The organism is Formosa undariae, from assembly GCF_042427615.1.
Taxonomy (GTDB): Bacteria; Bacteroidota; Bacteroidia; order Flavobacteriales; family Flavobacteriaceae; genus Formosa; species Formosa undariae.
The window spans coordinates 634,388-692,058 of the sequence record NZ_JBHMEZ010000001.1 but is presented as its reverse complement, the minus strand read 5'-3'; the positions used below and the strand labels follow the sequence as shown (position 1 = coordinate 692,058).

Sequence of the window (57,671 nt, the reverse complement as noted above, 5' to 3'; positions counted from 1 at the left end):
AAAAATTACCCTGCATTTATAAAAGGTGTCGACGAAAATTATAATCAAGTTAACGCTATAGATTCTGTAATTATTCAAGGAAGTTGGTTACGTCCTAACACCGACCAAATGGTTGCTGGTTGGGGTATTTCTAATCATTTATCGCTGGGTGTTTTAGACTATGGAAAATCTGTTACCATTTATGTTCCCAAACCAGGAACTGGTCAAATAACCTCAACAAAGAGTGCTTTTAACGCCATAGAGTGTATTAATGTTGGTTTGTTCGATATTAACGAGACTCTAAACGAAACTTACGTTTACACCGACCTTGAAATGTCTCGGAAACTTTTAAGTTATGAAAACCACGAACTTTCTGCTATTGAATTTAAACTAAGTCCTAATGCAGAGGAAGACATCGTAAAACCACAATTAGAAGATATTTTAGGAGATACTATTATTATTAAAAATCGTATTCAGTTGAACGATGCGCTTTATAAAATGTTAAATACTGAAAATTTAGCGGTGTATTTAATCTTCACCTTAGTTTTAATCATTGCCCTTTTTAATGTGATTGGCTCTATAATAATGATGATTTTAGACAAGAAAAAAACACTAAGTACGCTGTATAAACTCGGAGCTTCAGTAAAAGATATCCGACGTATTTTCTTCTATCAAGGCAGCTTAATGTCTGTTTTTGGAGGGATTGTAGGTTTAGTTCTCGGACTTATAATCGTAGCGATACAGCAAGCCTTTTCTTTAGTTATGATTACGCCTAGCCTACCTTACCCGGTTGCGATAACGGTATCCAATGTTATTGTGGTTATGCTCACTATATCGGTTTTAGGCATTATGGCTTCAAAAATTGCTTCTGTAAGGATTTCTAAGTCATTAGTAGAATCCATTTAAAACCGTTTTATTCCTTAAACTGATAATCAGAAAAATCTTTTAATACCAAATCGAAGGCATCAAAAACGTCTTTTGAAGCATCACTAGTTACCATTTTCTGACGATATTCTTTAAAATGCGGAATGCCTTTAAAGTAATTTGTATAGTGACGACGAGTTTCAAAAACACCTAAAATTTCACCTTTCCAATCTATTGCCATTTGTAAATGACGCTTAGCGGCTTCTACACGCTCTTCAATTGTAATTGGAGCAAGATGTTCTCCGGTTTCAAAAAAGTGTTTCACCTGCTTAAAAAACCATGGATTTCCAATACTAGCACGACCAATCATACAGCCATCTAAACCGTACTCATCTCGCATTTTCATCGCTTTTTCTGGCGTGTCTACATCTCCATTTCCAAAAACAGGAATATGCATTCTCGGATTATTTTTCACATCTGCTATTGGCCCCCAATCAGCATCACCTTTATACATCTGTGCACGTGTACGTCCGTGAATAGAAATCGCTTTACAGCCTACATCTTGCAAACGTTCGGCAACTTCCATAATACGAATAGAATCGTGGTCCCAACCTAAGCGGGTTTTTACAGTGATTGGTAAATTTGTACGTTTTACCATGGCTGCGGTTAAACTCACCATTAAGTCGACGTCTTTTAAAATCCCCGCTCCAGCGCCTTTAGAGACTACTTTTTTTACAGGACATCCAAAATTAATATCTATTATATCTGGTTTAGATGCAGTGACAATATCTACGGTTTGAAGCATACTTTCTAAATTGGCTCCAAATATTTGAATACCAACCGGACGCTCTTTTTCATAGATATCCAACTTCATAGTGCTTTTTACAGCATCACGAATTAGTCCTTCGCTAGAAATAAATTCTGTATACACTACGTCTGCGCCTTGTTCTTTACATAATGCACGAAAAGGGGGATCGCTAACATCTTCCATGGGTGCTAAAAGCAAAGGAAAATCGGGAAGTTCTATAGTATCTATTTTAACCAAAGTCTATTTTTTAAGTGAGCAAAAATACTTAAATTGAGGAATAAATACTAATTCTTTAATGTTTTGTAGATGATGGGTTTAAATTGGAAGATTACGCATGGATAATTATCCGACGACTTTACTTTAATAAATAATTTTATTTATCTACGTCTTCAATAATAACTTCGATAACCTCTAACTCTTCTGGAGATATTTCTTTTAAAACAACAGAATTCAAGAAAAGCACTTTATCTATTACTAACTCTGTGGAATAACTAGAATAACCTACAAAACTAATTTCTAGATTATAGGTTCCAGTTTCAATATTTTTTATAACAAAATACCCTGTATCGTTAGTTATTGTTCCTAATATTTTAGAGTCATCTGCCTTATTTACTAAAATTATATTCGCATATGCGATTGGAGAATCATGATTGTCCTGAACCTTACCAGAAATTTTATTTTCTTGAGCGAAACAAAAACAGGAACATAATAGAATTAGATAAGTTAGTTTTAAAGACATAAAATAAAAAATGGTTGTTCAAAAATAACACAATTATTTAAATAATATGACGATATAAAAACATTATAAGTCAATCAATTAGAATATCTCTAATTATGTGAACTTTCATAATTTAAACGATTACGTTCATTTAATTCTGTATCCTCTTTTTCATTAGTAGTTAGTCTTGTGTTTCCAAAATTATAACGTAGCCCTACACGAAACCATTGATTGTCGAAGCGACCGTAATATTGATTATCCTGATTTAAATACTTGTTTTTTACAGTAAAATCTGTTGTTCTAAAAATATCACTGGCTTTAAGCGAAGCGACCCATTTTCCGTTTTTAAAACTCTTTTTTATCCCCAAATCCACTTGTGTTCTTGAAGACACATTAGACGATCCATTAATCATTGGTGCCATATACAACAACGAGATTTCACCACTAAAACTACGATCTTCTAAAAAGGTAAAGAAATTCATGAAATTAGAATATACAGACCACGTTTCGTTATATTCTGTAGAATTCCCACTTTGGGCAGCCTTAAAATAGTCTCTTGTATGAAAAATAGAATTGACAAAATAGACAGACCAAAAATCTGTTATCGGTTTAAAAGTTAAAAAATCGAATCCATAATCGATCGATTTTTCCATATTCGTTGGTTTGTAAACAATCTCGTTACTAGTATTATCTTGGAAAACTAATTCTGATGTCGGATCCTTTTCGTACCGATAATACAACTCGAAAGTATAGGTTCCTTTTAGCGTGTAAGACAGCGTACTTAAATGAGATATTGTAGGTTGTAAATTAGAATTTCCTTGAAGATAAATATAATCGTTAAAATAATATTTAAACGGATTTAAAGACGAGTACGTTGGCCTTTCTATCCGTTTTCCGTAAGACAGTCCCAAACTATGATTTTCATTAAATTCTTTAGAAACATTAAAGGTTGGAAATAATTTAAAATAGTCAAAACTATTACTGTTATTCGTACTGCTTACCTTTCCTTCGATATCGGTATATTCTCCTCGTAATCCAGCAGATACTTGCCACGTTTCCCAAGCTTTAGACATACTAATATATCCTGCGTAATTCATTTCGTTATAATCAAAAACACCGCTATTTTCATCATCGTTCCAATACTTATTATCTTTCAAATAATATTGATCTAAGCTACTTTTAGAATCTATTAACGAGGATTTTATTCCAAAGTCAAAATCTATATCATGCTCTAAACTCATACTATAGTCTGCCTGTGCAGAAAATATTTTTGTGTTTTGATCGGACATTGAATTAAAAATATTTTGTCTTGAGAATTGATCATTCTCATCAAAATACATTGAATTTATATCCTGATATCTATCGTAATCATAATTGGTATGATGCAAATTTACAGAAAAGACATCTCCCGATTTAGATGTGTTTACGTAATTTAAATTGGCTGCGACATTAACTTTAGAATCGTCCATATTGTTCATAGAACTAAATGAAGAATCTACAGCTTCCGTTTCCATATATCCCTCACGCTTCCAATAAGGTGTTACATTTACATTGGTCGAGAAGGATAATACATTGGCACTATTAAAAGCATAATCTACATTAGCATTTGCATTATGAGATTTTGATTTTGTATTTCTATCATTTTCACTGCGCCAGGTTCCTACGATGGTATTGTCTTCGATAAAATTAACGTCGCTCCTATTATATATCTCTAATTCACTTTCTCCGTAAGAATAATTTGCAAAAATGTCTAGTTTTTTCGTTTTATAAAAATGATTCATTCCTGCATTAAATCTCGGATAAATACCTTGAGTATAATTCGCATACAGACTACCATTATAACCTGTAATTAAATTTTTACTCATATTTATATTAATCACAGCAGCCCCTTCTGCATCGTACTTTGCCGACGGATTAGTAACCACCTCGACAGATTCTACATGAGACGCATCTGTTCCGGCTAATAACTGTTGTAAATCTTCTCCCGTTAAATGCACCCTTTTATTATTTATTAAATAAATAATATTAGAACTGTTTCTAACGCTAATTTCATCATTCATCACTAAAATACCAGGTGTGCTTTTTAGCACATCCATAACACTTCCTTCAGTTAGTGAGGTTTTTTCTATATTAAAAATTATACGATCGGACTGTTTTTTAAATGTGGGCTTCTTGGCTATAATATTTATAGTATCTAATTCTTCTGTAGATTCTTGCAAAACGACGAGGTCTAATTTCGTGTCACCATCAACCTTTAAATTGTATTTATAAGTTGTATATCCTATAAAACTAATCTCCAAAATGTAGGATCCAAGAGCAACATTTTTCAAAACATAATGCCCATCGTCCTGACTAGTAGCACCATGCACAATAGTAGCATCGTCTGTATTTGTAAGAATTACATTAGCAAAATCGATAGGTAAGTTTTGTGCATTTTTTATGAACCCCGAAACCTGAATGTCTTGAGAAAAACATGCAGAAGAGCATAAAAAAGTAAGAAACATTAACTTAATGTACATATATTGAAGTTGATACCTACAAATTTAGGTTAATTGAATTTAATATATTTACGGAAAACCTTTTTATTTAAGAAATATTTTTCCCACAAAAACTACTTTTTAAAAAAACAAAATTGCTAATGTAAATCACCTATATTTGCAGATTAAAGCCAGGTATATTTTTCTTTATGAAGAACATCAGAAATTTTTGCATCATTGCACACATCGATCACGGTAAAAGTACTTTAGCCGATCGTTTATTAGATTACACAGGTTCGGTTACCGAACGTGAAAAACAAAATCAGCTACTAGACACTATGGATTTGGAGCGCGAGCGTGGTATTACCATTAAATCGCACGCCATCCAAATGGATTTTGTTTATAAAGGAGAACAATATGTTTTAAACCTTATTGATACTCCTGGTCACGTTGACTTCTCTTACGAAGTATCACGTTCTATCGCTGCTTGTGAAGGTGCTCTTTTAATTGTAGATGCTGCACAAAGTATTCAAGCGCAAACAATTTCTAATTTATACTTAGCTTTAGAAAATGACTTGGAAATTATTCCTATTCTTAATAAAGTAGATTTACCTAGTGCCAACCCCGAAGAAGTAACAGACGATATCGTTGAGCTTTTAGGTTGTAAGCCAGAAGATGTTATTCATGCTAGTGGAAAAACAGGTTTTGGTGTAGATAAAATTCTAGAAGCTGTAATAGAACGTATTCCTGCACCAAAAGGGAATGTAGACGAACCACTTCAAGCTTTAATTTTCGACTCGGTTTACAATACATTTAGAGGTATTGAAACCTATTTTAGAGTTTTTAATGGTGAAATTAGAAAAGGACAAAAAATTAAATTTGTCGCTACAGGTAAAGAATATTTTGCCGACGAAGTTGGAACTTTAAAACTAACACAAGTCGCAAAGAAAAGCGTTAAAGCTGGAGATGTTGGATATCTTATTACAGGGATTAAAACAGCAAAAGAAGTAAAAGTAGGAGATACAATTACAGATTTCGACAACCCAACAACAAATATAGTTGAAGGTTTCGAAGACGTAAAACCAATGGTATTCGCAGGTATTTATCCTGTAGATACAGAAGATTACGAAGAGTTACGTAACTCTATGGAAAAGTTGCAACTTAATGATGCATCTTTAGTTTTCTTTCCAGAAAGTTCTGCCGCTTTAGGTTTTGGATTCCGTTGTGGATTCTTAGGAATGCTGCACATGGAAATTATTCAGGAACGTTTAGAGCGTGAGTTCGATATGACTGTGATTACTACAGTACCCAATGTATCTTACAACGCCTTTACAAACAAAAACCCGGATGTCCCGTTTATTGTAAATAACCCTTCAGATTTACCAGATCCTTCAACAGTAAACAGAGTTGAAGAACCATATATTAAAGCAACCATCATTACAAAAGCAGATTTCGTAGGAAATGTAATGTCACTTTGTATTGAAAAACGAGGTATGATTTTAAATCAGACCTATTTAACACCTGAGCGTGTAGAATTAACGTTCGATATGCCTTTAGCTGAAATTGTATTCGATTTTTACGATCGTTTAAAAACAGTCTCTAAAGGATATGCCTCTTTCGATTACCATCCAATTGGTATGAAGACGTCTAAATTAGTAAGACTTGACATTTTGTTAAATGCACAACCTGTAGATGCACTTTCTGCATTAATTCACGCAGATAACGCACAAAATATAGGAAAGAAAATGTGCGAAAAGTTGAAGGAGTTAATTCCTCGTCAGCAATTCGATATTCCTATTCAGGCCGCTGTTGGTGCTAAAATTATTTCTAGAGAAACCATTAAAGCCTTACGTAAAGATGTAACTGCAAAATGTTATGGAGGAGATATTTCTAGAAAACGTAAACTTTTAGAAAAGCAGAAAAAAGGTAAAAAACGTATGCGTCAAGTTGGAAATGTAGAAATACCTCAACAAGCATTTATGGCCGTTTTAAAACTAAACGACTAATAAAATTACAATATAATTATATAAGAAGACTGTCTGAAAAGGCAGTCTTTTTTTTTTGCTATAAATTAATTTCCAGTAAAATACAGAACAAACCGCCCAGCCATCCCCAGAAAAACAGATAAATCTAATTTCGAATTGAGATAAAACTATTTTTAATAATTATTTTTTCAATAATAGATTTAAATCGTAATAACGGATTCAATTAATATTTTTAAATTTAGGGACAAATGCCATTTTATAGACTATGATTATCACTCATCTAAGTGCCGAATGTTATCCAATTGCTAAAATCGGAGGTTTAGCAGATGTATTAGGTGCGCTACCAAAATACCAAAATGAACTTGGGGCTACGGCTCAAGTTGTCATGCCTTTCTACAATAACAAATTCACTAAAACACATAAGTTTAAGCCTGTATATAACGATACCATTCTTATGGGCGAAACAGATTATGATTTTAGAATTTTAACCTTAGTAGATAATAACTTGGGTTTCGACATTTACTTTGTCGATGTTCCGGAACTTTTGTATTCCGATTTTGTGTACACATCTGATGATACAGAACGGTTTTTAGCCTTCCAAATAGCGGCTTTAGATTGGATTGCTCAGGGCGAAACATTACCAGACGTCATACATTGCCACGATCACCATACAGGTCTTATTCCGTTTATGGCTCAAGAATCGTATAGATATTCTATGTTGCGAAAAATACCCGTAGCATTTACAATTCATAATGCTCAATATCAAGGTGCGTTTTCTCACGATTTAGTATATCTAATTCCTGAATTTAAATTCAGTCGCGTTGGTTTACTAGATTGGAACCATCTTATTAATCCGCTAGCTTCTGCAATAAAATGTTCTTGGATTGTTTCTACGGTATCTCCAAGCTACATGGACGAGTTAAAGGAAAATGCCAATGGACTAGAGAAATTATTAAGTGACGAACATGCTAAATGTATTGGTATTTTAAATGGAATTGATACCGAAGTCTGGAACACAGAAACCGATCCTTTAATAATTGAAAATTATACTCAAGACACCATAGAACAAGGCAAACAAGCTAATAAAGAATGGCTTTGTAAGGAATTTAATTTAGATGTTAACAGACCTCTTTTTGCTTTTATTGGCCGTTTGGTAGAACAAAAAGGAGCCGATTTATTTCCTAAAATATTTTCAGAATCCTTATTTGGAAACGACATCTCTATATTATTACTAGGTTCTGGTGAAAAACATACAGAAAATGAACTCAGAAACCTTAAAACAAAATTTGGTAACAAATACAATGCTTTTATAGGTTACGACGAGAAACTCTCGCATATTATTTATGCTGGTGCAGATTTTCTATTAATGCCATCCCGTGTAGAGCCTTGTGGTCTAAACCAAATGTATTCTCTAAAATACGGTACCATTCCTGTGGTAAATAGTGTAGGTGGACTAAAAGACACGGTAGAAGACATTTTTGATGGTGGCTTTGGAATTTGTCATAATAATGTAACCGTTTCAGAAGTCTGTGAAGCCATAGAACGTGCCAACGCCTTCTACTATACCGATAAATTTAAACTAACTAGATCTGATATTATGTCTATAGACCATTCTTGGCATGCCTCAGCTAAATCATATATAAACGTCTATAACTCATTAAATCCTTTTTTATGATGAACAACAAAGTATTATCAATAATTTTAGGTGGAGGTCAAGGTTCAAGACTCTACCCTTTAACAGAAGACAGATCTAAACCAGCTGTTCCTATTGCAGGAAAATACCGCTTAGTTGATATTCCCATTTCAAACTGTATTAACTCAGACATCAAACGTATGTTTGTACTTACACAGTTTAATTCTGCGTCTTTAAATAAACACATTAAAGATACGTATCACTTTAGTTTTTTTAGTTCAGCCTTTGTAGAAGTATTGGCTGCCGAACAAACGATGACCAATAGTAATTGGTTTCAAGGTACTGCAGATGCGGTAAGACAAAGTATGCATCATTTCTTAAGAAACGATTTCGAATACGCTTTAATCCTTTCTGGAGATCAGCTATATCAAATGGATTTTAATGAAATGATTGAAAAGCATATTGAAAGCGGTGCCGAAATTAGTGTCGCTACTTATCCTGTAAATGCTAAAGACGGAACATCATTCGGAATTTTAAAAACCGATGAAAACAGTATGATCTCTTCATTTATAGAAAAACCTAACAGTGAATTAATTAAAGGTTGGGAATCTGAAGTAAGCGATGAAATGAAAGGTGAAGGACGTCATTATTTAGCGTCTATGGGTATTTATGTATTCAATAAACAATTGTTAGTCGATTTAATGAACGACCCATCTACTAACGATTTTGGTAAAGAAATTATACCGCAAGCTATTGGTAAACGTCCTGTATATAGTTATCAATATGAAGGTTATTGGACTGATATCGGAACAATAGAATCTTTCTTTGAAGCAAATATTGGGTTAACCGACGATATTCCTAAATTCAATTTATACGACAAAGATCAACGTATTTATACCCGTGCAAGAATACTTCCAACTACAAAACTGGCAGGAACAACATTAAACGAAGCCGTAATTGCTGAAGGCTGTATTATTCAGGCTTCAAAAATTGAAAAATCTGTAATTGGTATTCGTGCTCGTATTGGAAAAGATACCGTAATAACCAACGCCTATATTATGGGATCTGATTATTATGAAACTCTTGAAGAAATAGAGAAAAATCACATTCAAATACTTGTTGGTATCGGTGAGCGTTGTGTTATTAACAATGCTATTATCGATAAAAATAGTAAAATTGGAGACGACGTAACTATTAACGGAGGAAAACATTTAGAAGATACAGAAACCGATCTTTATGTAATTAGAGATGGTATTGTAGTTATTAAAAAAGGAGCTATTATTCCATCAGGATTTGTACTTTAATTGCTTTTAATTATATTTTTTACTTCAATTAATGTTGAAGCGATTTACAACATACTACTATGACAAAGGTTAAACCTTTTAGCTTATTTACTGATTTTGACATAAACCTATTCAAATCAGGAAAACATTACAATCTATTCGAAAAATTCGGATCGCATATTGTTACCTGTGAAGGTGAAAAAGGAACTTACTTTTCAGTTTGGGCTCCTAGCGCAAAATCTGTCTCGGTAATTGGTGATTTTAACTTTTGGAATTCAGAAGAACACCCGCTATATGTCCGCTGGGATTCCAGCGGTATATGGGAAGGGTTTATACCTAATGTTGGTAAAGGCACTTTATATAAATATGCCATTATTAGCAATAATAACGACATAAAAACAGAAAAGGCAGATCCTTATGCCGTGCGTTGCGAACATCCTCCAAGAACAGCTTCTATTGTTTGGGAAACCTCCAATTATAAGTGGAAAGATAAAAGTTGGATGTCTTATCGTAAAGAGAAAAATGGACTAGATAGACCTTATGCGGTTTACGAAGTACATTTAGGATCTTGGATGAAAAACGTTGAAGAAGATCGTTTTTTAACCTATACAGAGCTTTCTAAAACTTTAGTAGAATATGTAAAAGAACTAAATTTTACACACGTAGAATTTATGCCTATTATGGAGTATCCTTACGATCCGTCTTGGGGATATCAAATTACAGGTTACTTTGCCCCTACTTCTAGATTTGGAACGCCGCAAGAATTTATGGGCTTAATAGATGCCTTTCACGACGCAGATATTGGAGTGATTTTAGATTGGGTTCCCTCCCATTTCCCTTCAGATGCTCATGGATTGGGTAATTTTGATGGTTCTAATTTATACGAACATCCAGATGTAAGAAAAGGATATCATCAGGATTGGAAGAGTTTAATTTTTAATTATGAACGTCCAGAAGTACGTTCGTTTTTAATAAGTAATGCCGTGTATTGGCTTAAAAATTATCATGTCGATGCCTTACGTGTCGATGCTGTGGCCTCTATGATTTATCTAGATTATTCTAGAGAAGACGGAGAATGGGAACCAAATATTTACGGTGGAAACGAAAACCTTGATGCTGTATCATTTTTAAAAGAATGTAACGAAGCGATATATTCTATGTTCGATGGCGTACAAACCATTGCCGAAGAATCTACAGCCTATACCGGTGTAACCAATAAAGTCGAACATGGCGGATTAGGTTTTGGTATGAAATGGATGATGGGTTGGATGCACGATACCTTAGATTATTTTAAGAAAGATCCGATTTATAGAAGTTACCACCAAAACGAAATTACGTTTAGTTTAGCGTATGCTTTTTCAGAACATTTTATGCTTCCTATTTCACACGATGAAGTGGTTTACGGTAAAAACTCTGTATTGGGTAGAATGCCTGGCGATGAATGGCAACGTTTTGCTAATTTAAGACTAATGTTAGGTTATATGTACACGCATCCAGGAACTAAGCTACTGTTTATGGGAGCGGAATTTGGACAATATAACGAATGGAATTTTCAAACAAGTTTAGATTGGAATTTACTAGAATTTGAACCTCATATTCAGACTAAAAACTACGTAAAAACCTTAAATACGCTATATCAAAACACACCTGCTTTATACGAAAAAGGATTTGCTCAGGCAGGATTTGAATGGATTAGCTACGACGATCATAAAAATGCAGTCATGTCTTACATTAGAAAAGGCCACGACGAACAAAACGATCTTATTGTAGTGTGTAATTTCACTCCAAACTCTCATGAAAAATACGATATTGGTGTTCCTAGAAAAGGAATTTTGGTAGAAATTTTTAGTAGTGATAGTTCAGAATTTGGTGGCGGAAATAATTTAAATACTAAAGCCATTAAAGCGAAAAAGACAACTCTGAATAATAAACCATATAGCGTTACTATTATAGTACCACCGCTAGCTATTTGTGTGTTTAAATACAAATAGAATTAGTAATTAATATAACAAACGCATCATCCTGAAACTGATTTTCAGAGTGATGCGTTTTTGTTTTCAGTATTTAGTGTTTTCTAGACATGGTTTAACTCAACAGAAAAGAATTATAAATCGCCATACAGTATTTTGAAAAAAAATTATTAGGTTTATATACCATCCCAATTAATAGCTTATGATTACAAATACCGAATTAGAACAGAAAGGAAACCAATATCCCAATCACATCGTTTCTTACGAGAAAAACATCGATACACTTCATTTTAGAACCGAGAATGGTGTGGTGCTCCAACTTACAATAGTTCGGGATAGCATCTTACGTTTTCGGTATGCTACGAATTGTAATTTCGAAAATGATTTTTCTTATGCCATTTCAAAATATGCAAAAACAGGATACAATTATTTAGAGATTAAAGAAACTAAAGACATTTACATTATCACCACCTCTAAGGTGATATGTCGAATCTTTAAAAGCAATCTAAAAGTTAAGTTATTCGATGCTATTGATAACACTCTAATTTGTCAGGATGAAATTGGATTTCATTGGGAAGAAAGCTACGAATATGGTGGTAACATTGTAAAAATGAGTAAAGTCTCTCACGACGGCGAAAGTTATTACGGCCTTGGCGATAAAGCAGATCACTTAAACCTAAAAGGGAAGCGTTTCGAAAACTGGGTATCAGACTCTTTCGCTTATGGTAAATATACCGATCCCTTATATAAATCCATTCCGTTTTATACCGGTTTACATCACGGCCGGTCTTATGGGGTATTTTTCGATAATACCTTTAGGTCTAATTTCGATTTTTCTCATGAACGCAAAAATGTAACTAGTTTTTGGGCTGTAGGTGGCGAAATGAATTACTACTTTATCTACGGTCCAAAAATGAATGATGTGGTATCTAAATATACAGATTTAACAGGGAAACCTCATCAATTACCACCCATGTGGACTCTTGGCTATCACCAATGTAAATGGAGTTATTACCCGGAGGCAAAAGTCAAAGAAATCACCTCCACATTTAGAGCATTACAGATTCCGTGCGATGCTATTTATTTAGATATCGATTATATGGAGGGCTTTCGTTGTTTTACCTGGAACAAGGAGTATTTCCCTGATCCGAAACGCATGGTTAAAGAATTAGCCGACGACGGATTTAAAACCATAGTTATTATTGATCCTGGAATTAAAATCGATCCAGAATATGCCATTTTTAAGGAAGGTTTAGATAACGATTATTTTTGCAGACGTGCCGACGGACCACATATGAAAGGAAAAGTATGGCCTGGACAGTGTGTTTTTCCAGATTACACGAATAAAGACGTTAGATCGTGGTGGGCCGATTTATTTAAGGAACTCGTAGAAGATATAGGTGTAAAAGGTGTTTGGAACGATATGAACGAACCTGCTATTATGGAAGTTCCTAACAAAACCTTCCCCGACGATGTGCGTCACGATTACGACGGAAATCCGTGTAGCCACAGAAAAGCACATAATATTTACGGCATGCAAATGGCCAGAGCGACCTACCAAGGATTAAAGAAATTTGCATATCCCAAACGTCCGTTTGTAATTACAAGAGCGGCCTATGCAGGAACGCAGCGCTACTCCTCGACTTGGACGGGAGATAACGTGGCGACATGGGAACACTTATGGATTGCCAATGTACAAGCACAACGTATGGCCCTTTCAGGCTTTTCGTTTGTTGGAAGTGATATTGGAGGCTTTGCAGAACAACCTAATGGGGAGTTATTTACACGATGGATTCAGTTGGGTGTATTTCATCCGTTTTGTAGAACGCATTCTTCCGGAGATCATGGCGATCAAGAACCCTGGATGTTTGGAGACGAAGTTACAGATATAGTCCGTGCGTTTATAGAATTACGTTACCAGCTTCTGCCCTATTTATACACGGCTTTTTGGCAATATTTAGACGAAGGAACGCCGATATTAAAATCGCTAGTTCTTTTCGATCAAGAAGATATACAAACCCATTACAGAACAGACGAATTTATCTACGGAAACGACATTTTGGTTTGTCCTATTTTAGAACCAAACTCTAAAGGTAGACGCATGTATATTCCACGTGGAAATTGGTATAACCATTGGACAAATGAGTTTGTTAAGGGTGGTAGAGAAATATGGGTAGATGCCGATTTAGATACCATGCCAATCTTTATAAAAGAAGGTACTATAATTCCAAAGTATCCGATACAGCAGTATGTGGGAGAACAAAAATTTGACGAGATCACCTTGGAAGTGCGCTATAAATTAGGAAAAGAACAATCTCTGTTATTTGACGATGCACATGATGGATACGATTACACAAAAGGACGCTACAGTTTGAGTAAATTTAAACTCACAGGTAAAGCAAACGAATTAATTATAAACCAACATACCACAGGTAGTTTTACAACGCCTTACACGCGCTTTAAATTGAAATTTATAGGGATTCCTTTTGAAATATCTAAAATTGAAATTGATAATGTCGAAATTACTTTTGAAGCTCTACAACGAAGTAAACTGACACAGGAATTAATTGTAGATAAAACCTTTACAGAAATACATATTATGTAGGTTTTGGTTTGAAATTAAAAAACAAAAATGCTAGTGAATAAATTCACGAGCATTTTTATTTTATTTGAATAGTATTGAAAAAGTTACATTTTCTCAACATCGAAAGGTTTTCCGATATAAACTAATTTAAATCCAGGCTCAATAATATGCTTCTCTTTATTTGAAGCCGAAATAATATCTAGTACACCTTTATTATTTTTAATAAAAATAGGGATGATATCTGAATCTGCATCACTAATTTTTAATAGACTTATAAAGTGAGATTTGTCTTTTATTTCAATTTCATTAACTGCTGGAAATTTACGAGCAACTTCACTTAACGAATTAAAATCATCGGATTGCGCAAATAAACCTTCTCTAGGTAACTTGTCGCTATTACTCATCTCATCGGCTGTTAATAACCTAAACGATCCATTTTCACCAAATTGTTCTCCAAACTTATTTATCGCATAGGTATTAATATCGGCACTTGCTGTTAACGCCATAAGATACCCGACGTCGTTCAATTCGATATTATCCATTAAGGTATCAGAATAAATATTAGTATTAATACCTTCTAATCCAAGTTCTTCACTCTTTTTAATATTTTCTTGGTTACTATCTATGAGTACAACGTGTCGTCCGTTTTCTTCTAAATAATGTCCTATTAAACGAGATAGTTTTGATGCTCCGACAATTAAAATACCTTCAGATTTTTTCAAGAATACACCAATAAGTTTTGCAAACATACGTGCTGTTGTGGCATTTAATAATACGGTTCCCAACACAATCATGAATACTAAGGGTGTAATATATTCGGCATCTGGAACGCCACTTTTCGCTAATTTTAAACCAAATAAAGAGGCGATACCCGCAGCCACAATACCACGTGGTCCAACCCAACTAATAAAAAGTTTTTCATTAAATTTTAAAGTCGATTTATACGTACTTATAAACACGGCTATCGGACGAATAATAAAGACTACAATCGCAAATAGAACAGCTGTATTCCAATTAAAAATCAGTAATAAATCACTCATATTAATATTCGCGGCCAGTAAAATAAATAAGATCGAAATTAATAGCACACTAAGTGATTCTTTAAAATAAAGAAGTTCTTTTAAATACGCCGATTTAGAGTTTCCAAGAACCATTCCCATAACAACTACGGCTAAAAGTCCCGATTCGTGCGCAAAAGAATCTGATAATACAAAAACACCTAACACAGACGCTAATGCAAACACATTTAATAAATAATGAGGAATCCATTTTCGGTTAATAATCGTGTTTAAAGCATGAGCAAATGTAAATCCGAACGAGAATCCGAATAATACAATTTTTCCAAATTCAATAAAAGCACGTTTAGTAAATTCACCTCCAGCATCTACACTAATAAATTCAAATACCAAAACGGCAATTAATGCCCCAATAGGATCGATTAAAATACCTTCCCATTTTAACACGGCAGAGACATCTTTAGGCAATGGAATATTTCTTAAAATAGGTGTAATTACTGTGGGCCCGGTTACAATAATTAAACCTGAAAACAGAAACGACATTTCCCAACTTAAGTAAAACGTATAATGCGCAGCAATCGCAGCTCCAAAAAACGTTACGGCTGCACCCAGTGTAATAAGTTTAGTAATAGAAGGTGCAACATTTTTAATCTCGCTTAACTTTAGCGTTAATCCGCCTTCAAATAGAATAATACTTATGGCCAGTGATACAAAATAAAACAAGCTTTCTCCAGGAAACAGACCTTCTCTCCCATTCCAAATAGGTTCAATCCATTTGGAACCATCGTCAGAGAAAAATTCGGCAGCAAATGGCCCTACTAATAATCCAATAAGAATTAAAGGTAAAATAGCCGGTATTTTAAATTTCCAAGCTACCCATTGTGCTAATATTCCTAGTATAATTATCCCCGCTAATTCTAACATGCATTATTTTTATAAAGGTTGAATATATAAAAGTTTTGGGTTAAATAATGTGCCTGTCTGCTATTTTATGTTAAAAAAGAGCTAATAAAAATTAAGAATTCATTAAAACTGCTACACTCTTTTTAACTTTACATGGTAAAATTAATAAACCATGAAATTATATCCTATTGAAACGGGTAATTTTAAGCTAGATGGAGGTGCCATGTTTGGCGTAGTTCCTAAAACTATTTGGCAAAGAACAAACCCAGCAGATTCAAATAATTTAATTGATATAGCCGCTAGATCTCTACTAATTGAAGATGGTAACAGGCTTATTCTAATAGATACAGGAATGGGCGATAAGCAATCTGATAAATTTTTTGGGTATTATTCACTTTGGGGTAATCATTCTATAGATGCATCGCTTAAACAGTATGGATTTCATAGAGACGATATTACCGATGTGTTTTTAACACACTTACATTTTGACCATTCTGGTGGGTGTATTCAATGGAATAAAGACAGAACAGGTTACGAACCGGCTTTTAAAAATGCACATTTTTGGAGTAATAAAGACCATTGGGCTTGGGCCACGCATCCCAATGTTAGAGAAGGTGCTTCCTTTCTTAAAGAAAACATTATTCCGATGGAAGAAAGCGGACAATTAAAATTCACAGGGCTTCCTAAAGATAATTTTTTAGAAGATAGTGAATTGGGATTCGATATTTTATTTGTTGATGGACATACCGATAAACAAATGATTCCTCAACTTAAATACAAGGATAAAACCATTGTATTTATGGCCGATTTATTACCAACAGCAGGACACATTCCTCTACCTTACGTTGTTGGTTACGACACCAGACCGCTTATAACCCTTGGTGAGAAAGAAAAGTTTTTAAAACAAGCGGCCGATAATAATTATTACCTATTTTTGGAGCACGATGCGCACAACGAAATTATCACACTTCAACATACAGAAAAAGGTGTACGTTTAAAAGACACGTATACGTGCAACGATATATTTAATTAACATACAAATAACTCATGAATTTTATTAAACCTATTCTAATTACTGCCTTTGCTGCAACGATTTTAACTAGTTGTGGTGGTGGAGCAAAAGTATTATCTACACCTATTGAAAATATAGATACTGCACCATTAAAAGTATCAGATATAACTGAAACAGAGCAACACAATTGGGGACATTTAGACCTAATTTCTGATACTATTCCAGGTATGAGTGTTGATAAAGCTTACTCAGAAATTATTAAAGATAATGCTGGAAAAACTGTAATTGTTGCAGTAATTGATTCTGGAATCGACATTGAGCACGAAGATTTAGATGGTGTTATTTGGACTAACGAAAAAGAGATTCCAGGGAATGGTATTGACGACGATAAAAACGGATATGTAGACGATATTCACGGATGGAACTTTTTAGGTGATACTTACGAAGAGCAATTAGAATTTGTACGTATACTAGCTAGTGGAGACACTTCTAACCCGGATTACGAAAGAGCTCAAAAAGAATACGATGAAGAGTATGGCAAATTTATAAACTATAAAACGCAATACGATCAGTTATTACAACAATTAATTGGTGCCGACGAAATTATAGCTGCTAAACTTAATAAAACGGATTATACTTTAGCTGATGTTGAAAGTATTACAGCAGGTGATAACGAAGAATTAGCAACAGCTACAGCAATGGCTAAATATATTTTAGGCCTTGGTTTTGATGATATAAATGCTGCTAAAAAAGAGTTAAAAAATGGTGCTGAAAGTATTTCAGATCGTTTAAACTATAACCTTAACATGGAATTTAAGGGTAGAAAAACAGGTGATAATATCGATGATTTAACCGATGTTGGTTATGGTAATGGAAACGTTATGCCGACTGTAGATTCTGAAAGCCACGGTACACACGTTACTGGAATAATTGCTGCAGAACGCAACAATGGTTTAGGAGCAAATGGTGTTGCTAATAATGTAAAAATTATGAGCTTAAGAGTTGTTTCTAACGGAGATGAATACGATAAAGATGTTGCTTTAGGAATTCGTTATGCTGTAGACAATGGTGCTAAAGTAATTAATGGAAGTTTTGGTAAATACTACTCTCCACATAGTGATTGGGTACAGGATGCTATTAAATATGCTGCAGATCACGATGTATTATTGGTTATGGCTGCTGGAAATGAAGGCATGGATTTAGATCAAGAAAAACATCATTATCCTACAGACAATACTGACAACGGACCAGAATTTTCTGATAACTTTTTATCAGTTGGTGCATTAGCTCCTAAATACGGACCAGAAATGGTTGCTGGTTTCTCTAACTATGGAAAAATTAATGTAGATGTATTTGCTCCTGGAGCAGAAATATACTCTACAGTTCCTGGTAGCGATAAATACGATACTAAAGGAGGAACATCTATGGCATCTCCTGCTGTTGCCGGTGTTGCTGCTTTAATCCGTTCTCAATATCCAAAATTATCTGCGTCACAAGTTAAGCAAGTAATAATGGATTCTGGTTTACCTATTAAAATAAAAGTAGTTGTTGGTGGAGATGCTAGCAACGAACAATCTTTTACAAACTTATCTGCTTCAGGTAAAATGGTTAATGCTTATAACGCATTAATTATGGCTTCGAAATTAAAATAAAAACATTCAATTAATAAAAACCTCATCAACCAAAACTTGATGAGGTTTTTTATTTAAACCCAATTCAATATGAAACAAATATTTTATTCACTTTTTGTACTTCTTGTAGTGCTTACATCTTGTAAATCTTCGGATACTATAAGTACTAGTACTTCACATTCTAAAACAGATCCTACGTACTGGCAACAACATGTAGATTATACTATGAATATTGATATGGATGTAGAAACCTATCAGTATAAAGGTGTTCAAAAAATAGTGTATACTAACAATTCTCCAGATGTGTTAACAAGTGTATATTATCATTTATTTCTAAATGCATTTCAACCAGGAAGCGAAATGGATGCCCGTTTACAAAGCATTGAAGATCCAGACGGTAGAATGATGGAAAACGGAAAGAGTAGAATATCAACATTAAAACCTGAGGAAACAGGATACATCAAAGTAAAATCTCTTAAACAGAATGGAAAATCTATTTCTTACGAAACCGTAGGAACTATTCTTGAGGTGAAACTAGAATCTCCAATTCAACCTGGCGAAAAAGTAACATTCGATATGGATTACGATGCACAAATTCCGCTTCAAATCCGTCGTTCAGGTAGAAACAGTAAAGAAGGTGTCGCATTATCTATGACACAGTGGTACCCAAAATTAGCAGAATACGATTTCGAAGGCTGGCATGCAGATCCTTATATTGGAAGAGAATTTCATGGTGTTTGGGGTAATTTTGATGTAACTATAAATATAGATAAAACGTATACAATTGGAGGAACTGGATACCTTCAAAATCCTAACGACATTGGTCATGGTTACGAAACAGGATCAGTAAAACCCGCAGATGGCGATAAACTATCTTGGCATTTTATTGCGCCTAATGTACACGATTTTACTTGGGCTGCAGATCCTGATTATATTCACGATACCATGCAAGTTCCAAACGGACCTTTATTACATTTCTTCTATAAAAACAATCCATCAATAAAAGAAAATTGGAAGAAGCTTCAACCTAAAACGGTCGAGCTTATGCAATATTTTAGTTCAGAAATAGGGAAGTATCCGTACGAACAATATTCTGTGATTCAAGGTGGAGATGGTGGAATGGAGTATGCAATGTGTACACTTATTACAGGAGAGCGTAAATTTGGAAGTTTAGTAGGTGTTACAGCTCATGAATTAGCACATACATGGTTTCAGTTCTTATTAGCTTCTAACGAGTCTAAACACGAATGGATGGACGAAGGGTTTACAAGTTATATTAGCGATCAAGCCATGAATGAAATTATGAAGGAAAGCAAAGAAAACCCTTCAGAAAGAGCGTATCAAGGGTATTACTATTTAGTAAAATCTGGTAAAGAACAACCACAATCTACACATTCCGATCGTTACGATTGTAACATGGCATATAGTATTGCTGCATATAATAAAGGAGAAGTATTTTTAGCACAATTAGGCTATGTAATCGGACAAGAGAATTTAAAAGAAACACTTAAAAAGTACTTTACAGATTTTTCATTTAAACATCCAAGACCTATCGATGTTATACGTTCTGCAGAGAAAGTATCTGGTTTAGAATTGGATTGGTATTTAACAGATTGGACACAAACTACGAATACAATTGATTACGCAATTAAATCTATTGAAGGTTCTGCAAACACGACAACAGTAACCTTAGAACGTATCGGGTTAATGCCAATGCCTTTAGATATTGAAGTTAATTATACAGACGGAACTTCTGAAAATTTATACGTTCCATTAACAATGATGCGTGGTGAAAAACCAGCAACAGAAACGAGAACGCAACTAAAAGATTGGGCATGGTCTTATCCAACTTATACATTCACCATTAATAAATCGAAAGAAGATATTAAAGATCTTACTATTGATGCTAAAGAATTAATGGCCGATATTGATAAGGATAATAACGTGTATACGAAGTAATAAAACTTTCGTTTATAAGAATTAATAACGCATGTGCTTACATTTGTAAAAAACATGCGTTATTTTTATATAATAATATATCAAATTTTGTTTTGCTTTTAGGTCTTGATATCTCAAAATATAAATGGCTTTCAGAATTATACTAACCATATATTAGGTTAAAATATAGACAATAAAGAACATCCATATGAATTTAAATTCTGCTTTATATACTGATTTATATCAGCTTGCCATGGGGCAATCTTATTTTTTAAAAGACAAACATGAGATTAGTGCAACCTTCGATTATTTTTTTAGAAAAAATCCTTTTGAAGGCGGATACGTTTTATTTTGTGGATTGGAAGAAGTTCTAGATTCGTTAGAAAAAATCTCGTTCTCTGAAGATGATATACATTATTTAGAAGCACAAGGGTTTGATTCTAATTATACAAACTACTTAAAAACATTTAAATTTACTGGACACATTCAAAGCATGTCGGAAGGTGAAATTGTGTTTCCTTTTAGTCCAATATTAACCGTTTCTGGTTCCATAATTGAATGTCAGATTATTGAAACATTCATTTTAAATAGTCTAAATTTTCAATCTCTTATCGCTACTAAGGCGAGCCGTATTAGATATATTGCTGGAAGAGATAAAAGTTTAGCCGAATTTGGTTTACGCCGTGCACAAGGTTTTGCAGGACTCCAAGCCTCTAGATCGGCCTATATTGGCGGATTCGATTATACCTCTAATGTACTCGCCGGAAAAGAATTTAATATTCCTGTATCTGGTACTATGGCGCATGCCTTTATACAAAGTTACGACGACGAACTTACAGCATTCAGAGATTTTGCCGAAACTAGACCTGTTAACTGTGTTCTTTTAGTAGATACTTACGATACCCTAAAAAAAGGTGTTCCTAATGCCATAATTGTAGCTAAAGAAATGGAGGCTCGTGGTGAGAAATTACTCGGAATTAGACTTGATAGTGGAGATTTAGCATACTTGTCTAATGCCGCTAGAAAACAACTAGACCAAGCCGGATTAGATTATGTAAAAATAGCAGCGTCTAACCAATTAGACGAGCATGTTATTAGGAGTTTAAAAGAACAATATGCACAAATAGATATATATGGTGTGGGCACTAATTTAGTTGTTGGTAAAGCCAATGGCGCTTTAGACGGTGTTTATAAACTGTGTAGTTTTAATAATACACCGCGTATAAAAATTTCTGAAAATTTAAAAAAGATGAATTTTCCAGGTAAAAAGCAGGTGTACCGTTATATGAATCAAGATGGTCAATATATTGCAGATGCGATTACTTTAGACCATTTAGACACACCAAAAACGATGGCACATCCGTTTGAAACACATAAACGTATGCCTATAGAATATGCTTCTGTTAAAGCATTATTACACGATGTTATGATAGATGGAAAACGTGTGCATACCAAGAAAACAACATTAGAATTAGTTAAAATTGCGGAAGAAAATCTTTCAAAATTACCTGTAGAACATAAACGTTTTGCTAATCCGCATGTCTATAAAGTTGGATTAAGCCCAGAATTAGAACAACTAAGAGATCAATTAAAAAAAGAAAAACTGGATTCGTAATGAAAGCACTTATTCTAGTAGATATTCAGAATGACTTTTTACCTGGCGGTGCACTTGCTGTACCAAAAGGAGACGAGATTATTCCGTTAATAAATACTCTGCAATCTAAATTCGATTTGGTCGTCGCTTCTCAAGATTGGCATCCCGAAAATCATGCTAGTTTTGCGAGTAATCACCATAATAAAAATGTGTTTGATATGATCCAATTAGAAGGTCAAAATCAAGTACTATGGCCAAATCATTGTGTGCAAGGAACAAGCGGTGCAGCGTTTTCATTAGAATTAAATACAGATGCAGTCGCTGCTATTTTTAGAAAAGGTATGACTGTTACAGTGGATAGTTACAGTGCATTTTTCGATAATAATAAAACCCAACATACAGGTTTAGAAGCGTATTTAAAAAGTATGAATGTTACCGAAGTCTATGTTTGTGGTTTAGCAGCAGATTACTGTGTTTATTTCACCGCTAAAGATGCCCAAAGTTTAGGATTTAAAACATACTATATTACAGATGCGACGCGTTATATTTCTGAAACTGTTTATCAGGCAGCAATTCTAGATTTAAAACAACACGGGGTAACTATTTTAAACAGTTCCGACATTTAATTTATGAAGCAAACTTACGGTAAAACCGAAAAACTTAAAAGTAAAATTACCATAGATAAACTTTTTGCAGAAGGAAAAACGGTATCTGCATATCCGCTGCGATTAGTTTATATAAAAACCAATTTTGAAGATAATGTTTCCTTAAAAACTGGAGTTTCTGTAAGTAAGCGAAATTTTAAATTGGCAGTAGACAGAAACCGTATAAAACGCTTATTAAGAGAAGCCTATAGACTAAATAAAAATGAACACCTAGCTGCTGTTTCAGGGCCATATGCGTTTATGATTATGTATTCTAATAAAGACATGCCGAGTTATGAATTTATTGAAAAAAAAATGATAACATTATTTCAAAAATTTATAAAAGCTGAAGCTGAAAACTTGTAGTATAATATACCTTTTTACACATGAAAACATTATTAAAAAAGAAGATTCTTATTCCTGTTTTAGCGTTAACAATCTTTTTTTCGACCACGGCATTTCAGAACGATTTTTTTGAAATAGCGAAGCAAATAGAAATTTTCACCACGCTTTATAAAGAATTGAACATGAATTATGTCGACGAAACCAATCCGGCAGATTTAATGGACACCGCTATAAAGAGCATGTTAAAAGATTTAGATCCATACACGACGTTTATGAACGAACAAGATGTAGAAGCGGCTAGAATTAATAATACAGGGGATTATACGGGTATTGGTGCACGTGTAAAGACGCTTAAAGATAAATTAGTTATCATAGAACCCTATAAAGATTATCCTGCCGATAAAGCAGGTTTAAAGGCTGGCGACGAAATTATTAAGATTGGAAACATAGATTTAGAAACCTTTAAAGACGATAAAGGAGATCTATTAAAAGGAACTTCTGGAACTCGTGTAGATGTTACATTTAAACGTCAAGGAAAAACACAAACAGCAACTATAAATAGGGCAGAAGTAGAAATTAGCGCAGTGCCTTATTTTTCTATGATAAATGAAGAAACTGGATACATAGTTTTAAGTCAGTTTAATAGTAAAGCCTCTTCTCAAACGGCCTACGCAGTAAAATATTTAAAAGCGCAAGGTGCGAAAAATATCATTTTAGATTTACGTGATAACCCAGGAGGTTTATTACACGAAGCTGTAAATGTCGTGAATATTTTTGTTCCGAAAAATCAGTTGGTGGTTACTACTAAATCTAAAGTTAAAAAATTCAATAAAACGTATTACACTCAAAAGGAAGCTTTAGATGTCGAAATTCCAGTTGTAGTTTTAATTAACGGACGTAGTGCATCGGCAAGTGAAATTGTAGCAGGAACGCTTCAAGATTTAGACCGTGGTGTTGTGCTTGGTTCTAGAAGTTTTGGAAAAGGATTAGTACAACGTCCGAAACAATTAACCTACGGAACCCAATTAAAACTTACTATTTCTAGATATTACACGCCTTCAGGCCGTTGTATTCAGGCGCTAGATTATTGGCATCGGAACGAAAAAGGCGATGCCGTTAGAATTTCTAAAGACAACTACCATGAGTTTAAAACTAAAAACGGAAGACCTGTTTTTGATGGTGGTGGAGTGTTGCCAGATGAAGCTTTAGACATCACAAAAACATCTGCAATTACCACTGCTATTTTACAAAATGATTATATTTTCGATTACGCTACTAGTTATTATTACAAACATCAGACTATTAAAAACGTTGATGCCTTTAAATTAGCAGATTCAGATTTTTCGGACTTCAAGAAATATTTAAAAACGAATGATTTTAGTTTCGAAACAGAAACAGAAAAAGCCTTAACAAAGGCATTCGAAAGTGCTAAAAAAGAAGGATTGGACGATAATATTCAGAAGGATTACAACACACTTATTAACAACCTAAAGACCTCAAAAATAGAGGGTATAGACGAAAATAAAGCGCAATTAACAAGTTTATTAACAGACGAAATTGTAAAACGATATGTGTACAGAGAAGGTGTTTACGATTACTACAAAACACACAATCCAGAAATAGAACGCGCTACCGAAATATTAAGTAATGCAACAACCTATAGAGGCTTTTTAACTAAATAATTACGGTTTTAAAAGCATGCCGATATGTGGAATTCCATCTTCTAAATAAGGTTCTGAAACTGCTACAAATCCTAAGTTATTATAAAAGGATTCTAAGTGTTTCTGAGCAGAAATTTTAATGGTGGTTTCATCAAACTTCGTACTAATAGCTTGAATGGAAGACTTCATAATATCGTAACCGTATTTATGGGTACGCTCAGATTCCTTTACAATTACACGACCAATACTCGCATTTTCAAAATAATCGCCTGAATTAAAAATTCTAGTATAAGCTACTAATTCATAATTTTTAAATCCTAAAACATGTAAGGCCTTATTGTCCTTACCATCAATATCTTGATAGACACAATTTTGTTCTACAACAAAAACTTCACTTCGTAATTGTAATAATGCATACAATTCGGTGGTGGTTAATTCTTCGAAGAATTTAATAGTAATATCTAACATAATTAAAACGATTTTCTTTTTATATCTAAGGTTTTTAAATCGACTAAACTGACTTCAAAATAAAATGTACCTTCAGTAACTTCTGTAGATTCATCATAAAATTTTGGGGTATAGCGAAATATTTCCTGTTCAGTTTGAATTAAAATAACAGCCTCCGAATGTATACTATTAAACGGTTTATAGAAACTAAATGCACCTTTAATTGTACTGTCATAATTTTGAATAAGATTACCTGACCGTATTTCTGCACGTTTCCAATTATAGGGTGTATTATTAAGTAACCCCACCATAAGAGACTCAGGTTCTGGAATTAATTCGTCGGTTGCATTTTCAATAATTTGCTCACAAGATACTAATAAACATACATTTATAAAGAGGAATCCTATTCGAAGTAAATATCCGTTTAATTTCATATTTAAAAATGACAACCTTATTTAATCTTGAACTATAATTTCTTTAGGATCTTCTCTATTAAATTCAGGCTGAATATTAACATGATTAATATTAAATTTTCCACCTAAAATTGTTTCAATCTCAAACAAAATCACATTGAATTCGGTTAATGAAATATCTTCTTTAAAATCTAAATGCGCTTCTAAATGCAATTCATCATCATTTAAATTCCAAATATGAACATGATGTAACTTATTCACTTTAGGTATTTGATTTATTTCTTTAACCACATCATTTAAATTAATATGAGACGGTGTAAAGAGCATAATCATTTTTGTAGAGGTTATTAACAAATCTAAACCCACCCAAATAAGATAAATTCCAATTAAAAAAGTAAGCACACTGTCTACCCAATATACTTGAAAATATTTCATGAGTAAACCACCTATTAAAACAGCCACACTAGCCATCATATCTGTAAATAAATGCAGATAAGCACTACGCATATTAAGGTTAGACTGGGAATCTGCTTTTAATAACAATACACTAAAACCATTTGCTAAAATACCTAAGAGGGATAACCAAATAACGAGATCAGACGCGATAGGTTCTGGATGTTTAAAACGTTTAAAAGCTTCAATAATTAAAAGAATTGCAATAATTATTAACGTGGATGCGTTTATAAAAGCTGCTAAAATTTCTGCACGTTTATAACCAAATGTTTTCCCCATAGATGCTTTTTGTTTAGACAGTCTATTTGCAACATAACTTACTATTAAAGATATAACATCTGTAAAATTATGTAAGGCATCACTTAATAAAGACAGGCTACCGGAAATTAATCCACCAATAGCCTGACTTAATGTTATAAGTATGTTTAGAAAAATAGAAATAATTAAATTTCTACCTTTTAAACTAGGGTGTTCATGATTATGTTCGTGAGTAGGTGACATTTAACAACTTACTGGAATTTTATTTACACGGTTTTGGTGACGACCACCTTCGAAAGCAGTTTCTAAAAATGCATCTACCATTTCTATCGCTTGCTGTACAGCAGTATAACGTGCTGGAATACTTAATATATTAGCATCGTTATGTTGTCTTGCTAAAACAACGATTTCTTTAGACCAACATAAAGCAGAACGAATTTCTTGATGTTTGTTAGCCGTCATGTTTGCACCATTTCCACTTCCGCAGATAATGATACCAAAATCTACAGTCTTATTAGTAACATCTAAAGCCACTGGATGTACAAAATCTGGGTAATCAACACTGTCCGAAGCATCGGTACCATAGTTGTTAACAACGTATCCCTTTGCTTCTAAATGCTTTACGATAGCAAATTTATAATCTGTTCCTGCGTGATCATTTCCTATTGAAATCTTCATAATGTATTGTACTATTTTTTAGTTATTTTTAATGTAATACTGTTAGAATTATTACAGTTGTAAATGTACGAAATGATGGTTAATAACCTACCTAAAAGCCTAATAATTAAACACTTTACATACCTATTTTAATTATGAATTTGATAGTAAGTATACCATTTATAAACGTTTACGTAACAATTGTTCATAAAATCGGAATTAGTATTAATTAATTGTTAATATCTCTTGATTACTTTTTGAAACTTTTTCTTTTAAATACCGATTATTTTTACAACCAAACATTATCTAATACACTCCTAAAATTTAACTCATTTTCTTTAGAAAAGTTCTTAGACCAAAATCAACTCATATAAACATCAAATTTTTAATTTTTTATTAAACTTTTACTGTGAATTCACGTTATCAACAATTGTTAACAACCTTATAAAAACACTTCAAAATAAACACTTTAATAGTCTAACAAGATGTTCACTTCGTATAGACAGATTACTAACTAAATGAAATCAAAATAAAACCTAAAAAAGTTATACCGCTATTAACAGACTATAATAAGCACCATTTATTTTTTTAAATTTTAAAAGAAAACTAATTATATATATATATATGTGGATAACTCTATTTGTAAACTGAAATTGATTTGAATTTTAAAAGAATAGTTAAACTTCTTAATAAAGAAACTATGATTTAGTTTTTAAAATGTAGCTTTGTTATAATTCAAATGAAGATTATGACAAGAAAGCGAAAAAAGAAAGCTTCAAAAGGAATTTCTAATCTCTCCCAAACGATTTTAAATATTCTAAGAAAGGACCGTAATAAGACCTTTAATTACAAACAAATAGGTGCTATACTGGAAGTAAATGATGCCAGTAGTAGAAATCAAATTATAAAAACACTTCAACAATTACTTGCTAAAAAAGAAATAGAAGAAGTAGAACGCGGTAAATTTAAAGCCGTTGTTAATACCGAATACCATACTGGAATTTTAGATTCTACAGCTAAAGGGTCTGGTTATGTAGTTTGCGAAGATTTTGACGACGATATTTATATTGCTTCAAATAATATAAACAAAGCCTTAAATGGCGACGAAGTAGAACTTTATGTTTACAAACGCCTTAAACAAGGGAAGTTAGAAGGTGAAATTACTAGAATAATTAAACGTGCTAAAACAGAGTATGTTGGTGCTATTCAGCTAAGTAAAAACTACGCTTTTGTAGTGGTTGATGGTAATAAAATGTATAAAGATATTTTTGTGCCAATTAATAAAATTAATGGCGCAGAAGATGGTGATAAAGTGTTAGTAAGTCTAGAAGATTGGCCAGATAAAGCCGATTCTCCTAACGGAAGAATTTTAAAAGTTTTAGGGAAACCTGGAGAACATAATACCGAAATTCATTCCATATTAGCCGATTACGGATTGCCTTACGAATTTCCTGTAGAGGTTGAAGAGTTTGCAAACAATATAGATACATCGATTACCGAAGACGAAATTAAAAAACGTCGCGATATGCGTAAAGTCTTAACGTTTACGATAGATCCGAAAGATGCAAAAGATTTTGATGATGCGTTATCTTATGAAGTTTTAGAAAATGGAAATTTTGAAATCGGAATTCATATTGCCGATGTTTCTCATTACGTTCAAGAAGGTACAATTTTAGACGATGAAGCTTACGAGCGTGCGACTTCTGTGTATTTGGTAGATCGTGTGGTACCGATGCTTCCAGAAATTTTATCAAATAATGCGTGTTCTTTACGTCCGCATGAAGAAAAATATACGTTTTCGGCAGTTTTCGAATTAAATAATAAAGCCGAAGTTGTTAACGAATGGTTTGGTCGTACAGTAACGTACAGTGATGCGCGTTTTGCTTACGAAGAAGCCCAAGCAATTATAGACAGTAAAACAAATACTATCCCAGCCGAAGTTTCTTTAACTGGAGAAACCTATTTAGCAGATCAGGCTATTGCAGATGCCGTTTTAAAAATGGACGATTTAGCTAAAATTATGCGTAGTAGACGTATGAGTTCTGGTGCCATTTCGTTTGATAAGGTTGAAGTTAAATTCAATTTAGATGCAGAAAGTAATCCGATAGGTGTGTTCTTTAAAACATCTGCAGATGCCAATAAATTAATTGAAGAATTTATGTTGTTGGCTAACAGAAAAGTATCTGAATTTGTTGGAAAACAAAAACCAGAAAAAACGTTTGTATACCGTGTTCACGACGAGCCAGACGAAAGTAAATTGCAAGCGCTCCAAAATGTGGTGGCTAAGTTCGGTTACAAATTAAACTTTAAAGATAGTAAATCAATTTCGTCTTCACTAAATAGTTTATTAAGTGATGTTGTTGGTAAAAAAGAACAAAATTTAGTCGATACTTTAGCGATTCGTACCATGAGTAAAGCTGAATATACCACGCACAATATTGGGCATTATGGTTTGGCTTTCGATTATTATAGTCATTTTACATCGCCAATTCGTCGTTATCCAGATGTCATGGCACACCGTTTGTTACAGCAATATTTAGACGGCGGAAAATCGGCTAACGAAGCGATTTACGAAGAGAAATGTAAGCATTCTAGTAGCATGGAATATTTAGCGACTAAAGCAGAACGTGACTCGATTAAATATATGCAGATTCGTTTTATGCAAGATCATCAAGATGAGGAATTTGTGGGTGTAATTTCTGGAGTTACCGACTGGGGAATTTATGTTGAAATTATCGATAATAAATGTGAAGGAATGGTGAGAACTCGCGATATTAAAGGCGATTATTACGAATTCGACGAAAGTCAGTTTGCAATTATCGGACGTGAATCTAAGAAAATGTATCAGTTAGGAGACGAGGTTATTGTAAAAGTTAGAGATACCGATTTGGTAAAAAAACACCTTGATTTTAACCTTATTGGAAAACCAAACGAATAAAAATTTATAGAAAACACATCAATCGAATTCATTTTATTGGTGTTCATTGAACGATGAAAATTTGAAATAAGTTCAGGTTTTCATCGTATTTTAAATTTTAGAATAATTTTATTATAAATTGAAAATGAAACAGTTAGTAGTATTATTTATAGCCTGTTTATCTTTAGGATTACATGCTCAGGAAAAAGTGGAAAAAACAGTAGGAGAATTTAAAGAACTTAAGGTTTACGATTTAATTCAAGTTAATCTTATTAAATCCGATATTAACAAAGTTGAAATCACTGGGAACAGCGCGAAGCATGTTGAAACGGTGAATAAAAATGGAACCTTAAAAGTTAGAATGAGCCTTGATAATAGCTTTAATGGTGAAGATACTAAAGTAAATGTGTACTACACATCTATAGACGTTATCGACGTTAATGAAGGTTCTTCTGTAAGTTCTAAAGATGTTATAGAGCAATTCGAAATTGAGTTAAGAGCTCAGGAAGGTGCTAAAATAGATGTGCCTTTAAAGACGTCGTTTGTTGTTGTAAAATCTATCACTGGTGGAGATATTACAACAAAAGGAACTTCTAAAAACGAGCAAATAAGTATTTTAACTGGTGGTATTTATAATGGCCAATTATTAGAATCTGAAACCTCTAAGGTATCGATTCATGCAGCTGGTGAAGCCCATGTAAAAGCATCTAAAACTGTAGATGCTACCATCCGTGCGGGAGGTGATATTTATATTTACGGAAAACCTGAAGAAGTAAATGAAAACAAAGTTTTAGGCGGAAGAATCCTAAGAGTGGACTAATTCCTTTAAGTTTTACTAAATTTGCGATAGAGATCGCATGATATGTTAGAAGACATTTTAAGAGCAATTCCCTTCGGAATATTGTTATCCTTTACTATTGGACCAGTTTTTTTTGTATTACTAGAAACTAGTGCTACAAAGGGGTTTAAGAGCGCTCTTATATTTGATTTAGGTGTTATTCTTGCCGATGCTTTTTTTATAGTTGTGGCCTTTTACAGTACGAGTCGCATACTAGATCGCATTAAAGACGATCCTAATTTCTTTGTTTTTGGAGGGATGTTACTTGTGGTTTATGGTGTTATTTCATTCGTGAAAGCGCAAAAATCATTTCGTACAATTCTAAGAGAATATCATAGTGTAGAAGTTCAAAAGAATTATGGAAAGCTTTTTATGAAAGGCTTTTTATTGAATTTTATAAACGTAGGTGTCCTTTTAGGTTGGCTTAGTTTTATTGTTATTGGTAATTCTATGACCGATAATGAATTTGGTATTCATGTGTTTCTAGGAACCATTCTGGCCGTTTATTTTATTGTAGATATTTTTAAAATTCTAGCGGCTAAAGCATTAAGAAATAAGCTTACGCCTCGTATTATTTTCAAAACGAAAAAAATAGTATCTCTTGTTATTTTAGGTTTTGGTGTATTGTTACTGCTTCAAGGATTTTTTCCGAATGAAAAAGAAATTTTAAAGGATACATTAGAACAAATGAGTCCGTTAGATTAAACATATAAAATCCAGAGTATTTTTATAAAATAGCTCTGGATTTCTTTTTTTACTAAGCTTCAATTTGGAATTTTTCTCGTAATTTTTTTGCTGTATTTACTAAGTGCGTAAGTGCTACTTTAGTTTCTGGCCAATCTCTTGTTTTTAGTCCGCAATCTGGATTTACCCAAATGTGTTCGATAGGTAATAAGTTGCATGCTTTTTCTAGTAAACCTTCAATTTCTTCAGAACTTGGTATTCTTGGCGAATGGATATCGTAAACACCAGGTCCAATTTCATTTGGATATTTATAATCTACAAAAGCATCTAATAATTCCATATTAGAACGTGAGGTTTCAATAGTAATTACATCGGCATCTAAGGCTGCAACGCTATCAATTATATCATTAAATTCTGCATAACACATATGTGTGTGAATTTGTGTACTATCTGCAACGCCACAGGACGAAATTTTAAAAGATGTAATCGCCCAATTTAAATAGGCTTGCCAATCTTCTTTTCGTAATGGCAATCCTTCTCTAATTGCAGGTTCATCTATTTGAATCACTTTTACACCAGCAGATTCTAAATCTAGGACTTCATCGCGTATCGCTAGAGCAATTTGTTTACAAGTTGTAGCTCTAGGTTGATCGTTACGTACAAACGACCACTGTAAAATGGTTACTGGACCGGTAAGCATACCTTTTACTGGAATATCTGTTAAGGATTGCGCATAGGCCGTCCAATTAACTGTCATCGGGTGTTCTCTAGATACATCTCCAAAAATAATTGGTGGTTTTACACAACGGCTCCCGTAACTTTGTACCCAACCAAAATTGGTAAATGCAAAGCCATTTAATTGCTCCCCAAAATATTCTACCATGTCGTTTCTTTCAAACTCGCCATGTACTAAAACATCTAAGCCTATTGATTCTTGAAAACGGATGGTTTCTTTAATTTCATTTTCAATTAAATCATCGTATTCAGTTTGTAAAATTTCACCTTTTTTAAATTTAGAACGCCAACTTCTAACGGCTTTGGTTTGTGGAAAAGAACCAATGGTTGTTGTAGGGAATAACGGTAAATTTAAAATACTTTTTTGCTGACTCTGTCTTTGCTTAAAAATAGACTGTCTAGAACTATCTTTTGGAGTTAATTTTGATACTCTATTTTTTACAGCGTCATTATGAATTAATTTAGAGGTACTCTTGTTTAAAATTGTCTGTTTATTTGCTTTTAATGCTGCTATATTTTCCTCAGAATTCGGATGAGTTACTATGGAATTTAAGCTGACTATTTCTTCAACTTTTTGTTTAGCAAATGCCAACCATTGTTTTATATCTGTTGGTAATTTTTGTTCTAAATTTAAATCTATGGGACTATGTAATAGCGAACATGAAGAACCAATCCAAACTTTATCTTTTCCTAAAATAGTTGTGGCTTTTTTAATGTATTTTAAACTCTGCTCAAAATCATTTTTCCAAATATTTCTACCATCAATAACACCTAAGGATAAAATGGTTTTTTTATTAAATTCATCCGCATTTAAAATGTCATCTAATTGTAACGGACATCTTATTAAATCTAGGTGTAAGGCGTGTACAGGAAGTTTTAAAACCGTTTTTAAATTCTCGCCATAACAGTCAAAATAATTAGCTAGTATAATTTTTAAATCAGGAAATGTTTCTGCTAATTTTGTATAGGTTTTGGTAATCGCTTCTTGTTCTTTTATAGATAAATCTGTGGTTAAACAAGGTTCGTCAAATTGAATATATTCTGCTCCGGCGTCGATTAATTTTTCAACTAATTTAAAATATACAGGAAGTAAATTTTCTAGTAAATCTATACGATGAAAATTAGGTTCTGTTTCTTTTCCTAATAGTAAAAACGTAACGGGGCCAATTAACACTGGTTTTGTTTTTATACCTAAATCTAAAGCTTCCTTAAATTCGTTTACAGCTTTTAAATTTAAGAGTTCAAAAGCCTGATTTTTTCTAAATTCTGGTACAATGTAATGGTAATTGGTATCAAACCATTTAGTCATTTCCATAGCTGTAATATCGAAACCATCTTTTTGTATACCACGTGCCATGGCGTAATATAAATCTAACGGATTTTCTTTTAATTTTATGTCGGTGTAGCGCTCAGGAATACATCCTAGAGTAAGTGTTAAATCTAAAACTTGATCGTATAATGAAAAGTCGTTAGACGGAATTAAATCGATACCGTGTTCATGTTGATAGACCCAATTGTCTTGTCTAATTTTAGCAGCATTTTTTAAATGATTTTCTAACGATATTTCATGTTTCCAATAGGCTTCAGAAGATTTTTTAAGTTCCCTTTTACTTCCTATTCTGGGATATCCTAAGAGGTTCGTTTTCATAATTTTCGAGTTTTTTAATTAGTTTTAAAATCTTTTCAAAATTATAAATACATTCTTATTATCTTTATTGTTTTAAAAAATAGGATTATAAACCTTTAAAAGTGTATAATAATATTTTTTTTGTCTTTTTAAGTATCGATTAAATAACCTGAACAGAATAAAACACTATGCATCAACTAGACGCTACAGACATACAGCTATTAAAATTACTCCAGGAGAACTCCAATGTCACTACAAAAGAGTTAGCTAAGCGTGTAAATCTATCGGCAACTCCAGTTTTTGAACGTATTAAAAAACTAGAAAATGAAGGCTACATAAAAAAATATGTTGCTGTTTTAGATGGCGATAAATTAAATAAATCTTTAATCGCTTTTTGTAGTATTCGTTTAAAGCAGCACACCAATATTATAGGTAACAAATTTGTTCACGATATAAAATCTTTAAAAGAAGTTACTGAATGTTATAATACGTCTGGCGATTTCGATTTTTTATTAAAGGTCATTGTAGAGGATATGAAACATTACCAAGATTTTGTATTGAATAGTTTAGGAGCTATTAAAAATATTGGAAGTGCCCACACAACCTTTGTTATGGGCGAGATTAAACACAGTTATAATATTCCAATTGAATAAATTTGGGCATAAAAAAACCTTCAAGTAAACTTGAAGGTTTTGAAGAGGCGTCGAGCGGATTCGAACCGCTGTACAAGGTTTTGCAGACCTCTGCCTAGCCACTCGGCCACGACGCCGTAATTAACGGATTGCAAATGTATAAAAAATTACGATTGTAAGCTATATACTTTTACTTTTTTCTTTTCTCCGTCATTTTTATAGTCACCATTTCTACATCTCCACCTATTGGAGGGTTCAATTTACTAACGCTAATTGTCGCTTTATCTATATGCTTATTTTCTTTTAAAATTCTAACAAGTATGCGTTTAGCAACAGTTTCTAACAGGTAAGATGGTTTTTTCATTTCCTCTCTTACAATGCGATTTAAAAAGACATAATCTACTGTATCTGAAAGGTTATCTGATTTAGCCGATGCTTGTAAATTGGCTTTTATAACCAAATCTACACGGTAATCACTACCTATTTTAGTCTCTTCAGTTAAACAGCCGTGATTAGCGAAAATGCGTATGTTTTCTACTTTTATAATGCCCATAAGCTTATAAATAAATGATATTTTGTGGATTAAAAATTTTTATAAAATTAATCATTATCTCTTAGATTAATAGTAAGCAAGCGGATATTTCATTAATTTCGCACTTTATTTTTAATAGGTATTCATATCACTTATGTCTGAAGAAACAAAATCACTCAATTTTATTGAACATATTATAGAAAACGATTTAAAAACAGAAATATCTCAAGATAAATTACGTTTTCGTTTTCCACCTGAGCCTAATGGTTATTTACACATCGGTCATACTAAAGCTATCGGAATTAGTTTTGGTTTAGGCGAACGTTATAATGCGCCTGTAAACCTTCGATTCGACGATACAAATCCGGCTAAAGAAGAGCAGGAATATGTAGATGCGATTAAAGAAGATGTCTCTTGGTTGGGTTACAAATGGGATAAGGAAGTGTATTCTTCAGATTATTTTCAGCAATTGTTCGATTGGGCGGTACAACTTATAAAAGATGGCAAAGCGTATGTCGATTCGCAATCGTCTGAAGCTATGGCCGAACAAAAAGGAACACCAACACAACCTGGTGTAGATGGTCCGTTTAGAAACAGAACTGTAGAAGAAAACCTTGATTTATTCAACCGTATGAAAGCGGGAGAATTTAATGAAGGGGAACATATTTTGCGGGCTAAAATAGATATGGCTCATGTTAATATGTTAATGCGTGACCCTATTATTTATCGTATTTTAAAGAAATCGCATCACCGTACAGGAGACACCTGGTGTATTTACCCAATGTACGACTGGACACATGGTGAAAGTGATTATTTAGAACAAGTATCGCATAGTTTATGTTCGTTAGAATTTAAACCTCACAGAGAGCTTTACGATTGGTTCTTAGATCAATTGGTTGTAGAAGATAAATTACGTCCAAAACAACGCGAATTTGCACGTTTAAACTTAAGCTATACTATTATGAGTAAGCGTAAGTTATTGCAATTGGTAGAAGATGGTGTGGTTAATGGTTGGGACGATCCGCGTATGCCAACTATTTCTGGTTTACGTCGTCGTGGTTACACGCCAACGGCAATTAGAAAATTTGTAGAAACTGTTGGAGTTGCAAAACGTGAAAATGTAATCGATGTTTCGCTTTTAGAATTCTGTATTCGTGAAGATTTAAACAAAACGGCACCTCGTGTTATGGCGGTTTTAGATCCAGTGAAATTGGTAATTACTAATTATCCAGAAGATAAAGAAGAATGGTTAGAAGCAGAAAATAATCAGGAAGACGATAGTGCTGGATTTAGACAAGTGCCTTTTTCTCGTGAATTATATATAGAGCGTGACGATTTTAAAGAAAGCGCAAATAGTAAATATTTCCGTCTGACTTTAGGAAAAGAAGTGCGTTTAAAAAATGCGTATATCATAAAAGGAGAAAGCGTAGTTAAAGATGAAAACGGTAACATTATCGAAATTCATGTGTCTTACGATCCAGATACGTTAAGCGGTAGTGGCACCGAAGCGAGTTTACGTAAAGTAAAAGGAACCTTGCATTGGGTGTCTATAAATCATGCAGTTAAAGCTGTAGTTAGAGAATACGACAGATTATTTATGGACGAATCTCCAGATAGTCATGCCGATAAAAGTTTTATGGATTTTATAAATCCGGAATCTTTAAAACTAATTACTGCATTTGTAGAACCGAGTTTAACAGAAGCAAAATTAGGCGAACGTTTTCAGTTTCAACGTTTAGGGTATTTTAATGTCGATTACGATTCAACTTCAGAAAATTTAATCTTTAATAAAACGGTTGGCTTACGTGATTCTTGGACAAAAGAAAAGCCAAAAACGGAGTCTAATCCTAATCAGAATCAGCCTAAATCTAATCAGCCACAACGTAAGGCTATAGATGTGATTCAGCAATTTGGTAAAAAATATACGAATTTACCAGATGCTAAACGTGAGAAAATTAAAGCAGATATTTTAGAATTGGCAGAACATGTGTCTTACGACGAATTAGAGCCGTTATTTGGAACTGCTGCTAAAAAAGTAGGCACACGTATCGCTGCGATGTTAACGTTGCAAGTATTGCTTAAAAATGGCTTAGAACGTAACGCTGCTATTAACGAATTTGTAGAAAAAGGTTTAGAAGATGGTAACGCACTTTTAGCTGACGAAGCATTGGAGATATAACCTTAATTTAATTTAGATATACAGCCTTGAAATAGTTATTATTTCAAGGCTTTTTTGTTTCAAATAATTAAAAATCATAAGTGATAATTGCAATCTATTACAGGGATTCTAAGTATTTTTGTATTCCAACTTTTAATATTTTATAGTATGGTTTTTATAGATAATGAAGGGATTACAGATCCGCATTTAAATTTAGCTTTAGAAGAATATGCCTTGCGACATTTCGATACTGAAACCGATTATTTGTTATTCTACATAAACGAGCCTTCAATAATTATTGGTCGAAATCAGAATACGTTAGAAGAAATTAATCAAGAATATATCACAGAAAAGGGCATTCATGTGGTGCGCCGAATTAGTGGAGGAGGAGCTGTATATCACGATTTAGGAAATCTAAATTTTAGTTTTATTACCAATCATGATAATGCCAGTATGCATAATTTTAAAAAGTTCACTGCACCGGTTATTGAAGTTTTGAAAAATTTTGGTGTAGAAGCTGAACTTATTGGTAGAAACGATATTTTAATCGATGGAAAAAAAGTGTCTGGAACAGCGCAATTTACTACCGGAAAACGCATGTTTAGTCATGGAACGTTGTTGTTAAGTACCGACTTAAATGAGGTTGCCAATGCCTTACAAGTTAAGATGAGTAAAATTAGTTCTAAAGGTCATAAATCGGTTAGAAGTCGAGTGGCAAATATTAGTGATTTTTTAGAAGAACCGTTAACTATTGAAGCCTTTAGAAGTTTAATTTTAGAAGGGTTATATGCTAATGATAAAAATTTTAAAACCTACGAATTTACAGAAGCAGATCGTGAAGGTATTGCCAAATTAAAGGCAGAGAAATACGACGATTGGAATTGGAATTACGGACGTTCGCCTAAGTTTAATATTCAGCGTACAAAACGTTTTCCTATTGGTGAAATTGATTTGCGACTATTTATTGAAAAAGGACACATTGCCGAGTTTACCGTATTTGGAGATTTCTTTGGAAAAAATGCGGTCGAAGAACTCTCTGAGTTTTTAATAGGTTTGCCTTACGAAGAAACAACTATTAAAAATGCTTTAAAAGATATAGATCTTACTGAATATTTTGGAGCTATTGATAAAAATGAGTTCATCACTATGATTTATGGAAACGATGATATAGAGACTTCACCAAGTAATTAATGAATCTAAAAACCTTAATATTAATCATAATAAACAGCGTGATATTTTTTGTAATATTCATGTTGTCTATTACGTTTTATAATGAGTTTTCGAAAGTTTTAGACGACAGAATATTGCTTCAACTTAATTCTGTAAAAACATTAAAACAGATTCAAGTAGAAGATTTAATTAACAGTGAATGGAATTCATTTTTAAATGAAAATAATAGGGATACATCTGCTTTAGATGCTCTCAATTTTAACCTTCCTGCACATGTATTAAATACCCCCGGGATTTACGATTTCACGAAGTATGAACCATATGGAAACACTACAATTGGACTTGTTTCTAGTTACGAAGGGATTTCAAAAGTTAAGATTATTGACTATAATAAAATTAAAAATATTTTATTAGAACGTGCTGGAATGGGGAGTAGTGGAGAATCTTATTTGGTAGGATCAGATTTTTACATGAGATCGCAATCTAGATTTATTCCACAAAAAACACCTTCAACCATAGAGACTAAAACCAAAGGTGTTGTAGATGCTTTTTCTGGTAAAATTGGGAGAGGCGTTTTTAAAGATTATCGGGGCATAGAAGTGTATAGTGTTTACAGTCCTATTAACATATCGTATCTTAAACTAGCTATACTTTCAGAAATAGATAAAAGCGAAGTCAAGGCACCGCTAGAACAACTAAGATCAAAACTATTAGGACTCACCGTTTTAATTATGGTTATCGCCATTATTTTATCACTTTTTTTGACTCGAATTATTACTAATCCCATTGCTAATATGCGTAAAAGCCTAAAAATTATGGCTGGAGGAGATTATAATCAAAGTAAGCAATTTGTTAAAAACCCGAGTGAAGTTAAAGATATGTTTGAAGCTCTTGATCATTTAAAAAAATCATTACAAGGTGCTGTTATCTACTCAAAAGAATTAGGTAAAATGAATCTTAATTCTCATTATGTTCCAAAAAGTGAGCACGATGTATTGGGAAAAAGTCTCATTAAAATGAGGGATAAACTTATTGAATTTAGAAATAAAGAAAATAAAAATAGCATAAATACCAAGCGTCAACTGGTTGAAGGTTTAGAGAATGAAAGACGCCGATTGTCGCGAGAATTACACGATGGTATTGGTCCGTTATTAACGTCTTTAAAATTTTATATTGAAAATCATATAGAAGATAAAAATCAGAAGTTAGAAATGATACGAATATTAGATGGTACAATTTCTGAAATTAGATTAATGTCTAATGCCTTAATGCCATCTACTATAGACGATTTTGGTGTGGGTATTGCACTTACAAATTTTGTAAATACAATTAAAAAAACCTCCGGAATTTCGATTGAATTTGAAGATTTAACACAAGAGGATATTAGTAAAATTACTAAAAATCAAGCCATCAATATTTTTAGAATAGCGCAAGAATTAGTCAATAATGCATTGAAACATTCTAATGCCAATAACATAAGAATTTCACTTTCTGAATTTGACGAATTTATATCGCTTTTTTATTTTGACGATGGTATAGGTTTTGATTTAAAAAACGTAAAATTAGGTTCTGGAATTACCAATATAAAAGAGCGTGTAGACATTTGTAATGGACAAATTCAGATGCAATCAGAAACAGGAAATACAACTTTCGAAATTGAATTACCAATAGAGTTATGAATAAGATAAAAATTATAATAGCAGACGATCATGAGCTGTTTAGGAATGGTTTAAAGGAACTTCTTATAAAGCATAACGATATAGACGTTTTGGCTTCTGTAGGCGATGGTATTCTTTTTATGGATGCAATCGAAACCTTTAAAGATGTGAGTATTGTTTTACTAGATCTTACTATGCCAAATATGGATGGTTTCGAGGTTTTAAAAGCCCTTAAAAACGAGAATCCAACTATTAAGCCAATTATTATCTCTATGCATAACGATGGTAATTATATCGCAAAAAGTGCCAAAGCTGGAGCATATGGTTATTTACTTAAAAATACAGATGAAGAAGAACTAATAAAAGTGATTCGAATAGTAAATCAGGGTAAAAAATATTTTAGTCCGACAATCTCCGAAAAGATGATAAATTTTATGTCGGAGCAAAAGGTTAGCGAAAACATAATTTCTAATAAAGAAAAGGAAGTATTAGGGCTAATTTCTAAAGGATTAACAACCAAAGAAATTGCTTCGAAACTTTTTGTGAGCACGCGAACCATAGAAACCCATCGCGCTAATATTTTAAAAAAATTAGATGTAAAAAATACAGCGGAACTTATAAAGAAAGCGACCGAGATTAATTTAATTTAATTAACTACTTATCCGTATTTATACGGATACCGATTACGTGGTTTTTGTGACCTGCAAACCCCTAGTGTTGTGCTTAAATTTGTAATAAACAAAAAAAGCATAGCATGAAAAATATATCTTTAGTACTAGGTTTACTTTTAGGGTCTACAACTATTGCGTTTGCACAAGATAGAAGTGATTTTACTGGACCAGAATATAAAAATTATAAATCATGGGAACATGAAACGACGTCTTCAGTTATTGCTGTAGAGACTAATAAAGAACAGGTAACAGGACCAGAATATAAAAATCAAAAAGCATGGGAGCGTAGTGATTCCGATAAAACATATGCTGATATTGTAATAGGTTCTGAACGTTCTAAATTAACGGGACCTGCTTATAAGAATTATAAGCCATGGAGAAAAAACAATTAATTTAAGTACCCCTTTAAAAAATATTTCAGGTAGAAATGTAAATTGGATCTATTAGTTAGGAAAAAGCGCCTTTAACAAATTTGTTAAGGCGCTTTTAAATTTTATTAGAAATTATAGTTTTACTGCAGTTCCAGATGCGGTTACCATTAGCATACCGCCTTTGGGTCCTACAGTTTCATAATCTAGATCTACACCTACTATAGCATGAGCTCCCAAGTCTACTGCACGTTCTTTCATCTCTTTTAAAGCCGAGTCTTTAGCTTCTCTCAATACAGCTTCGTAAGAGCTTGAACGACCACCAACAATATCTCGAATGCCTGCAAAAAAATCTTTTATAAAATTAGCACCAATAATAGTTTCTCCGGTAACGATACCTAAGTACTCCGTAATTTTATGAGTTTCTAAAGTAGGCGTGGTTGTAACTATCATGTTTTTTAATTTAAATTAGTTTAATTTTTTAGGATTCTTTTTTCCTTCTTTCATAGCTTCTCCAATTTGGTTACTTGCGACAAAACTTGCAACCATATCGTTTAACATATTACTTCCTGTTTGTGGCGAATTTGGTAATAATATTAAATTACTATTGGTTTCTTCACCTAGAGATTGTAACGTATCGTAATGTTGAGTTACCACAATTAATGCAGAGGCTTCTTGAGAGTTAATACCAACGCGGTTTAAAACTTCTACAGATTCTTCTAATCCACGAGCAATTTCACGTCTTTGATCTGCAATACCTTGACCTTGTAAACGTTTACTTTCTGCTTCGGCTTTCGCTTTTTCTACAATTAATATACGTTGCGCATCTCCTTCAAACTGTGCTGCAATTTTTTCACGTTCAGAAGCATTAATACGGTTCATAGCTTCTTTTACTTGTGCATCTGGATCGATATCTGTAACTAAGGTTTTAATAATGTCGTATCCGTAATCTGACATGGCATCGTTAAGTTCCATTTTTACTGCAATGGCAATATCATCTTTCTTTACAAAAACGTCGTCTAATTTCATTTTAGGAACTTCGGCACGTACAACATCAAATACATAAGATGTAATCTGGTCGTGAGCATAATCTAATTTATAAAAAGCATCATACACTTTTTCTTGAATCACTTTAAATTGAACAGATATTTTTAAACGAACAAATACATCATCTTTCGTTTTGGTTTCTACAATAACATCTAATTGCTGAATTTTTAAACTCATTCGACCTGCAATACGATCGATAAACGGAATTTTCATTTGTAAACCAGAATGGCGAATACCATTAAACTTTCCAAAACGCTCTATAATAGCTGCTGTTTGTTGTTTCACTGTAAAGAATGAAAGAAACAAAATAAGTAAAACGAGAAATACAATGGGGATAAACAAAACGGACATAGTTATATTTTTATGAGTTAATTAATCTGATACTAAATTTAGGCTATATATTTTTAATAGGACCAAATATTCTCTCCAAGATAGAATTTTATCTGCCTTTTTGGGCCTATTTTTTATAATTATTGATTGATATTCTATTCTATTTTATTTTTTTCTAAGATTTAAAATGCACATTTCTTAGATGAAGTGTATACCCCATTTTCGTTTAACTGATAAATTTTCCAATTCAACGTTTTAATGCACTATAGCCCTAGGATTCAAGAGTATTGCAATACTTTTATCATGCATTTAACCAAATCTGCTATTATGACATTTAGAATTTTACTTCTGTTGTTTATCGTAATTTGCCCTACTCAAATTACATATTCACAAACTCAAAACGAAGAGGTTGCATCCGCATGGCTACAATCGAACTTCAATAATTTAGTTTCTCAAAAATCTTACGAATTGAGAACTGTTAGTAGTCAAGTTGGTGCATCTGGTGAAACTTTAAGATATAGTCAATATATAAACGATGTTCCTGTTTATAATGCTAGTATGGCTGTTCATGTTTCACAAAATAGTGAAGTGACATTTCATTCAGGTTCTTTTGACAATACAATTTCAAGAATTAATACTGTACCTACTTTAACTTCTGAAGATGCTGTTAACGTAACTGCTAAAGCTTTAGCTATTGAGGGTACAATTACTCAAAAGGAATCTAAACTTTTAGTATATAACAATAATGGGACTACACAATTAGTATACCGAGTAACGACTAACTCTAAAACGTTAAACGGATTTTGGGAAACTATTATAGATGCAAATTCAGGAGAAGTAATCAGTAAAAAAGATATTGCTCATTATCACCACGCTCACGAAGACGAACATGAAAAGGTGAACACTTCTAGATCTTCTACAGTTGAGGTTACAGGAAAGATTTTTAATCCAGATCCTTTATCTACTACTGGTGCAAGTTATGGTGGAGATTTTATTGATAACGACGATAAAACTAACGCGTATTTAGATGATGCAAGAACAGATGTTTCTTTTTTAATTGCAAATAGCGAAAATGGAGTATACACTTTAAAAGGTGACTACTTAGAAATTAAAGATATTCAAGATCCTGAAACAGGATTATTTCAACAAAAATCACCAGTTTTTAGTTTTACAAGAGATCAAGATGGTTTTGAAGCTGTAAATGCATATTACCACATAGATAAGAACATGAGATACATAAACGAAACTTTAGGTATCGAATTAAAATCTATGTATAATGATGGTGTTATTTTATACGATCCACATGCTTTTAATGGTTCAGATAACTCTTCTTATGGTGGTGGTGTTTTAAAATTTGGTATTGGTGGAGTAGATGATGCAGAAGATGCAGATGTAATTGTTCACGAATTAGGTCATGGAATTCACGAATGGTTAATAAAAGGTAGTATTTCTCAAGTAGAAGGTTTAAGTGAAGGTTTTGGTGATTATTGGGCACAATCTTACAGTAGAGGTTTAGAAAGTAATAATAGTTCAAGATCGAATGCTACGTATAATGATTTATTTAAATGGGATGGTCATAACGAATTTTGGGATGGACGTGTTACTAATTACGATGCTAACTATCCAGAAGGATTAACTGGAAAAATCCATACAGACGGACAAATTTTTGCAAGTACTTTAATGGAAGTTTGGGAATTTCTTGGAAAAGAAACTACTGATAAGATCGTTTTAGAAGGAATCGCAATGACAGGTAGTACAACGACTCAAAAAGAAGCGATGTCTGCAATCCGTCAAGCTGCTATAGATATGGATTTAGCTTGTAGTAAAATTGAGCAAATTGTTTCTATTATAAACAATAGAGGATACGATATAGAATCTTTTCAATGTTCTACTAAATCTTTAAGTATAGACGAGAGTGTTATTTCTAGTATTTCAATCTATCCAAACCCTGCTAGCGCTGTTATTTCTTTTAAAAATGTAACTAGCGAAAATGAAATTAGCATTTTTAATATGATGGGTCAAAAAGTTTTAAATCAAACCATAACACAAGCTAATAACTCTGTGAATGTATCAAACTTAAATAATGGTATGTATGTGGTTTCATTTAGAGGTTTTGCAACTAATTTAAAATTTATAAAGCAGTAAGCAACTCAAAATAAAGTATATAAAAAAAGCGCGTTTTTTAAAACGCGCTTTTTTTATGCTTTTCAAAATAATTATAAGTTGTTATTTTGAAGTGTAATTAAGTATTAAATTCCTGTTGCTAGATTTTCTATACGTTCGATTGATTCTTTCTTTCCAATCATAAACATAATGTCGAAAACTTCAGGACCTTGTAAGGCACCTACTAAAGCTAATCGCAATGGCATCATAACCTTACCAAAACCAATTTCTTTAGATGTTATCCATCCTTTTATCGTGGTTTGAAGCGTTTCAGTAGTGTAATCTTCTATCGTGTTAATAAGTGTTGCTAATTCGCTTAAAAGCTCTCTAGTGTCGTCTTTAATCGCTTTTTTATAAGCCTTTTCGTCGTATGTTTTTGGAGCTTCGAAAAAGAAATGGCTTAAATCCCATAAGTCTGATACAAACGTTGCGCGTTCTTTGATTAAATTAACAGCCATAGACACGTAATTGATGTCGATGTCTTTTAATGCTTCACGTTCCGCTTTAAATGCTTCTGCAAGTTCGTAATTATGTTGTTCTTGCATATAATGGTGATTAAACCACTTTATTTTATCTGGATCAAATCGAGCTCCAGCTTTATGTACACGTTCTATATCGAAAGCTTCTATAAGCTCGTCTAAGCTAAATAATTCTTGTTCTGTTCCTGGGTTCCATCCTAAGAAAGCTAAGAAATTAATCATCGCATCGGCAAAATAACCGTCTTCTTTGTATCCACGTGAAACATCGTTAGTTTTTGGATCAATCCATTCTAAAGGGAAAACAGGAAATCCTAATTTATCACCATCACGCTTGCTTAATTTCCCTTTACCTGTAGGTTTTAAAATTAGTGGTAAATGCGCAAATTCTGGAGATTCCCAACCAAATGCTTTGTATAATTGATAATGTAAGGCAAGAGAAGGTAACCATTCTTCACCACGAATAACATGTGTGATTTCCATTAAATGATCGTCTACTATGTTCGCTAGGTGATAGGTTGGCATCCCGTCACTTTTAAACAACACTTTATCATCTAAAATATTAGTATCGATTTTTATATCGCCACGAATCATATCTTTTAAACGAAGAGTTTCATCTTGAGGTGATTTAAAACGAATCACATAATCTTCACCAGCCTCTAATTTTTCTTGAGTTTCTTCAGCAGAAAGCGATAAAGAGTTTGTCAGTTTTAAACGGTTGTGCCAATTGTAAATAAAAGTCTTACCGTTAGCCTCGTGGTCTTTTCTTGCAGCATCTAAAGATTCAGCTGTATCGAATGCGTAATATGCATTTCCAGAAGCAATTAATTCTTCAGCATACGCCTTGTATAAACCCTTGCGTTCACTTTGTCTGTAAGGACCAAATTTTTCATTTTTACCTGGACCTTCATCAAACGGAATATTACACCAATTTAAGGCATCGATAATATAGTTTTCGGCACCTTCTACATATCTGTTTTGATCGGTATCTTCGATACGTAAAACAAAAGTTCCGTTATGTTTTTTAGCAAATAGATAGTTGAATAAAGCTGTACGAACACCACCGATATGAAGTGGTCCTGTTGGGCTTGGTGCAAAACGCACACGAACATTTTTAGTCATGTTTTTTTATTTAAGATTGCAAAGATACTGTGATATGTGTAAAGATGAAAGATTTAACAAAAGAGAAAATGATTTTATGAATTTCAATTTAACAGAATGTTACATTTGCAGACTATTATAGCTAAAAATATTATTGTAGATTAGTAAGTTAAATAAACGGTAGATTGGATAATTTTAAAATTATAGTACAAAAACTTGAACGTTTTATAAGACGTTATTACACGAACGAACTTATAAAGGGTGCTATTTTGTTTTTTTCAATCGGACTTTTGTATTTTCTACTCACGCTGTTGGTCGAACATTTTTTATGGTTAAGTCAAACTGCTAGGGCTATTTTATTCTGGTTGTTTATTTTGGTTGAAGTTTTACTTTTCGTGAAATTCATATTATTTCCAATTACTAAATTATTCAAACTTCAAAAAGGAATTAATTACGAAGAAGCTTCTAAATTAATTGGAAATCATTTTCCAGAAGTGAACGATAAATTATTGAATGTTTTACAACTTCATAACGATAGCTCGAAGTCGGAATTGTTATTAGCGAGTATAAATCAGAAAGCTTCAGAGTTAAGTCCGGTGCCTTTTAAATTAGCCGTTAATTTCAATCAGAATTTAAAATATTTGAAATACGCGATTCTCCCGGTGTGTCTGTTATTGATTTTTGTTGCTCTTGGAAAAATGAATTGGTTTACGGATAGCTATAAAAGGGTAGTAGATTATAAAACGGCTTACGAACCTCCTGCACCATTTCAGTTTTTTGTTTTGAATGAAAATCTAAATGGAGTAGAGAACAAAGATTTTAAACTTCATATAAATACTGCAGGATCTGTAATTCCTGAACAAGCGGAAATCACGTTTGATAACGAAACCTACATTTTAAAAGATTTAGGTTCTGGAGAATTTGAATATGTTTTTAATAAACCAAAAACGGATCTCACGTTTCAACTTCAGGCAAATGGCGTACGTTCTAAACCTTATAAATTATCGATTGTTGAGGTTCCAACGCTATTGGGTTTCGATATGGTTTTAGATTATCCGAGTTATACACAAAAAGCAGATGAGGTTTTAAAAGGTACAGGGAATGCTACTGTTCCTGAAGGAACAAAAGTGACTTGGAAATTAAAAACGAAAGCTACCGATCGCGTGCATTTATTTGCTGTGGATACTATTGCTTTTAAAAAAGAAGAAAATAGTTTTCAAGGGTCTAAACAGTTGGTTTCGAATTTTAATTACAGCTTGAGTACAAGTAATAAAAATCTTACTAATTACGAAAATTTAAGTTTTTCTATAGATGTGATAAAGGATCAATTTCCAGAGTTAAAAGTGGAAATGATTCGTGATACTGTCGATTTAAAAACGATGTATTTTAAAGGACAGGCGAGTGATGATTATGGACTTCGGAAATTAAATTTAGTCTATTTTGAGACTGATAATGAATCTCAGAAATCAACTATACCAATGTCTATTTCTAATTCTAATGTCGATCAGTTTGTAACTGCTTTTCCTAATCAGTTGCAGTTGGAAGAAGGTGTATCTTATAGTTTGTATTTTGAAGTGTTTGATACTGATGAATTACATGGTTATAAACGTAAAAAAAGTGAGGTTTTTAATTATCGTGAAAAAACAAAAAGCGAAACCAAAAATACACTTTTAAAACAACAACAGTCTGGTATAGAGGATTTTAATAATTCGTTAGAGAAATACGATGAAAATCAAAAAATTCTGGACGATATTTCGAAAACGCGGAAGACAAAAAAGAGCTTAAATTTTAACGATAGAAAGCAAATTAAAGATGTTCTTAAACGTCAGAAGGAGCAGGAAAAGATGATGAAAAATTTCAACAAATCTTTTCAGGATAATTTGGAAGAATTCGATAAAGAAAATAAAGATGATCCTTTAAAAGAAGACCTTCAAAAACGTTTAAAAGAAAATGAAGAACAGTTAAAACAAGACGAGCGTTTACTTAAAGAATTAGAGAAACTTCAGGATAAAATTAGTGAAGAAGAACTTTCTGAAAAGTATAAATATCTAAGTAAACAAAACAAGCGGCAGAAGCGTAGTTTAGAACAGTTAGTTGAATTGACTAAACGATTCTATGTTGCTAAAAAAACGGAAAAATTACAACAGGATTTAGAGCATTTAGGCGAAGAACAATTAAAACAAGCTGATAAACCTAAAGATCAAAATACATCTGAAAAGCAAGACGAGCTGAATGATAAGTTTGATGAATTTAAAAAGGAATTAGAGGCTTTACAAAAGGAGAATAAAGAGCTTAAAAAACCAATGGATGTGCCTCGTGATGAAAAGTCTGAATCGGAGGTAGACAAGCTTCAAAAGGAAGCGTCAGAAGAATTGAAAGATAGTGAATCCAAAGACAATGATTCGCCTGAGAAGTCAGAAGAAAAGGCTAAAAAGAAGCAAAAGCAATCTGGGCAAAAAATGAAAGAAATGAGTGCGTCTATTCAGCAGTCTATGGAAATGGATGGCGGCGAACAAATGCAAGAAGATGCCGATATGCTTCGTCAGATTTTAGATAATTTATTAATCTTTTCTTTTGATGAGGAAGCGTTAATGAATCAGTTTAAAAGTATAGAAATTAACCATAATAACTATGCTCAAAAATTAAGAAAGCAACATGATCTAAGAGAATATTTTGAGCATGTAGATGATAGTTTGTTTTCATTGTCTCTTCGTCAACCTATGTTATCTGAACCTATAAATAATGAAATTACTGAAATCTATTATTATTTAGATTTATCACTTGAAGAGTTTTCTGAAAATGAAATTTTTCAAGGGGTATCATCGCAACAACATGTGTTTTCTTCGGCTAATGTACTTGCAGATTTGTTGAGTACTATTTTAGATAATATGGAGGATCAATTAAATGCTTCTCCATCTTCAGGACAAGGCTCTGAGGGGAAAAAATCTGGTCAGAGCGAAGGTCAGCTTCAAGACATTATTATGAGTCAGGAGGAGTTAAATAAACAAATGAAAAAGCAAATGCCTGGTGAAGGAAACGAGAAGGGTGAGAAAGGAAAGAAAGATGGTGAGTCTGGGGAAGGTGGTAAATCTGGTCAAGGGGCTGAAGGTGAAAGTTCAGAACAGGGTAAAGAAGGTAAGCAAGGACAAGGTAGTAAATCTGGTGAAGGCAAACGATCTAATGAGGATATGAGTGGAGAATTGTTTGGTATTTATCAACGACAACAAGAACTGAGAAATCAGTTAGAGGAGCGTTTAGAAAAAGAAGGTTTAACACCTGAAGGGTATCGTTTAATAAAAGATATGGAAGCTGTAGAAATGCAATTATTAAATGATGGATTTACTGAAAAGACTTTAGAGAAAATGTTGAATTTTGAACATCAATTATTAAAATTAGAAGAAGCAACTTTTAAGCAAGATCAAGATGATAAGCGAGAGTCTAAAAGTAATTCTAGCACGTTTTCTAATTCTACTTCAGATAAATTACCGCAGGCCAAACAATATTTTAATACTACTGAAATATTAAATAGACAAGTCCTACCTTTGCAGAATAGTTTTAAGCAAAAAGTGCAACAGTATTTTAAGAATTAATCATGATATATTTTAATTACGAAACCGATTTTGAATTAGCTAATGAAGACAAGTTAGCTAATTGGATTATTACGACTATTATAGAAGAAGGCTGTAAAGAAGGAGAGGTGAATTATATTTTTTGTAATGATGAATATCTACATAAATTGAATGTAGAATTTCTAGATCATGACACGTTAACGGATGTGATTAGCTTTGATTATTGTATAGGTAAGGAAGTTCATGGAGACGTTTACGTGTCTGTTGAACGCGTTCGCGATAATGCTTTAGATTTTAAAACCAAGTTTGAAGACGAGATTCATCGTGTGATTATTCATGGTATTTTACATTACTGTGGGTATAAGGATAAGACGGATGCTGATGCTGAATTGATGAGAGCTAAAGAAGAATATTACTTATCTAGATTAGATTAGTAGTAGGTCTTATTTCGGATTGTTCCACGTGGAACACTGTATAAATTTTAATAATAAATTGAATTAAATGTTTGATAAAGTTTACGATGTAATTGTAGTTGGAGCAGGTCATGCGGGTAGCGAAGCTGCCGCGTCGGCTGCGAATATGGGGAGTAGTACATTGTTAATTACAATGAATTTACAAAACATTGCACAAATGTCTTGTAACCCTGCAATGGGTGGAATTGCCAAAGGTCAAATTGTAAGAGAGATTGATGCTTTAGGTGGTTATAGTGGTATTGTTAGTGATACTTCTGCGATTCAATTTAAGATGTTGAACAAGTCTAAAGGACCTGCAATGTGGAGCCCAAGAGTTCAAAGTGATCGGATGCGTTTTGCTGAAGATTGGAGAATGATGTTGGAAGGAACTCCTAATTTAGATTTCTATCAGGACATGGTTTCTGGATTAATTATAGAAGGCGGTAAAGTGGCAGGTGTAAAAACATCTTTAGGAATTGAGGTAAAAGCGAAGTCTGTTGTGCTTACTAACGGAACGTTTTTAAATGGTTTAATTCATATAGGTGATAAGAATTTTGGTGGAGGTAGAGCTGGTGAAAGAGCTGCTACTGGAATCACGGAGCAGCTTGTAGATTTAGGCTTTCAATCAGGAAGAATGAAGACGGGAACACCTCCTCGTGTAGATGGACGTTCTTTAGATTATTCTAAAATGTCTGAGCAACCAGGAGATGTAGTTCCGGAGAAATTTTCGTATTCTAATATCACAAAACCATTAACCAATCAGCGGTCTTGTTATATGACATACACGAGTACTTTGGTTCATGATTTATTGCGCGAAGGCTTCGATCGTTCGCCAATGTTTAATGGTCGAATTAAAAGTTTAGGGCCAAGATATTGCCCTTCAATAGAAGATAAGATTAACCGTTTTGCAGATAAAGATCGTCATCAATTATTTATCGAGCCGGAAGGTTGGAATACGTGTGAGGTTTATGTGAATGGATTTTCTACATCGCTTCCGGAGGATGTTCAGTTTAAAGCATTACGATCGGTGGTTGGTTTTGAAAAGGTAAAATTCTTTAGACCTGGTTATGCTATCGAGTATGATTATTTTCCGCCTACACAGTTAAGACATACTTTAGAAACGAAGTTAGTTGAGGGTCTGTATTTCGCTGGTCAAATAAATGGAACTACAGGTTATGAAGAAGCCGCATCTCAAGGATTAATGGCTGGTATAAATGCGAGTCTTAAAGTTCAAGAACGCGAAGAGTTTGTGCTTAAACGTAACGAAGCATATATTGGTGTTTTGATAGACGATTTAATTACAAAAGGTACAGAAGAACCGTATAGAATGTTTACGTCTCGAGCAGAATATAGAACATTGCTTAGGCAAGATAATGCCGATTTTAGATTAACACCGAAAGGGTATGAGATTGGTTTAGCTTCTAAAGCACGTTTAATTCGTATGGAAGATAAACATACTAAATCTGATAAATTCGTTCAGTTTTTTAAAGATTTAAGTGTGAAGGCAGATGTTATAAATCCTATTTTGGAAAGTAAAAACTCTGCAGTTGTTAATCAGTCAGGAAAGCTTTTTAAAGTGTTTGCGCGTCCTAATATTGAAATGGATGATGTGCGTAAAATCGAGGAAGTGGAACAGTATATTTCGGAACATGATTTAGATCGAGAGATTATAGAGCAGACAGAAATACAAGTCAAGTATTCTGGATATATTGAAAAGGAAAAGAATAATGCCGATAAGTTAACGCGTTTAGAAGATATAAAAATACCTTCAAATTACGATTACTCGCAGATTAAATCTATGAGTTATGAGGCGCGTGAAAAGCTAAGAAAAATTCAGCCAACAAGTATATCTCAAGCATCTAGAATTAGTGGAGTTTCTCCAAATGATATTTCGGTTTTACTTGTTTATATGGGAAGATAATTTTTAATGTTCCACGTGGAACGTTTTAAATCTTGATTAAAATAAAATGTTTTACGTATCAATAATTAGAAATCTCTACAATTAAAATGTAGAGATTTCTGTTTTAAAGTTTATGAATATAACAGCCGACAATGTGTATTTAAAATGTAAAGATTATTCTGTTTCTGGAGAATATTTTGAATTATATCAGGATGCTAATCTTGATATTTTAATAACCTCTCCACAGCCAAAGGAAGAAGTACTTGGTAAATATTATAAGAGTGAAGATTATATTTCGCACACAGATTCTAAGCGAAATCTATTTGAAAAAGCATATCATGTTGTAAAAGGAATTGCTTTAAAACGGAAATTAAGTTTAATTAATAGTTTTAGTTCAGAAGAGAAAACGCTTTTAGATGTAGGTTGTGGTACAGGAGATTTTTTACAAATTGCAAAAACTAATGGATGGGAAGCATGTGGTCTTGAGCCCGATGTTGATGCACGCCAACTAGCAATAAATAAAGTAGGGGATACGGTTTACGATCCCTCTAAAATGAATACGTTAAAAGATCATAGTTTCGATGTAATTACGCTTTGGCATGTTTTGGAACATTTGCCAAATTTAGATTCACATATCGAAAACTATAAGAGGCTTCTTAAACCAAGTGGTGTTCTAATTATTGCAGTCCCAAATTTTAAAAGTTATGATGCGCAATATTATAAATCGTTTTGGGCTGCTTTTGATGTGCCTCGACATTTGTGGCATTTTTCTCAAACAGGAATATCTAGAGTTTTAGGAAAGCAACAGTTTAAAGTTGTAAATACACTTCCAATGATTTTTGATGCATTCTACGTGTGTTTACTTTCAGAAAAATATAAATCAGGTAAAATGAATTTTGTAAAGGCGTTTAAAATTGGGTTACAATCGAATTTAAAGGCAAAACAGTCTGGAGAGTACTCTTCATTGATTTATGTGGCTAAAATTGAGTAAAAACTCAAAATAAAGCGATTTAAGGAAGTTTTTATCTGCCTGACTTAATATTGTGTGCGATTTTTAAAATTCTGCTTTAAAGCGCTTCTGGTGAATCTGTTTTTGATAAAAAAAACTTATTTATCTTTTAATTTTAATAAATAACGGTGATGATGGTTTAATACCTTAATATTAATTCAATTATCTGCGTAACTTTTCTATTTTTGTTTTCAGAAATAAATTTAAAATAAAATGAAAAAAATATCTTTATTAGTAATTACACTAATTACTATGGCTTCTTGTCAGCAAACACAAAAAATTGGATTTGTAGACAATTCTAAATTGGTAAACGAATATCAAGAAAAAATTGATGTTGAAGCAAAGTATAAAACATTGATTGATGCGTCTAATAAGACTACAGATAGTTTAGCGCAATCTTTTCAAGCGGAATATCAAGAATTTCAAGCGCAAGCAAATTCTATGGCTCAAGATAAAGCACAAGAGCGTTACCAACAGTTAGGGCAAAAACAACAAATGTTACAACAACAAATTCAAATGGCAGAGCAACAAATCGCTGCAGAGAGCCAAAAAGAAATTGATTCTTTAATTTCTAAAGTAAGAACTTTCGTAAAAGATTACGGAAAATCTAATTCTTACGATTTCATATTAGGAAGTAATGATGCTGGAAGTGTTATGTACGGAAAAGAAGGAGACGATTTAACAGCAACACTTGTTAAAGCTTTAAACGATTCTTATAAGAAATAAATTCATTTATAATCTTATTATAAAAAGTCAAACATGATTTTCGTGTTTGACTTTTTTTATGTCTAACAATTGTGATGCTTTTAATGTGTGTTACTTAAACACTAAAATTAATTTATCCGATTGTGTTAACTTTTAATTGATTTGAGTTCTTTTTTACAGTGATATACAATTTAAATTCACGTGATTTGTATTCAATTTTTAATACTAAACTACTATATGAAAACGATATTTAGTGTTTGCTTTCTCCTTCTTACGGTGCTCATGTATTCTCAAGAAAAGATTTCTATAAGCGGAACAGTGAAAGATTTTGCTAATGGAGAAACCGTTTTTGGGGCTTCGGTATATTTAGAAGGCACTAGTAATGGAACCGTTACTAATGCGTACGGGTTTTATTCGCTTTCTGCGCCCAAAGGAACGTATAAACTCGTGGTTTCTTATCTGGGATATGTTACAATAACTAAAGAGGTTCAGTTAAATGAAAACCAAAATCATTCTTTCGAACTGCAAGAGGATAGTATGGCTTTAGACGAAGTTGTAATCACTGCCGAGGAATCTGAAAAGGCAAATATTAGAGATCCTCAAATGAGTGTTTCTGTAATTAAAAGTTCTACAATTAAAACCATTCCTGCTGTCTTAGGCGAGGTTGATTTGGTTAAATCCATACAGCTCTTACCTGGTGTTACGAATAACGGAGAAGGTTCTAATGGGTTTAATGTTCGTGGAGGTGCTACAGATCAAAACTTAGTATTGTTAGATGAGGCTATTATTTTTAACGAATCGCATTTATTCGGGTTCTTTTCGGTGTTTAATGCCGATGTTGTTAAAGATGTAAAGCTGTATAAAGGTAATATACCGTCTAATTACGGTGGCCGTGTGTCTTCTGTACTCGATATTCGTCAGAAAGAAGGGAATAGTAAAGATTATAATTTAACGGGTGGAATTGGTCTTATTTCAAGCCGACTTGCGGTAGAGGGACCGATGTTGAAGGATAAAGGGTCGTTTATTGTTGCAGGACGTTCGTCTTATGCTCATTTATTTCTTAAGGCGGCTGGTCAGGATAATACCGCTTATTTTTACGATATAAATGCTAAAGGAAATTACGAAATCAATAACAATAATAAATTGTATTTATCGGGATATTTCGGAAGAGATATTTTGAAATTCTCGGATTCTTTCGAGAACTCCTATGGGAATACATCGTTGAATTTACGTTGGAATCATGTGTTTAACGATAAGCTATTTTCAAACTTATCATTAATTTACAGTATGTATAATTATAAACTTACATTAGGTTTTATCGGATTAGATTGGGATTCTGATATTAAAAATTTCAATGCGAAATACGATTTTAAATATTACCTAAATAATAAAACAACTATCGATTTTGGTGTAAGTGGAATCAATTATAATTTCAATCCGGGTGAAGTAAAACCTACAGATGAAAACTCTGCAATTAATGAAAATATTTTAGATGAAAAACGCGCTTTCGAAGGTGGTGTTTATGTCAATGCAGAACATAAATTTTCTGATCGATTAAACGTTCAAGCAGGTTTGCGTTTTAGCTTTTTTAATCGCTTAGGCGGACAACCAATGTCGGTTTACGAAAATGATCAACCAGTTGTTTTTAATGAGTCGTTAGGGATTTATCAGGAAGGGACAAAAACGGGAGAAGTTGATTATTCAAGAGGAGAGTCTATAAAAACCTTTTCGAATTTTGAACCGCGTTTAGGTTTAGCATATGAGTTAAATGAAACCTCTTCGTTTAAACTGGGGTATTCTAGAATTGCGCAATATTTACATTTATTGTCTAATACGGCAAACGCAACACCTTTAGATGTGTGGACACCAAGTGGAGAATATATAGATCCGCAAATGGCAAATCAATATTCAGCTGGATATTTTAAAGAGCTTAAAAACGGATTGTTTTCAATAGAGACAGAAGTGTATTACAAAACCGTAGATAATAGAATTGATTATATAGATGGTTCAAGTTTAATAGCTCAAAATAATATTGAAACCCAAATTTTAACAGGAGAATCTAGGGCTTACGGTTGGGAGTTTTTATTCAGAAAAAATAGAGGACGTTTTACTGGTTGGTTTGCGTATACGCTTTCTAAATCTGAGCAAAACACACCTGGAGGAAATGCTAATGGTCCTGGTATTAATGGCGGAGAATGGTACAGTACAGCATACGATAGAACACACGATGTGTCTGTAACCGGAAGCTATAAACTGACAGATAAATGGAGTTTTAGTAGTAATTTTGTGTTTCAAACGGGCCGTCCTACAACCTATCCTTTAGGTCAGTATGAATATGAAGGTTTATCGTCTCCAGTATACGACAGCCGAAATTCTAACCGATTACCTGCTTATAATCGATTAGATCTGGCGGCAACATTTAAGCCAAATAATAAACCTGATGCCAGATGGAAAGGGGAGTGGGTTTTTAGTATTTATAATGTTTACGACCGTAAAAATGCAGCCTCTATTTCTTTCGGTCAAAATCTTGAAACCGGTGTAAACGAAGCTACACGGACAGCTATTTTCGGAATAGTGCCTTCTGTAACGTATAATTTCAAATTTTAAATCATCATGAAAAACATCACATATATTTGTCTTTTAAGTCTAATTACTATGGTTGTGTCGTGTACAGATGTTGTAGACGTAGAGGTGCCGACAGCCGAGCCAAGACTTGTAATTGAAGCCTCTTTAGATTGGGAAAAGGGAACCTCTGGCATGAATCAGACTATTAAATTAAGTACCACAACGCCATATTTCGAAACAGATTTACCTAATGCAGTAACAGGTGCAGCAGTTAGTGTAACTAGGGCTAGTGATAATACAGTTTTTGTTTTTGAAGATCAGCAAAACGGAACGTATACAACCAATGCTTTTGGAGCCATTTTAAATGATGTGTATACCTTAAATGTGGTTTATGAAGACGAAACATTTACAGCGACAGAAACGTTACTTTCTACAACGCCTATTACTAACGTAACACAAACTAAAGACGATGGATTTGATCCTGATGCTTTAGAGGTAAATGTGTATTTTGACGACCCAGTAGATGAAACCAATTTTTATATTTTAAAATACCAAGACACAAGCGATTTTTTCCCTGATTTGGTAACTGTTTCAGATGAGTTTTTAAATGGAAATGAAATCCATTTGATCTATGAAAAACGTGGAGATGAAGAAGAAGATGAATTTCAGCCTGGAGATGTCGTGGATATAAATATCTACAATGTAACTAAAGAATATTATAATTATATAGGAATCCTTAACAATCAGTCCGGTAGTTCTGGAAATCCATTTACTCCAGCACCAGTGGAATTATTAGGTAATTGTATAAATATTACAAATAAAGAAAACTATCCTTATGGTTATTTTAGAGTAACAGAAACGGATAAGGTGTCTTATACGTTTGTTGAAGAATAACACTCCTTTTTTTAGAGTAAGTTATAAAAAAAATAGAGCATTAAATTTTTGAACTTTAGGTTGAGAATTTAATGCTTTTTTTATACACTTGGTTCAAAATTAAAACCTTTGTAACTTGTTGTTTTTTAGTTTAATAAGTGTTGTTTTTAGATTGTATTTTTTTAAATTTACAGAACTTTAAAAGTTTAAAAAAAAGG

At 33.1% G+C, this 57,671-nt stretch carries 43 protein-coding genes and 1 tRNA gene (1 of these 44 cut by a window edge); 30 read left to right on the top strand and 14 right to left on the bottom strand.

Annotated elements, in window-relative coordinates; translation table 11 throughout:
* Positions 1–885, top strand: the 3' portion of a protein-coding gene (locus ACFFVB_RS03045; protein ID WP_382381036.1) for an ABC transporter permease. It extends 321 nt beyond the left edge of the window; only the last 885 of its 1,206 coding nucleotides appear in the window; the start codon falls outside the window, past its left edge; the stop codon is at positions 883–885.
* 7 nt (positions 886–892) lie between these two features.
* On the opposite strand, the gene dusB is transcribed toward ACFFVB_RS03045, so the two are convergent.
* The 3 genes from dusB to ACFFVB_RS03030 form a co-directional block, all read right to left on the bottom strand.
* Positions 893–1,888, bottom strand: a complete 996-nt coding sequence (gene dusB / locus ACFFVB_RS03040; protein WP_382381034.1) for a tRNA dihydrouridine synthase DusB — start codon at positions 1,886–1,888, stop codon at positions 893–895.
* 136 nt (positions 1,889–2,024) lie between these two features.
* On the bottom strand, positions 2,025–2,390 hold the full coding sequence (locus tag ACFFVB_RS03035; protein WP_382381032.1) for a carboxypeptidase-like regulatory domain-containing protein: 366 nt from the start codon (positions 2,388–2,390) through the stop codon (positions 2,025–2,027).
* Positions 2,391–2,479: 89 nt separating this feature from the next.
* Positions 2,480–4,888: an outer membrane beta-barrel protein gene (locus ACFFVB_RS03030; protein WP_382381030.1), complete on the bottom strand. Its 2,409-nt coding sequence runs from the start codon at positions 4,886–4,888 to the stop codon at positions 2,480–2,482.
* A 167-nt stretch (positions 4,889–5,055) separates the two neighbouring features.
* Between ACFFVB_RS03030 and lepA the strand changes: the two genes are divergently transcribed.
* The 5 genes from lepA to ACFFVB_RS03005 all read left to right on the top strand — a co-directional run bounded on the left by lepA (position 5,056) and on the right by ACFFVB_RS03005 (position 14,322).
* The gene (gene lepA, locus ACFFVB_RS03025; protein WP_382381028.1) at positions 5,056–6,852 is read left to right on the top strand and encodes a translation elongation factor 4; all 1,797 of its coding nucleotides are present in this window, start codon (positions 5,056–5,058) and stop codon (positions 6,850–6,852) included.
* 244 nt (positions 6,853–7,096) lie between these two features.
* Complete coding sequence (locus ACFFVB_RS03020) at positions 7,097–8,506, top strand: glycogen synthase (protein ID WP_382381026.1); 1,410 nt, start codon at positions 7,097–7,099, stop codon at positions 8,504–8,506.
* A complete protein-coding gene (locus tag ACFFVB_RS03015) occupies positions 8,503–9,768 on the top strand; it encodes a glucose-1-phosphate adenylyltransferase (protein ID WP_382381024.1) in 1,266 nt (421 codons plus the stop codon). Before ACFFVB_RS03020 ends, ACFFVB_RS03015 begins: the two co-directional genes overlap by 4 nt.
* Positions 9,769–9,827: 59 nt before the next feature.
* Positions 9,828–11,738, top strand: coding sequence for a 1,4-alpha-glucan branching protein GlgB (gene glgB, locus ACFFVB_RS03010; RefSeq protein ID WP_382381022.1), 1,911 nt, complete (start codon positions 9,828–9,830; stop codon positions 11,736–11,738).
* A gap of 181 nt (positions 11,739–11,919) precedes the next feature.
* Complete coding sequence (locus ACFFVB_RS03005; RefSeq protein ID WP_382381020.1) at positions 11,920–14,322, top strand: glycoside hydrolase family 31 protein; 2,403 nt, start codon at positions 11,920–11,922, stop codon at positions 14,320–14,322.
* Between the two features lie 83 nt (positions 14,323–14,405).
* Here the strand turns inward: ACFFVB_RS03005 and ACFFVB_RS03000 are convergent, their stop codons facing one another.
* Positions 14,406–16,241: a cation:proton antiporter gene (locus tag ACFFVB_RS03000; RefSeq protein ID WP_382381018.1), complete on the bottom strand. Its 1,836-nt coding sequence runs from the start codon at positions 16,239–16,241 to the stop codon at positions 14,406–14,408.
* Positions 16,242–16,392: 151 nt separating this feature from the next.
* On the opposite strand from ACFFVB_RS03000, the gene ACFFVB_RS02995 reads away from it, so the two are divergent.
* The 7 genes from ACFFVB_RS02995 (at position 16,393) to ACFFVB_RS02965 (ending at position 25,066) form a co-directional block, all read left to right on the top strand.
* On the top strand, positions 16,393–17,253 hold the full coding sequence (locus tag ACFFVB_RS02995) for an MBL fold metallo-hydrolase (RefSeq protein ID WP_382381016.1): 861 nt from the start codon (positions 16,393–16,395) through the stop codon (positions 17,251–17,253).
* Between the two features lie 14 nt (positions 17,254–17,267).
* Positions 17,268–18,884, top strand: coding sequence for a S8 family peptidase (locus ACFFVB_RS02990; RefSeq protein WP_382381014.1), 1,617 nt, complete (start codon positions 17,268–17,270; stop codon positions 18,882–18,884).
* Between the two features lie 69 nt (positions 18,885–18,953).
* Positions 18,954–20,822: a M1 family metallopeptidase gene (locus ACFFVB_RS02985; protein ID WP_382381012.1), complete on the top strand. Its 1,869-nt coding sequence runs from the start codon at positions 18,954–18,956 to the stop codon at positions 20,820–20,822.
* 187 nt (positions 20,823–21,009) lie between these two features.
* Positions 21,010–22,416: a nicotinate phosphoribosyltransferase gene (locus ACFFVB_RS02980; RefSeq protein ID WP_382381011.1), complete on the top strand. Its 1,407-nt coding sequence runs from the start codon at positions 21,010–21,012 to the stop codon at positions 22,414–22,416.
* The gene (gene pncA, locus ACFFVB_RS02975; protein ID WP_382381009.1) at positions 22,416–23,021 is read left to right on the top strand and encodes a bifunctional nicotinamidase/pyrazinamidase; all 606 of its coding nucleotides are present in this window, start codon (positions 22,416–22,418) and stop codon (positions 23,019–23,021) included. The genes ACFFVB_RS02980 and pncA overlap by 1 nt, the downstream gene beginning before the upstream one ends.
* A gap of 3 nt (positions 23,022–23,024) precedes the next feature.
* Complete coding sequence (gene rnpA / locus ACFFVB_RS02970; protein WP_382381007.1) at positions 23,025–23,405, top strand: ribonuclease P protein component; 381 nt, start codon at positions 23,025–23,027, stop codon at positions 23,403–23,405.
* Between the two features lie 20 nt (positions 23,406–23,425).
* Positions 23,426–25,066, top strand: a complete 1,641-nt coding sequence (locus ACFFVB_RS02965; protein WP_382381005.1) for a S41 family peptidase — start codon at positions 23,426–23,428, stop codon at positions 25,064–25,066.
* Here ACFFVB_RS02965 and ACFFVB_RS02960 read toward each other — a convergent pair whose 3' ends face one another.
* From ACFFVB_RS02960 to rpiB, 4 genes are read right to left on the bottom strand one after another with little or no spacing between them, the layout of a single operon-like run.
* Entirely contained in the window at positions 25,067–25,513 is a 447-nt protein-coding gene (locus tag ACFFVB_RS02960) for a GNAT family N-acetyltransferase (RefSeq protein WP_382381003.1), read from the bottom strand.
* Between the two features lie 2 nt (positions 25,514–25,515).
* Positions 25,516–25,926: a hypothetical protein gene (locus ACFFVB_RS02955; protein ID WP_382381001.1), complete on the bottom strand. Its 411-nt coding sequence runs from the start codon at positions 25,924–25,926 to the stop codon at positions 25,516–25,518.
* 21 nt (positions 25,927–25,947) lie between these two features.
* On the bottom strand, positions 25,948–26,859 hold the full coding sequence (locus tag ACFFVB_RS02950) for a cation diffusion facilitator family transporter (protein WP_382381000.1): 912 nt from the start codon (positions 26,857–26,859) through the stop codon (positions 25,948–25,950).
* Entirely contained in the window at positions 26,860–27,294 is a 435-nt protein-coding gene (rpiB, locus tag ACFFVB_RS02945; protein ID WP_382380998.1) for a ribose 5-phosphate isomerase B, read from the bottom strand. It abuts the gene before it with no gap.
* A gap of 727 nt (positions 27,295–28,021) precedes the next feature.
* Between rpiB and rnr the strand changes: the two genes are divergently transcribed.
* From rnr to ACFFVB_RS02930, 3 genes are all read left to right on the top strand, one after another.
* A complete protein-coding gene (rnr, locus tag ACFFVB_RS02940; RefSeq protein WP_382380996.1) occupies positions 28,022–30,211 on the top strand; it encodes a ribonuclease R in 2,190 nt (729 codons plus the stop codon).
* A gap of 124 nt (positions 30,212–30,335) precedes the next feature.
* Positions 30,336–31,010, top strand: coding sequence for a head GIN domain-containing protein (locus ACFFVB_RS02935; protein ID WP_382380994.1), 675 nt, complete (start codon positions 30,336–30,338; stop codon positions 31,008–31,010).
* 42 nt (positions 31,011–31,052) lie between these two features.
* Complete coding sequence (locus ACFFVB_RS02930; protein ID WP_382380992.1) at positions 31,053–31,733, top strand: LysE family translocator; 681 nt, start codon at positions 31,053–31,055, stop codon at positions 31,731–31,733.
* A 52-nt stretch (positions 31,734–31,785) separates the two neighbouring features.
* On the opposite strand, the gene metE is transcribed toward ACFFVB_RS02930, so the two are convergent.
* Positions 31,786–34,095 (bottom strand): 5-methyltetrahydropteroyltriglutamate--homocysteine S-methyltransferase, encoded by a 2,310-nt coding sequence (gene metE / locus ACFFVB_RS02925; protein ID WP_382380990.1) that lies wholly within the window; start codon positions 34,093–34,095, stop codon positions 31,786–31,788.
* Between the two features lie 167 nt (positions 34,096–34,262).
* On the opposite strand from metE, the gene ACFFVB_RS02920 reads away from it, so the two are divergent.
* A complete protein-coding gene (locus tag ACFFVB_RS02920) occupies positions 34,263–34,727 on the top strand; it encodes an Lrp/AsnC family transcriptional regulator (protein ID WP_382380988.1) in 465 nt (154 codons plus the stop codon).
* Positions 34,728–34,772: 45 nt separating this feature from the next.
* Here the strand turns inward: ACFFVB_RS02920 and ACFFVB_RS02915 are convergent.
* A tRNA-Cys gene (locus ACFFVB_RS02915) sits at positions 34,773–34,843 on the bottom strand.
* A gap of 53 nt (positions 34,844–34,896) precedes the next feature.
* The gene (folB, locus tag ACFFVB_RS02910) at positions 34,897–35,259 is read right to left on the bottom strand and encodes a dihydroneopterin aldolase (protein ID WP_382380986.1); all 363 of its coding nucleotides are present in this window, start codon (positions 35,257–35,259) and stop codon (positions 34,897–34,899) included.
* 133 nt (positions 35,260–35,392) lie between these two features.
* Between folB and ACFFVB_RS02905 the strand changes: the two genes are divergently transcribed.
* The 5 genes from ACFFVB_RS02905 (at position 35,393) to ACFFVB_RS02885 (ending at position 41,287) form a co-directional block, all read left to right on the top strand.
* Entirely contained in the window at positions 35,393–37,417 is a 2,025-nt protein-coding gene (locus ACFFVB_RS02905; RefSeq protein WP_382380984.1) for a glutamine--tRNA ligase/YqeY domain fusion protein, read from the top strand.
* Positions 37,418–37,564: 147 nt separating this feature from the next.
* Positions 37,565–38,587 (top strand): lipoate--protein ligase, encoded by a 1,023-nt coding sequence (lplA, locus tag ACFFVB_RS02900; RefSeq protein WP_382380982.1) that lies wholly within the window; start codon positions 37,565–37,567, stop codon positions 38,585–38,587.
* 59 nt (positions 38,588–38,646) lie between these two features.
* The gene (locus ACFFVB_RS02895) at positions 38,647–40,245 is read left to right on the top strand and encodes a sensor histidine kinase (protein ID WP_382380980.1); all 1,599 of its coding nucleotides are present in this window, start codon (positions 38,647–38,649) and stop codon (positions 40,243–40,245) included.
* Positions 40,242–40,874 carry a response regulator gene (locus ACFFVB_RS02890; protein WP_382380978.1) on the top strand — a complete coding sequence of 211 codons (633 nt, stop codon included), beginning with the start codon at positions 40,242–40,244 and terminating at the stop codon, positions 40,872–40,874. Before ACFFVB_RS02895 ends, ACFFVB_RS02890 begins: the two co-directional genes overlap by 4 nt.
* 104 nt (positions 40,875–40,978) lie before the next feature.
* The gene (locus ACFFVB_RS02885; protein WP_382380976.1) at positions 40,979–41,287 is read left to right on the top strand and encodes a hypothetical protein; all 309 of its coding nucleotides are present in this window, start codon (positions 40,979–40,981) and stop codon (positions 41,285–41,287) included.
* Positions 41,288–41,398: 111 nt separating this feature from the next.
* On the opposite strand, the gene ACFFVB_RS02880 is transcribed toward ACFFVB_RS02885, so the two are convergent.
* Positions 41,399–41,716: a heavy metal-binding domain-containing protein gene (locus ACFFVB_RS02880; RefSeq protein WP_382380974.1), complete on the bottom strand. Its 318-nt coding sequence runs from the start codon at positions 41,714–41,716 to the stop codon at positions 41,399–41,401.
* A gap of 15 nt (positions 41,717–41,731) precedes the next feature.
* Positions 41,732–42,661, bottom strand: a complete 930-nt coding sequence (locus tag ACFFVB_RS02875) for an SPFH domain-containing protein (protein WP_382380972.1) — start codon at positions 42,659–42,661, stop codon at positions 41,732–41,734.
* Between the two features lie 306 nt (positions 42,662–42,967).
* On the opposite strand from ACFFVB_RS02875, the gene ACFFVB_RS02870 reads away from it, so the two are divergent.
* Positions 42,968–44,785, top strand: coding sequence for a T9SS type A sorting domain-containing protein (locus ACFFVB_RS02870; protein ID WP_382380970.1), 1,818 nt, complete (start codon positions 42,968–42,970; stop codon positions 44,783–44,785).
* Positions 44,786–44,889: 104 nt separating this feature from the next.
* On the opposite strand, the gene gltX is transcribed toward ACFFVB_RS02870, so the two are convergent.
* Positions 44,890–46,401 (bottom strand): glutamate--tRNA ligase, encoded by a 1,512-nt coding sequence (gltX, locus tag ACFFVB_RS02865; protein WP_382380968.1) that lies wholly within the window; start codon positions 46,399–46,401, stop codon positions 44,890–44,892.
* A 164-nt stretch (positions 46,402–46,565) separates the two neighbouring features.
* Between gltX and ACFFVB_RS02860 the strand changes: the two genes are divergently transcribed.
* The 7 genes from ACFFVB_RS02860 to ACFFVB_RS02830 all read left to right on the top strand — a co-directional run bounded on the left by ACFFVB_RS02860 (position 46,566) and on the right by ACFFVB_RS02830 (position 57,474).
* Positions 46,566–49,970 (top strand): DUF4175 family protein, encoded by a 3,405-nt coding sequence (locus ACFFVB_RS02860; protein WP_382380966.1) that lies wholly within the window; start codon positions 46,566–46,568, stop codon positions 49,968–49,970.
* 2 nt (positions 49,971–49,972) lie between these two features.
* Positions 49,973–50,383 (top strand): rRNA maturation RNase YbeY, encoded by a 411-nt coding sequence (gene ybeY, locus ACFFVB_RS02855; protein ID WP_382380964.1) that lies wholly within the window; start codon positions 49,973–49,975, stop codon positions 50,381–50,383.
* 67 nt (positions 50,384–50,450) lie between these two features.
* Positions 50,451–52,322 carry a tRNA uridine-5-carboxymethylaminomethyl(34) synthesis enzyme MnmG gene (mnmG, locus tag ACFFVB_RS02850; protein WP_382380962.1) on the top strand — a complete coding sequence of 624 codons (1,872 nt, stop codon included), beginning with the start codon at positions 50,451–50,453 and terminating at the stop codon, positions 52,320–52,322.
* 112 nt (positions 52,323–52,434) lie between these two features.
* The gene (locus ACFFVB_RS02845) at positions 52,435–53,292 is read left to right on the top strand and encodes a class I SAM-dependent methyltransferase (protein ID WP_382380960.1); all 858 of its coding nucleotides are present in this window, start codon (positions 52,435–52,437) and stop codon (positions 53,290–53,292) included.
* Between the two features lie 231 nt (positions 53,293–53,523).
* A complete protein-coding gene (locus tag ACFFVB_RS02840; protein WP_382380958.1) occupies positions 53,524–54,036 on the top strand; it encodes an OmpH/Skp family outer membrane protein in 513 nt (170 codons plus the stop codon).
* 216 nt (positions 54,037–54,252) lie between these two features.
* Complete coding sequence (locus ACFFVB_RS02835) at positions 54,253–56,622, top strand: TonB-dependent receptor (RefSeq protein ID WP_382380956.1); 2,370 nt, start codon at positions 54,253–54,255, stop codon at positions 56,620–56,622.
* A 6-nt stretch (positions 56,623–56,628) separates the two neighbouring features.
* Positions 56,629–57,474 (top strand): DUF4249 domain-containing protein, encoded by an 846-nt coding sequence (locus tag ACFFVB_RS02830; RefSeq protein ID WP_382380954.1) that lies wholly within the window; start codon positions 56,629–56,631, stop codon positions 57,472–57,474.
* The last annotated feature ends 197 nt before the right edge of the window (positions 57,475–57,671 follow it).

Bases quoted from the DNA above. Each gene is read 5' to 3' on its own strand.
- ACFFVB_RS02920 (WP_382380988.1), top strand. From the start codon at position 34,263: ATGCATCAACTAGACGCTACAGACATACAGCTATTAAAATTACTCCAG.
- ACFFVB_RS03015 (WP_382381024.1), top strand. From the start codon at position 8,503: ATGATGAACAACAAAGTATTATCAATAATTTTAGGTGGAGGTCAAGGT.
- glgB (WP_382381022.1), top strand. From the start codon at position 9,828: ATGACAAAGGTTAAACCTTTTAGCTTATTTACTGATTTTGACATAAAC.
- ACFFVB_RS02870 (WP_382380970.1), top strand. From the start codon at position 42,968: ATGACATTTAGAATTTTACTTCTGTTGTTTATCGTAATTTGCCCTACT.
- ACFFVB_RS03000 (WP_382381018.1), bottom strand. From the start codon at position 16,241: ATGTTAGAATTAGCGGGGATAATTATACTAGGAATATTAGCACAATGG.
- ACFFVB_RS02830 (WP_382380954.1), top strand. From the start codon at position 56,629: ATGAAAAACATCACATATATTTGTCTTTTAAGTCTAATTACTATGGTT.
- ACFFVB_RS02895 (WP_382380980.1), top strand. From the start codon at position 38,647: ATGTTGTCTATTACGTTTTATAATGAGTTTTCGAAAGTTTTAGACGAC.
- ACFFVB_RS03005 (WP_382381020.1), top strand. From the start codon at position 11,920: ATGATTACAAATACCGAATTAGAACAGAAAGGAAACCAATATCCCAAT.
- ACFFVB_RS02985 (WP_382381012.1), top strand. From the start codon at position 18,954: ATGAAACAAATATTTTATTCACTTTTTGTACTTCTTGTAGTGCTTACA.
- lepA (WP_382381028.1), top strand. From the start codon at position 5,056: ATGAAGAACATCAGAAATTTTTGCATCATTGCACACATCGATCACGGT.
- ACFFVB_RS02845 (WP_382380960.1), top strand. From the start codon at position 52,435: ATGAATATAACAGCCGACAATGTGTATTTAAAATGTAAAGATTATTCT.
- metE (WP_382380990.1), bottom strand. From the start codon at position 34,095: ATGAAAACGAACCTCTTAGGATATCCCAGAATAGGAAGTAAAAGGGAA.
- ACFFVB_RS02980 (WP_382381011.1), top strand. From the start codon at position 21,010: ATGAATTTAAATTCTGCTTTATATACTGATTTATATCAGCTTGCCATG.
- ACFFVB_RS02930 (WP_382380992.1), top strand. From the start codon at position 31,053: ATGTTAGAAGACATTTTAAGAGCAATTCCCTTCGGAATATTGTTATCC.
- ybeY (WP_382380964.1), top strand. From the start codon at position 49,973: ATGATATATTTTAATTACGAAACCGATTTTGAATTAGCTAATGAAGAC.
- ACFFVB_RS02935 (WP_382380994.1), top strand. From the start codon at position 30,336: ATGAAACAGTTAGTAGTATTATTTATAGCCTGTTTATCTTTAGGATTA.
- ACFFVB_RS02885 (WP_382380976.1), top strand. From the start codon at position 40,979: ATGAAAAATATATCTTTAGTACTAGGTTTACTTTTAGGGTCTACAACT.
- ACFFVB_RS03030 (WP_382381030.1), bottom strand. From the start codon at position 4,888: ATGTACATTAAGTTAATGTTTCTTACTTTTTTATGCTCTTCTGCATGT.
- ACFFVB_RS02880 (WP_382380974.1), bottom strand. From the start codon at position 41,716: ATGATAGTTACAACCACGCCTACTTTAGAAACTCATAAAATTACGGAG.
- ACFFVB_RS02840 (WP_382380958.1), top strand. From the start codon at position 53,524: ATGAAAAAAATATCTTTATTAGTAATTACACTAATTACTATGGCTTCT.
- ACFFVB_RS03035 (WP_382381032.1), bottom strand. From the start codon at position 2,390: ATGTCTTTAAAACTAACTTATCTAATTCTATTATGTTCCTGTTTTTGT.
- ACFFVB_RS03020 (WP_382381026.1), top strand. From the start codon at position 7,097: ATGATTATCACTCATCTAAGTGCCGAATGTTATCCAATTGCTAAAATC.
- ACFFVB_RS02965 (WP_382381005.1), top strand. From the start codon at position 23,426: ATGAAAACATTATTAAAAAAGAAGATTCTTATTCCTGTTTTAGCGTTA.
- ACFFVB_RS02875 (WP_382380972.1), bottom strand. From the start codon at position 42,661: ATGTCCGTTTTGTTTATCCCCATTGTATTTCTCGTTTTACTTATTTTG.
- rpiB (WP_382380998.1), bottom strand. From the start codon at position 27,294: ATGAAGATTTCAATAGGAAATGATCACGCAGGAACAGATTATAAATTT.
- ACFFVB_RS02990 (WP_382381014.1), top strand. From the start codon at position 17,268: ATGAATTTTATTAAACCTATTCTAATTACTGCCTTTGCTGCAACGATT.
- rnr (WP_382380996.1), top strand. From the start codon at position 28,022: ATGACAAGAAAGCGAAAAAAGAAAGCTTCAAAAGGAATTTCTAATCTC.
- ACFFVB_RS02890 (WP_382380978.1), top strand. From the start codon at position 40,242: ATGAATAAGATAAAAATTATAATAGCAGACGATCATGAGCTGTTTAGG.
- ACFFVB_RS02950 (WP_382381000.1), bottom strand. From the start codon at position 26,859: ATGTCACCTACTCACGAACATAATCATGAACACCCTAGTTTAAAAGGT.
- mnmG (WP_382380962.1), top strand. From the start codon at position 50,451: ATGTTTGATAAAGTTTACGATGTAATTGTAGTTGGAGCAGGTCATGCG.
- ACFFVB_RS02995 (WP_382381016.1), top strand. From the start codon at position 16,393: ATGAAATTATATCCTATTGAAACGGGTAATTTTAAGCTAGATGGAGGT.
- folB (WP_382380986.1), bottom strand. From the start codon at position 35,259: ATGGGCATTATAAAAGTAGAAAACATACGCATTTTCGCTAATCACGGC.
- ACFFVB_RS02960 (WP_382381003.1), bottom strand. From the start codon at position 25,513: ATGTTAGATATTACTATTAAATTCTTCGAAGAATTAACCACCACCGAA.
- ACFFVB_RS02955 (WP_382381001.1), bottom strand. From the start codon at position 25,926: ATGAAATTAAACGGATATTTACTTCGAATAGGATTCCTCTTTATAAAT.
- rnpA (WP_382381007.1), top strand. From the start codon at position 23,025: ATGAAGCAAACTTACGGTAAAACCGAAAAACTTAAAAGTAAAATTACC.
- gltX (WP_382380968.1), bottom strand. From the start codon at position 46,401: ATGACTAAAAATGTTCGTGTGCGTTTTGCACCAAGCCCAACAGGACCA.
- ACFFVB_RS02835 (WP_382380956.1), top strand. From the start codon at position 54,253: ATGAAAACGATATTTAGTGTTTGCTTTCTCCTTCTTACGGTGCTCATG.
- pncA (WP_382381009.1), top strand. From the start codon at position 22,416: ATGAAAGCACTTATTCTAGTAGATATTCAGAATGACTTTTTACCTGGC.
- ACFFVB_RS02905 (WP_382380984.1), top strand. From the start codon at position 35,393: ATGTCTGAAGAAACAAAATCACTCAATTTTATTGAACATATTATAGAA.
- lplA (WP_382380982.1), top strand. From the start codon at position 37,565: ATGGTTTTTATAGATAATGAAGGGATTACAGATCCGCATTTAAATTTA.